The following is a 57,671-nucleotide window of genomic DNA, read 5'->3' as shown; positions in this document are numbered from 1 at the left end:
CAAAGCGGTTTATGGGAAGATGTGATTACCTATGTGGCACCAAAAATTTTTGGCCAAGGGTTGACCAGTTTTACAACCGGAACGCCAAAGTCAATATCAGAGACATTGACAATTGAAACGGTTACTAAAGTTGGTTCAGATTTAAGAATTCACGCAAAGAAGGGGATAGCATGTTTACAGGCTTGATTCAGGTGCAAGGTAAATTAAAAAGTATTTATCGGCAAATTCATGAATTAAAGCTGACTTGCCAGGCGCCAGACTCATTTTTAGAGACCGTGAAAATTGGCGATAGTATTGCAGTAGACGGTGTTTGTTTGACGGTGACGGACGTAGATGCAACAACTTTTATGGCCGAAATGATGCCAGAGACTTTCCAACGCAGTCATTTTAAAAATGCCAAAACAGGTCAGGCCGTCAATTTAGAGCGGGCTTTGCGGGTGGATCAGCGATTTGAAGGCCACTTTGTGCAGGGGCATGTGGATACAGTAGTGCGCTTACGTCAAAAAAAGCGTCAGCAGCATGCCTTAGTTTTGACTTTTGAACTACCGCAAGCTTATTGCCGACAAGTGGTTTCAAAGGGTTCTGTTGCTTTGAACGGCACAAGTTTAACCGTTATAAATGCGACGACCCATGATTTTGAAGTAGGATTAATTCCACATTCCCAGGCCACAACTAATTTACGCACGTTAGAAGTTGGGGCGCAAGTGAATTTAGAAACAGATATTTTAGGTAAATACTTGATCCGACAAATAGAATTAAATGCCTAAGGAGGTTGTAATTATGACAATTACAGAAAAAATAAAACAAGCAATCACCGCTTTAAAAGCAGGCCAATTGATTATTGTGGCCGATGATGCCAATCGGGAAGCAGAAGGTGATTTGGTTGGATTCGGCAGCTTTGCCAGTCCAGAGAATGTGAATTTTATGACGCAACATGCCCGGGGCTTATTATGTGCCCCAATCGGCCGGGAAATCGCGAAAAAACTAGATTTACTACCGATGGTTACCCATAATACGGAACGTTATGGGACGGCTTTCACGGTGAGCGTGGATCATAAAACAACGAGTACCGGTATTTCAGCGTTTGATCGCGCTAAAACAATTCAAGCTTTAGCCGCAGCAGATAGTCAAGCCACCGACTTTGAGCGGCCAGGACATATTTTCCCATTAATTGCCGAAGATGATGGTGTTTTAAAACGGCGGGGGCATACGGAAGCGGCCATTGATTTGACGCGGATCGCAAAGGTAACACCGGTGGCTTATATTTGTGAAATCATGAAAGCTGACGGACATATGGCACGTTACCAAAATTTACAGCAACTGGCAAAAGATTGGGATTTACCGTTAATTACGATTGAAGAAATTACGGCTTATCGGCAGCTGCTGCAAACAAACACCCAAGCATCCCCAGTGACTGAACAAGTTGAAGTAAAGCTGCCAACCGCTCAAGGCGATTTCAAATTGCGGCTTTACACAGAAGCTGACGGTACAGAGGATTTGGTTTTAATCAAAGGTGAACCGTGGCAGGTGAAAGCGCCTTTTGTCCGGGTGCATTCAGAATGTCTTACTGGAGAAGTTTTTGAGTCCCATCGCTGTGATTGTGGTGAGCAACTGGATAAGGCAATGGCGATGATTGAAGAACAAGGCGCTGGTGCAATTATTTACTTACGGCAAGAAGGTCGGGGGATTGGGTTATTAAATAAACTTAAGGCCTATGCGTTACAAGAACAAGGCCTAGATACTTATGAAGCTAATGAACGGTTAGGTTTTGCGCCGGATGCAAGGGATTATAGCGTTGCTGCGGAAATACTAGACCAATTGGGTTTATCTAAAATCCAGCTATTAACGAATAATCCAGATAAGATTAAGGCGCTAGAGGCCCATGGTATTGAAGTGGTCAAACGTATTCCATTGGAAACCACGGTCTATGCTGAGAACTATGGTTATTTAACGACTAAGAAAAATAAATTTCACCATCAATTAGTTTTATAGGAGGCTTTTTTATGACTGTTTATCAAGGTAATTATCAAAATGCACATTATAAACCAGCAATTGTAGTGGCTCGGTTTAATGAATTTGTAACCTCGAAATTATTAACTGGGGCGCTAGATATGTTGTCCCGGCATGATATTCCAGAAGAGCAAGTGGCTATTTATTGGGTACCAGGGGCTTTTGAAATTCCCTTCATCGCTAAAAAATTAGCGAACAGCGGCCAATATGATGGGGTGATTGCCCTAGGCGCTGTTATTCGGGGTGCAACTTCACACTATGAATTGGTCAGTAATGAAGTGGCGAAAGGTATTGCCCAAATTAATTTAAATGGACCAGTACCTGTTATGTTTGGCGTAGTGACCACGGATACCATTGAACAAGCAATTGAACGCTCTGGAACCAAAGCTGGTAATAAAGGCGCCGATGCGGCGTTAAGTTTGCTGGAAATGATGTCTTTAACTGAGCAAATTAAATAATAAGTCCAATTAAAAATAACCTGGGTCAGCTTTAGACTCAGGTTATTTTTGATAGCCGGCTGTTTAGGCTTTTAGCCGTTTTAAACCAATCCCGGTGAAGCCGCTAAGAATGGATAGGATTGGGGATAATAAACTGAAGAAACAAAATGGTAATAAGGCCATAGTAGATACCCCTAAAGTGTTAGCGGCAAAAGCCCCGGCAACGCCCCAAGGGACAAGGTAATTAATGACAGTACCACCATCTTCTAAAACCCGACTTAAAGCCAAATTGTCTAACCCATGGTCATTAAAAGTCTGTTTAAAGGCTTTACCTGGCAAAATAACAGAAAGGTATTGTTCGCCGACAAAGACGTTAACGCCGATACCGGATAAAATAGCTGCAGTAACTACAGAGCCAGGGGTTTTGAGCTTTTTAGAGAGGGGCGTCATTGCGGTTTGAATAACGCCGAATTTCATCAACAGACCACCTAAGGATAATGTTAGAAAAATTAATGAAATTGTACCCATCATGGAGGCGATACCACCGCGCGTTAAGAGTGCGTCCACACTGGCATGTCCGGTTTTAGAAACAAAACCGTTGTCGATATAACCTGCGATAGCTGAGATGGATGTTTTGGGATTGTGAATAAAAACCATTGCTGTAGAAACGACGATGTTCAAAATTAAAGTGAAAATTGCTGGGATTTTCATAAAGGCACAGACGAACAATAAAGCAATAGGTACGATCGCCCACCAGGAGACGTTAAAGTTAGTTGTTAAAACGTGAACGGTTTCTTGTACATTACCAATCGTTGCTGTAGAACTTACAGAATGCCCGATGATTGTATATAAAATTAATGAGATTAAAAAAGCAGGAATTGTTGTCCACATTAAGTTTTTAATATGAGCAAACAAATCATCTTCAGCAATAGCGGCGGCTAAATTGGTAGAGTCTGATAGTGGGGATGTTTTATCACCGAAGATCGCTCCAGAAATTACGGCGCCGGCGACTAGAGCGGGATTGATGCCTAAGGTGGTGCCCATCCCAAACAAGGCAATCCCAATGGTTGAAATAATGGTGAAGGCACTCCCGATAGAAGTGCCAACAACGGCACAAACTAAAAAGACAGAAGGGATGAACCAACGTACAGAAATTAAGTTAAATCCAGCAACCATCATAGATGGAATAATGCCCGCTGCGATCCAGATACCAATTAAAGCGCCGATTAAAATAAAAATGAAAATAGGGACAATCCCATTTTTAACACCGTCGATAATGCCGCTATGGATCTCATCCCAGCTGTTTTTTCGAATTTTGGCCCATAAAATTAATAAACCAATGACTAATAATACCGGTGTTTGTGGTGATAAGCCGAATTTGATAACCCCAGTTCCTAAAACGGCCAACATTAAAATCAAAATAATAATTGCTTCTTTAAAACTAACTTGCTTTGTCATCGTTGAACACTCCCAATTTTTTATTTCCGAAAACAAAAAAAGTCCCTACTGCCGAAGCAATAGGGACGATTAACCGTGGTACCACCCAATTTAAGCATCATAAAAAATGATACTCCTCTATGATAACGGTTGCCCGCTTGGTGACCCAAGTTCTATCTGGTATTTCTGTACTTTATCCTGACCGATTCGCAGCAACCACCGGCTTTCTGACACCCAGACAAAGCATTACTTAGTTCAGATATTTTTCGATGAATTATTGTCTAAAAGCATAGCAGTTATTTTTAAAGGCGTCAACCGGGAATTAAAATTAGTCAAATTATTTTTTAATAACCATATTAATTGCTTCATCCAATTTTTTTGATTGATCATTAGGATCGGCATCTGGGTTTTCAAAGCAGTTTCGCAAATTTTGGGCAACGACTAAACCCATGGCCCGGTCAATGCTGGAACGGACAGCGCTGAGTTGAGTCATCACATCAGCACAGGCTTTATCATCAGCAATCATCTTTTGTATACCCCGTAGCTGGCCTTCAGCTCGTTTTAAACGATTAATCATTTTTTTCTTATCAGCGGGTGTTTCTGGCATTTTTAAGACCTACTTTCAATAAAGTATTCTGTTTTTAAATTAATATAATTATAGTTATAATACCGTGATGGGTATATGTTGTCAATTAATAGGGATGTTTTAATACTATTAATGGTTGACAAAACACAATTTAAGTTGTTTAATATACCCTGTAAGGTATTTTTAAGAAGTACTAATTGTCTTCTTATATAGTATATAAAGGCTTATATAAAGCTATTTTTACAATAAATACCACTTGGGGTAATTAAGAATAGTGTTAGCTGAAGCGTTAATTACTCTAAAATTTAGTAATAGGGGTGCTTAGGATGGCAGATTTAACAGCAAAGAACTTTGACGAAACAATTCAAGAGGGCGTACATTTGGTGGATTTTTGGGCTAGTTGGTGCGGTCCTTGTCGGGCGCAAGCGCCAATTTTAGATGATCTTGCCAAAGATTTTGATGACGATGAACTACAGATTGATAAGGTCAATGTGGATGAAGAACAAGAATTAGCTGTTCGTTATGGCGTCCAAAGTATCCCAACGCTTTTATTCTTTAAAGATGGGGAATTGGTCAATCGTCTAGTCGGCGTACGGCCAAAAGATGCATTAAAGAAGCAATTGGAGCTTTATGTTTAATTAAAAAGAAAAGTGCAATATAAGGGGCGGATTTTGATGGCCAAGGATAAGCAGCAAGTTAGTACAAATGAGGTTATACCAACACAATTACTCAGTGTCCACTATCCCAAGATTTGTGGGGTTACGGAAACGGGGCATGTGGTGGCCGTGGAAACAACGGTACAGCAAAAGCAAGATCCATTGTTTTGGAGTGGCTTAACGAAAATTAAACATGAAAAACTTTGGTTACCGTTGTCTAAAACAAAACATCAATTGTTAGACAATGACTGGCTGGCTGTCAGCTAAATCTTTAGTAAGCTGTTAAATAGAAGCATAAAAAACGATCATTTATATTTAAATGATCGTTTTTTATTATCATTTTTATAGTGAGTCATAGGTTTCTTAAATTGTGACCCTTGATATTATTTGCATTCCAGCCGATTAGAGCATAGTGATGATTAGTGCGTTCATCTACTTTATTTATCCATTCGATTTCATTACTTGCTTTAGCTTGCAATAATTTATTTCTAGTTCCTGATGAATACAGAGAAGTGTTAATTATCCACCACTTACTAGAAATCCCTGCACGTTTTAGATCATCTTCGAGGCGAATAGCTTCATAGACCGGTGTTGCCTCTGCTAATGTCACAATAATAACTTCCGTTTCTTCATTATTTCGCAGTCTTGGTAATAGCTTTTTGACACTTACGGGAATGTCTCCTTGTGAACGTGCTATTTCTTTATGGTAGCTTTGTGTGGCATCTAATAGCAGCAGTGTATGGCCTGTGGGTGCAGTGTCTATAACAACCACGCGCTCTTCTGCTTTTTCAACAATTTCTGCAAAGGCTCTAAATACAGCTATTTCTTGTGTACATGGTGAACGGAGGTCTTCTTCAATGTAAGCAATATCTTCTTCAGACATTGTTTCACGCGCTTTATTTAGGACTTCATCTTGATATTTCTTTAACTCTTTTTGTTCATCAATATAGCTTGTAGTGATATTGCTATACATAGATGACTATCAATGTTAACTTGATTATTTTCTAATATTCTGCTTTTTAAGAGGGCACACTACTGTGAATTGTCATATTCGGTACGGCGTTAGATTACGCCACTTCATAGACTAGTTTTTTGTTACAATAAATGAAAAGAGGTGTGGTCATGGAGATTCGTTTATTAAGATATTTTTGGACAATTGCTGAAGAAGGTACAATTTCAAAGGCAGCTGAAGTGCTGCATATTACTCAACCCACGCTAAGTCGGCAGCTAAAGGAGTTAGAAGACGAATTGGGAACGACGCTATTCATTCGTTCTAAAAAACAGATGACGTTAACGGAAGCGGGTTTATTTTTAAAAAGTCGAGCAGAAGATATTTTAACTTTAACGCAGCAAACCGCCCAAGAATTCGCAGATCGCAAACAACAACTCTTCAGCGGGCGGATTTCGATAGGTTGTGTTGAAGCAGATAACTCAGATACGTTAGCAATGATTTTGGAGACCTTTGTCAGCGATTATCCCCAGGTAACGTTTAATATTTTCAGCGGGACAAGTGATGATATCGTTGATAAGTTAGAAAAAGGCTTGATTGACGTGGCAATTTTGCTAGAACCAGTGATCACGGACAAATATGAAAAAGTTGTATTGCCTAGAACAGAACGTTGGGGTCTACTGGTTTCTCAAGCAGATTTTTTAGCGGGGCAAAAAGCGGTGACACCTACAGATGTTAGCCACTTACCGTTATTGACTGGAGAGCGTAGCGCCGTTCAAAATATGCTGGCAGATTGGGCAAATGTCCCACTTTCAAAGTTAAATATTGTTGGAACTTTTAATTTAATTTTTAATGTACGGCCATTAGTGGCTCGTGGTATGGGGTCGGCATTAGTTATCGAAGGCGTCAGCGATCCTAAAGATACGGCTACGGTTTTTATGCCACTGGTACCAGAAATCAAAACTAATTGTGTTTTAGTTTGGAAAAAGAGTCGAATTTTATCGCCGGTGAGCCGGGCCTTTGTTAATTATTTTAAACATGCTTTTAAGGCATGATTTTGAATTAAATAAGCATTAGACCTTATTATAAAAACGCTGTAACATCTAATTTGTTGATGATGTTATAGCGTTTTTTTTGGAAAGTAGATGTGTAAAATGGCAGTTGTATTATATTTTGATCATAGCCAAGGCCAAACTACTGGCAATACCGTAGTGGTGGCCGAAAAAATTGCTGCTTTGACGGAAAGCCAATTAGTGCCTTTAAAAGCTGAAAAATCTTATCCAGAAGATTATCAAACACTTTTACAAGTCACTAAGGCGGAGGCCACCAATCAAGCGCGCCCGGAGATCATCCCCTTAGCACTTGATTGGTCTAAGGCAAACACTTTATTTCTGGGCTATCCAATTTGGTGGGGTCGTTTTCCTAGAGCAGTGGCCACTTTTTTAGAAAATACAGATTTAAGCGGTAAAACGATCTATCCATTTTGTACCCATGAAGGCAGCCGATTAGGCCAAAGTGTGACCGAATTACAACAGCTTTGCCCCCAAAGCACGATTCAAACTGGATTGCCTGTCCGCGGGTCAAAAGTGCAACAAAGTGATCAGGCGATTAAAAACTGGTTGGCGCAAATGACAGTTAATTAATTACCCTAGGTGGTATATAAAAACATAAATAATGGAGGTTTTAATTATGGCTAAAAATGAAACGTTAAAAAATGGTGGGCTTTTCCCAGTTGGACCTAAAAATGAGGCTTATGCGCAATTTTTTGTAGGACAAAGTTATTTACAGGGCCTAGTGAATGATCCAGCAGTTAATATTGGTGTGGGCAATGTCACCTTTGAACCAGGTTGCCGTAATAACTGGCATATTCATCATGATGGTTATCAGATTTTGTTAGTGACTGGCGGCGAAGGCTGGTATCAAGAAGCTGGACAGCCCGCACAACATCTAGTACCTGGAGATGTGATTGTAACTCACGACGGTGTGAAGCACTGGCACGGCGCTACTAAAGATAGTTGGTTTAGTCATATTGCCATTACTGCTGGGACACCAGAATGGCTGGAACCTGTTTCTGACGAACAATACAACGCATTGGAGGTTTAATAATGGTCAAAAAACAAACTGCAGGCCGGGATAATTTGGGCGATTTTGCGCCACAATTCGCGGCTTTAAATGATGATGTTTTATTCGGGGAAGTCTGGGCTAAAGAAGATGAATTGTCTCCTCGGGATCGGAGCTTAATCACTTGTGCTAGCTTAATGTCTCAAGGCTTATTCCCACAGTTGGAAGCACATATGGGGATTGCCAAACAAAATGGTGTGACACAATCTGAGATGGTGGCATTGATCACGCACTTGGCCTTTTATGCAGGTTGGCCAAAAGCTTGGTCTGCCTTTGATTTAGCGAAAAAGATTTATCAATAAAGAAATTAATTTGATGTGCACTCGGTATGGGATATTTTACAATTCTTGATACACTTACCATGGCCTTAGGTGCCGCTACAGAAGAAGTTCTATTTTAGTAGAGCTTCTTTTTTTTATCTATATTATAGCGTAACTATGGCTAGCTTTTGGCTGTTTTAAATAGATTTTAAACAGCTGGCCATATTTATTATTATGCACGCCTAAAAGAAAAGATAAAATTTATTATACTATATTGAGTAGTAATTGTATCAGCTTAATATATTTATTTACACTTTAATTACATTACTATTGTTATTTATAACACCTTAAGTACAATTGCTTGGTGAGTGAATATACGTATGCTATAATTTGTTGTAACAGCTTGAAATTGGATTTTATTTCTAACAGGAGAGAATGGAAATGAAAAAATTGACAATTATTGTGCCTGCTTATAACGAAGAAGAAGTGTTATTTAATACAATAAAAATTTTAAATAATATTGAAGATCAGCTAATAGATAAATAATTATTTCAATTTAATTCTGATATATTGATTATAGATGATGGATCTTGTGATCATACTTGGCAAATTATTGAACAGCAGCATCATTTAAATCCAAGAATTAAAGGCATTAAATTCAGTCGCAATTTTGGGCATCAAAATGCATTATTAGCCGGTCTTGAAGAAGCTTACAAAACAGCAGATGCAATGGTGACCATTGATGCTGATTTGCAAGATGATCCAAAGATGATTCTTAAAATGGCGACGGAATACTTTAATGGGGCAGATATTGTTTATGGTGTACGTAATAATCGAGAAACAGATACTTGGTTTAAACGTAATACGGCGATGCTATTTTATAAAAGCCTTAATTTATTGGGCGTCCAGCTTGTTCAAAATCATGCAGACTTTCGTTTGATGTCTAAGCGTTCTGTGGCAGTTTTATTAAGCTATCGAGAGCAAAATCTATTTATTAGAGGGATTATTCCTAAATTAGGCTTTAAAACCGCTAAAGTTTACTATAAACGGACACCCAGAATGGCGGGGACTTCTAAATACCCTCTGAAAAAAATGTTGAAATTTGCTTGGGATGGGGTGACAGCTCTAACAATTGCACCGATCCGCTTTATCTCTAGTTCAGGTATTCTTGCGATTTTGATCGGTTTGTTGCTGTTTATTGCCCAAGGAATTGGCTGGAATCATCATTGGTTTATGACTGTCGCCTCCGTTTGGTTTTTAGGCGGCTTACAGCTTTTAGGTATCGGGATTGTCGGTGAGTATATCGGTAAGATCGGAACCCAAGTTAGACAGCGTCCGCGGTATACGATTGAAGAAACCTTAAGGTGAGCGGATATGACAAAAACATCTAAATTTATGAAATTAGTTTTAGGCTTGTTAAGCTTTAGTCTGATTTTAGGGATCCTCGCTAATTTAGTAGTACCTAAAAATTTGAGTGCTACATGTTTCATTATTATTTTGGCTTTAGTAAGTTTTTTCTTTTTACCCCAGTTAAGAACTTGGACTAACCGTTTAAGTCCGGAACAAATTCAAAAGATAATTTACTTAAGTTTGGCGTTAATTTTAGGCATTCAAGTGAGCATCCTTTATTTTATGCCGGCGACTGTGTATCATGATCCGTTTCGCGTTTTGTCACAAGCCGAAGTATTAAGCACAGGAGATACCCATTGGCAGTATTCGACTTATTTTTGGCGGTACCCTAACAATGTGGCCTTAACTGCAATGTTAGCAAAATGGTTCATGTTTACGAATCTGATCCATCTATCTACAAATACGGCTTTACATATTTTAACTTTACTTTTCTTAGATACTTTTATTTTATTAAGTCTGAAGTTTATCGTTGAAGTTGGTAAAAAGAATAGTTTGGGGATAACTGCCTTTTTCATTTTTAGTCCATGGGCTTATACGTATTATTTACAAGTTTTTTATTCGGATCTGCCAATTTTATGTACCTTACTTATTTGCCTAATTATTTTAAAGAAATGGCCGACTTTTTCTAAAAAACAGCGGTGGTTAAATGGCTTTATTTTATGGATTGCTGTTTTATTCGGCCAACTGGTCAAACCAAATTTGATTGTTTTTGCAATTGCGGTACTGATTGTCGGTGGTACTTTGTGGCTCAAACACCGAAAAACACACCACTATTTACTTGTCCCTTTGACTGTGATTTTGCTGGGCTTTACCTTGGCCACACCACTCAAAGTGCAACTCGCACACGCTGTTAATTTTGTACCCAATACCCGTTATGAATTACCGGCGACCCATTGGATTTGGATGAGCTATGATCCTAAAGGGTCCGGGATGTATAAAGGTAAAGATGTCGTAAAAATGATGAACTTACCGAATAAAAATCGTCGTCAAAAATATCTAAACCACGCGTTACCTCAACGACTAGAAACACTGGGGCCCTTAGGATTGGTCAAACGTTGGGTTCAAAAGGCGGCTATCCTATTAAATGTTAGCGATATTTCAACAGCTTATACAAGCGGTTTTATTGAAGCACCTTCGATTTACCAGAAAATTCAACCTTTCATGATGCAGTACGGTAATATTGTGATGCGGTTTTGTTTTATATTTATTTACGGCCTGTCGTTAATGGGGTGCTTCAGTCTGTTAAGAATGCCAAAAATACCTTATGAGCCTATTTTAAATTTAGCGCTTATTTCAGCAGTGGGCTATGTGGCCTTTCATACATTGGTTTGGGAAACAGAAAGTCGCTATGGGCAGTCTTTATTACCATTACTTCTTGTAGTTTGTGCTTGTACAGCGGGGCTTTATCAACCTGCAGCTGCCCGTATAAAAAATATCCGGTTTAATCATCTTCAGACAGCAGCATCGCTGGGCGTGCTTTTGTCAGTAATAGCATTGATCAGCGGTTTTAGTTGGCAAACACCAAAAACACAAGACGTCATTGTTGCGGCACAAAAGAGTCAATTATCTGCCCAATATGCTGCAAAGTGGCAAGAAATTGGACCGCACAGCGTGGTGACGCAAGGGGTTAATTTAAATCATGCAGCAAATTATTTTTCGGTTTCGGTCTTACCAGAAGCGCAATTAGAGATACGGCTCGTTAATTTAAATACAAATAACCACTACTGTTTGAAACCAGGATCAACTATTTTTAAATATAGAGGCCATTTACCAAAAGGCCGATACCAGATAGTTTTGAAAAACAGAGTACTTAAAACACAGCCAATTAAAACTGTACAGACAAAACGTTATGAACTAACACCACACCCATTAAAAATTGATGGTGAGACTTGGCAGCATACATCACTGCTTTATATCGCCGTAGATAAAATTTAAAGTTAAAATAAACGGTCGGGCTAATTTAAGCTCGATCGTTTTAATTAAAAAATAATTATATAATTTAAGTTTTTGTTTGATAAAAATGAGCAAAAAAAGCGATATTTACCGATGAATACGGTCTTGGATTAGATTCTAATTTTTAATCATCTTAAAAAGCAATGCGCCTTTAAGGTAGGCTAGTATACTAGGTAAAATATGATACAAGCAGGGATTGACGGTTTAGCCTTTTAGCGCAATAATTGGAATAATTACATGTATAATTATGTTTTTTAGAAATTAAAATAAAATTTCTAAAAAGTATTCAAATACATAATTATAAATTATCATTCTGATGGGAGAAATGGATAATGAAGAAAAGAAATAAATGGGTGTTAACGTATGCGGCAACCAGTATGGCAGCATTATCACTTGCCATGGCTAACACTGTTTCTGCGGATACGACGGATGGCACTAACACGACACCAACAACTACGCCACAGACCCAATCAATCAGCAATGGGCAACAAAATGGGCAACCAGGTGTGCAACAAGCACCAACAGGTAATGGAACCAGTACAAATGCAGGTACAGTAACAACTGGCGGACAAAACGTTACTCCAACACAAGGCACTACTACTGGTAATGTTAATAGTGCGGCTCGCAGAATCGCTACGACGCCAACACCAACAACTGCAACGACACAAGCGCCTACCCAAAGAGTTGCTAATCCAGCGGTTTCTGATGGCGGGACAATTGAACAAGATTTCCCAACTGGAGATTCTGAAGCACATCACGATGCAAATAAGAACTTATTGAGTTATGCGTCTTATTTCCATATTTTTGCAAATAATGCAACCTTGACGGCTCATACAAATGGGAATATTGCAGTAGGACATTTAGATGGAAAAGTAAACTTTGGCACTAATATCAAAGAAGGTGCTGTTCCAAAAGATATTTCCTATATTCAGACCTTTACAAATTTGGCCAATAGTTCTTTCGTCAGCTCTACAGATAGTCGAGAAAATAAAATTATTTTTGGTAAAGGGGCAACGATTGATGTCACTAATTCTAAACGACCATTGGTAGATAACGTGTATATTGATCATTTGACTAGTGAAGAAGTCTATCAAGATAAGGATGGTAAGGATGGTAACTATTATATTGATTTTGCCAAATATTTTAGTGAATTAGAAACGCAGTCACAAAACTTAGCGGCTACTTCTACCCCAACGATTGATAATACTTATTTTAATGATCATAATCAGAGAATTATTAATCTATCAGGCTATACACCAGATGAAAATAATCGAATCGTTATTAATTTAGATTCAGAAGTCTTAAAATGGAATACCCCATTAACAATCGCTGGCTTATCTGCAGATAAGGGTGGCACAACGATTGTCTTTAATGTAGATACTAAAGGCGAGGCTTCTTATGAAGTTAATTCTCAAATTCGGTTAATCTTTAATGATGGTTTAACAACTGATCCGGTTGAACGGCCAAATCAAGAAACTGAAATTTTTGATGATAATCATTTACTCTGGAATTTTTATGACAGTACCGCAGCTGATCGGCTTTATACGGGGACTGTTGATATTAACCGGCCATTCCAAGGCAGTATTTTAGCACCAAAAGCTAAAGTGATTGCTGATGCGAATATTGATGGCAATATTGTCGCTGATGAAGTTGTTGTTAATGCTGAAACGCATCGTTGGGATTTACAAGATAATTCTGATACTGAAACAGATTACGATGAGGATTATTTTGACACAATTCAAACCTTACCAATTGATGTGGACTGGGAATTACCTGAAGAACCAGAACTACCAGATGAAGATGGTGATCAAGGTATTACAACGTTACCAGGGGATGTTAAAGAACCCGATAATAACACTAATGAAACCGGAAACGGCGACAATGGGTTATTAACCGGCAACAACAACACAAATACGGCAAATACGGCGAACACTGCCAAAGATGTTAACAAGGTAGTTACGAGCAATGTTTTGCCACAAACTGGTGAAAAGAGCGGCGTATTGTACAGTATTTTAGGTGCGGTCTTAATCGCTGCAACAGCTGTTGTGAAATTTGTAAAACCTAGAAAAGAAGTTTAATTAGAGATTGATAAAACTGAAAAAGCATTAAGTCAAAGTTTAATTTTGACCTAATGCTTTTTTGTCGTCAATTTGAGTCTAGGTTATACTGCGAAATCACCAATGTTGGTTCACGCACTTAATTTAATACAAATTTGCTCAGATGTTTTTCGTTATCCAAAACAATGCTGTGGTTCATGTCGGTCACGGGGATTTCAATGGGGATGATTAGTTCATGCACGTTATTTGTTTTCACAGAACGCAAGGAGAGCCAATGATTCTTTTGTAGGGCAATGAAGTGAAAATTATCTAAGGGACCATCTGGTGTTTGAGTGACGGCCATGCCTGTAAAGACATAATATTTTGCATCATTGTGCCAAAGAGATAAATAATCTATTTTACCAAAGTCGTAGCCAGGAATTAGGGACTGACTATAACCCTCATAGGTCATTTTTTTAGAAATTGCTGGTGCCATTTTTTCCCAAATTCGGACATAGTATTCTTTAGCAGATTCATATTTTTTAGGGGTGAAGGCTAGACGATCAGTGACAACGTAGTCTTCGTGCTTTTGTTTGGCCAGTGCTGCTTCAATCACAGGTCTGGCAGGTGTGTAGTGTACTGCGATTTTTTTAGGTGATAGCCGTAGAATTTTACCAACGAGAAAAGAATTTTCTTCATAACCGATAATGATTTCTGTATCCACTTGAAAGGCGTGATTCAGCGGTAATGTAGCTTCATAGTTTTCAAAAGGATTAAATTGGTCAAAGTGCCCGTAGTATTCGTTGGTAATTCCAGTCAAATAATCTGATTCAAGTGCCGGATTATAACGTTGCAAGGCCTCTAAAAAATGCCGCTTTGTGAAATCAGTGCCAAATAAGGCAACAATGTCCGCTTCTTCATAGGGCAGATAAGATGGATTTAAAATGGTTTTCAATTGATTGACCCCCTCAGGACAAGTACGTACTAAAAGTATACCAAATTTTTAGTAATTAACTAACAAATTAAAAGTAAATTTTAAATTAGTTTTGACAATAACCGGGGTAATGGGTGTAAAATGAACGCTATGATTATTTTTTAATTTCTGAAAGAAGGCCTTTTTAATGTTGGAAAAAGCCGTTTATCGGCAGCTATTTAGTCATGCGTTTGATATCTCAGTGGCGGTCACCTATTGGGACGGGACAACCGAGGTTTATGGTCAAGATCAACCAGAGGTGACCATTCATTGGCGCAAAGAAATTTCATTGAAAGATATCCGTGAAAAACCAACGTTAGTTTTGGCAGAGGCTTATATGAACGGTGATATTGATGTGGATGGTAATATTCAAAAGCTGGTGGCTTCAGCTTATCGACAAGCTGGTAGTTTTTTGACGAAAAATTCATTTATCAAGCAGCATTTTATTAAAACATCCCATTCTGAACGGGCTAGTGAACAAGATGTTCAGAGCCATTATGATATCGGTAATGACTTTTATCGACTGTGGTTAGATGAAACGATGACTTATTCTTGTGCCTACTTTGAACACGAAACAGATACATTGGCACAGGCACAAATGAATAAGGATAATCATATCTTATATAAATTAAAGCCAACACCTGGTGGCACATTATTAGATATCGGTTGCGGTTGGGGCACGTTAATTTTCACGGCCGCTGAAGATTTTGGGTTGCAGGCGACAGGTATTACGTTGAGTCAGGAACAATATAATTATGTTAGCGCTCAAATTAAAGCGCGGCATTTAGAAGATAAAGTATCCGTATTATTAACGGATTATCGAGAAATAAAAACACAATACGATTATGTTACGTCTGTTGGCATGTTTGAGCATGTAGGTAAGGAAAATCTAGGGCTTTATTTCCAAAAAATCAAAGCGCTATTAGTTCCAAACGGCCGGGCATTGATTCATGGAATTACCGGACAGCATGAAGGCGCTGGGGTGGATCCATTCTTAAATAAATATATTTTTCCTGGCGGTTATATTCCAAATTTAGGTGAAAATGTTCAACATATTATGGATGCCAAACTACAGCTCAGTGATTTGGAACCGTTGCGCCGGCACTATCAAAAAACATTGGAGCTTTGGGATGAGAACTACGAAAAGGTTTTTGATCAGGCGGAAGCGATGTATGGTCGGCCATTTGCGCGAATGTGGCGGCTGTATTTACAAGCAGCGGCCGGCTCTTTCGAAGGCGGAAATATTGATGTGATCCAATACCTACTTGTGAACGGTACCAGTGGGTCGGGCTTACCACTGACACGACAATACATTTATCAGCACGAGGCTTAATAATAATCTGCGAATATATATAATATTATATAATTCGCAGATTTTTTGATGTGTACAACTTAAAAATGCGTTATACTGGATAGACGGTTGATAACCGTTTTCAATCAGGATTGATGTTTTGTAAAACGAGGTAATTTTATGAATTTTCAAAAACTTTTATTACATCATAGATGTTCACCTAAGCTTTTAGCGGCTAACTTAGGAATTGAACGTGAGGCGCAGCGTATTACATTAGCTGGTCAATTGGCGCAGACAGACCATCCCAAGGGTTTTGGTAGTCGGGCAGGGCAGCCGTTTATCCAGACAGATTTTGCAGAAACACAGTTGGAATTAGTCACGCCTAAAGTAAATTCAACAGCGCAGTTATTAAGTTGGCTGGCAGCTATTCATGAGGTGACACTAAAGACAATGTCAGGTTCTGAAACACTTTGGCCGTTAAGTATGCCGCCTAAGTTGCCAGCATCAGAAAAAGACATTGTCATTGCGAAGCTCAAAGATCCCAAGGCTATTGCTTATCGGCAATATATTGGTCAAGTTTATGGTCGGCGCAAGCAAATGATCAGTGGGATTCATTATAATATTGAATTTTGTCCAGAATTAGTGACGGCTATGTATCACGAGCAAACAGCGATTGACGATCTAGCGGGTTTTAAAACAGCGCTGTATTTTAAAGTAGCCCGTAATTATTTGAGATATCAATGGTTGATAACTTATTTATTTGGCAGTGCGACAACGAGTGAAGCTCACTTTTTTAGCGCTGATCAAGGACCAAAAGAACCGGTGCGCAGTTTACGTACGAGCCACTATGGGTATACAAATCATGGTGATATTTTTGTCTCTTATGAAAATATTGATCGTTATTTAGCAGATTTAGATCGCTTAGTGACGACAGGTAAATTATCAGCTAAAAAAGAATTTTATGCGCCTGTACGTTTACGCGGAGGGCATGAAGTTGCTGATTTAACGACTACGGATATTCAGTATATGGAATTGCGTAATATTGATATTAACCCCTTTGAAGCTGTGGGAATTACCGCAATGCAAGTTGATTTCTTAAAGCTGTTTTTACTGTATACTTTATGGGCTGAAGAACAGCAGCCGGCAGATGCCTGGGTTAAGGTTGGCCGGCAAAAAAATGATGTGGTTGCTTTAGAAAATCCAAAAACACAAACGGCCTATAAACAAGAAGGGCTGCAGGTTCTAGCCGCTATGAAAATAATGGCGCAAACATTAGGCTTGAAACCGGCGGCGTTAGCCTTGATTGCCTTGGCAGAAGACAGACTAAAAAAGCCCGCGCAAACATTGGCCGGGCAATGGTGTACAGCAATAGAAGCCACCTCGCAAGCTGAGTTAGCCTCAAAAATAGCTTTAAGCAATCGGCAGTCTTTTTGTAAGCTGGCCAATTTGTCAGGTTTTGAAAATCGGACACCGCATACGCAACAACAACTGTTTCAGGCAATTTTGGCTGGTCAGGAGGAGACAGCTTTGGAATTAGCGGCTACCTCTGGTTGGCATGATTTGAAACAAGTAGATTAACAAAGATTACCGAGAAATTTCTCAATATAATTATGAGCTTCAGCTTTTGAAACATCGTGGTTTTTGAGAAAAATCCACTCGATTAATAATAGGATTGTATTACTCACATGATCTGCCACTAATTTTGTTGGCAGGTTATTTTTTTGTGTATCAAAATACTGGTAAAACAACTGCCGAGTGGTGAATCGAACAGAGGTAATAAAACTGGTGATTAAACTGCCAGTTGGTGAATTGTTCGCAACAATAGCTTTGAGCAAAACTTCCCGGTGCTTAAACAAATCATAGACATGGTCAAAAGCATAATTACAGGCTTCTAATAAGGTATATTGCGGCTTATTGGAGAGCTCATCTAGATGTGCTTCAGCAATGAGTAAATACCAGCAGTAATCCAACAGATCGAATTTATCATCAAAATAATTATAAAAAGTTGCCCGCGGGAAATTACTGAGGTCACAAAGTTCATTGATGTTAATCTTTTCAAAATTTTTTTGACCAATCAAAGTCAACATAGCCTCGGAAAAAGCATCTAAAGTGCGTTGAGCGCTGCGGCTGCGCTTTTTAGTTAAATCATATTTCATATTTTCACTTCCTAGATATTTTGACAATAGCATCATTTTGTCAAAAAATAGACATTTATCTAACATTGTCACTTGCGATAAAATCGAACCAAGTTTATCATTTGTCTATAATATTTTCAAGTGTCTAGATTTTGACGTTTGTCTAAATTTAGACAATTAATTCAAAATTATGTCGGCTGATGGTTGCTTGATTTACCGAAAGTAGTTAAAATATTTATAAGCTTCATGAAAAAACCACTTTTGAAAAATTATGTTTTTCCAAATTTTAAGCGAATTTGAGGGGATTTGATAAAATAACTTTATTATAATTGTAATTTAATTTTTTGAAACAAACGAAAATAATTATTGAGGAGAAAATATTTCGATGAAGCAGTTCAGAGAAAAACATATTTTATCATTAGTCTTTTGGGTCATTTTAGTGCTTGTTGCGATCTTTACCTTGCCGAATGTTTCGCAAATTGTTCGAGACAACGGGGCGGTGACCTTGCCGGATTCTGTCCAAAGCGAAGTGGCCAGTACCATTGAGAAGAAGATGGCAAATAAGGGTAACGTGCGCACGTTAATTGCGGTATTTAACAATAAAGACGGCAAAATCACCGATACCCAAAATGATGAAATTACGGATAAAATTAAAGCTTTAAAAAAAGATAATAATATCAAAATTACGAGTATCACGGGGCCAAGTGATAACGCTGAAACACGGAAACAGTTAGTTTCAAAAGATAAGACAACGCAAATGGCAATGATTACTTTAAAATCTAGTCAAAATGTCAAATCTCAAACAAATAAAATTTTAGATACCATTGAGACCAGCGGCTTACGTACATATGTAACTGGTAATGATATTTTGAATGATGATTTTTCAACGATCACTGAAAAAGGGGTTCAGAAAACAGAAATCATTGCGATTATCTTTATTTTTATCGTTTTGATTATTGTTTTCCGCTCACCGATTGTTCCGTTGATTTCGTTGAGTACGGTGGGCGTTTCCTTCATTATCGCCTTAAACATTGTTATGAATTTGGCTGAAAAGGCCAACTTCCCGGTTTCTAACTTCACCCAAGTTTTCATGGTGGTTGTCATGTTTGGGATCGGGACCGACTATAATATTTTGCTATATGATCGATTTAAAGAAGAAATGGCGAACGGTCTGGATAAAGTGCAAGCCGCACGGACGGCCCGTAAGCGTGCTGGCCGGACGATTTTATATAGCGGCTCGTCAGTGTTAATCGGCTTTACCGTATTAGGCTTAGCGAAATTCTCATTTTATCAGTCTGCAGTTGGTGTAGCCGTTGGGGTATTAGTGACGCTTTGTGTGGAACTGACCTTAAATGTATTTTTCATGGCCAATTTAGGAGCCAATATGTTTTGGCCAACCACCAAATTATCCGGTACCAGTGAGAACCGGCTTTGGAAGTTCTTGTCTAAAATAACTTTAAATCATACGTATGTTATGGTTGGGATTCTAGTCATTGCGGCTGTGCCAATGCTCATTAGTCAAGCAAAAGGGTCAACGTTAAACTATAATAATGCTGATGAATTACCAAGTACGGTTCAATCCAAAAAGGGTTATGAAGTTATTCAAGCTCACTTCCCAGCAGGTATGTCTGGGCCATCAACATTGTATATCGAAAGTGACAAACCGTTAAATACGCAAGAAAATCTGGCAACGATTGATGATTTGACTAATTATTTGAAAGCTGAAACTGGGGTTAAAACAGTAGCTTCTGCCACACAACCTGGTGGGACAGAAGTTAAACAGCTTTATTTAAAGAGTCAATTATCAACGTTAATTTCAGGTTTGAATGAAGCCAGTTCCGGCTTAAAACAAGTACAAAGCGGGTTAAACTCGGCTAATTCGCAATTAACAAGCGCTGATTTAAGTTCTAGTTTGTCTCAAGTCCAGCAGCTTGCTGACGGCACAAGTGCATTACAAACTGGGGCTCAAAGCTTAAGCAGCGGTATTTCTACGTATACAGCCGGTGTGGGGCAATTGGCCAGCGGTACCAGTCAATTGAGTTCTGGCGCCAGTACATTGAGCAGTGGGGTTGGTCAATTAAGCAGCAGCAGTCAGCAATTAACCGCTGGGTTGCAGCAGTTACAAGCCCAAGCCAGCCAGTTGTCCGGTTTAGCGGCGCAATTAAGTGCTAGTTCTGCCCAAGGTGGTGCAGCTTTAACGGGATTATCCAGCGGCATTAGCCAATTAGCCACGGGTTCTAGCGCTTTGAGTTCAGGACTTAGCAGTTTACAAGCTCAAGTACCGACCTTAACCAGTGGGGTCAGTCAGCTTAATTCAGGGGCCCAACAGTTGACTCAAAGCAGCAGTACTTTGGTCAGTGGCGGGACGCAGGTAGCTAGCGCTAGTGCGCAGGTGAACACCGGCGTACAGACGCTGAATACAAGAGTACAGCAATTGAGCAGTCAAGTGAGTGCCTTGCAAGACGGCTTAACTTCTGCAACAACGGCTTTAGGGCAAATTGACAGCGGTACTGGTGAAATTAAAGCTTATTTACAAGGCATGCAAAAGTCTTATATGGCGGACACGTTCTATATTCCAAAGGACAGCATTAAGAGTAGTAGCTTTAAACCGGCATTGGATGCTTATATGTCTAAAAATCACAAGATTACATCCATTACAATTGTGCTTAAAGGCGATCCAAGCACCACTAAATCAGCCAACCAAATCACCCAGATCACTTCAGATGTGAAGGCAAAACTAAAGCATAGTTCTTTAAAAGATGCCACAGTAGCTATTGGTGGTCAAACTTCACAAACCGCTGATTTGGAGCGTTTAGCAAATAGTGACTTTATGCGGACCGTGATCATTATGTTAATCGGTATTGGTATTGCTTTATTATTTGTAACGCGTTCGGTCATCCAAGCCATGACGATTATTGGTACTTTAGTGATCACTTATGTGAGTGCCATTGATATTAGTAAATGGTTGTCCGCAACGATTCTAGGCCGTGATTTATTGACTTGGAATACCCCATTCTTCAGTTTTATTATGCTGATCGCTTTAGGGGTGGATTACAGTATCTTCTTGATGATGCGCTACCGTGATGATGCCGGAGATATTCCGGATGTTCGGGAAAGAATTCATCATTCCGCAACGATTATCGGGGCAGTGGTCGTATCCGCAGCGGTTATTTTAGGTGGGACCTTTGCCGCGCTGATTCCATCCGGTGTCATTACCTTGATTCAAGTCGCAATGGTTGTGATCATTGGGTTGATTATCTTAGTCATCACATTGCCAATTATCATGCCGGCGATGGTCAAATGGACCTATCCTTATGTGAATGACAAAATGTATCAAAAGGTAAAACAGACTAAAGCTGGGGATGTTAAAAAAACCGACACAGCAGATAAAAAATAGTCGTACTTCCAATTAAGCTTTAAGGGTAATTTAAATTAAAGAGCACCTAAAAAACGCCAGAAATCCGTTGAGATATTCTATCTTTGCGGGTTTTTGACGTTTTTTACAGCAAGTAGAACTGTTTTAAAACGAACTTAATAAAGCGCTCTCTTAAAAACCCATAAAACTAGTATATGTAATTTTTGCATTGTTTATGGTAGTATAAAATCAAGAAGTAAAGTCATTATCATTTTATCGATGGTTGGACCGAACCGCTGGGATTTGGAGATAGCTTATCGAGTCTAAAGAATGAGGTAGAGGTGTGCCATGTATAAGTATATGCATCAGTTTTTAGGTGAGGACAGTATTGTGGATTTGGCCTACAAGATTGTTGCAGATTTGGATATTGATAAACAAATGCGCGAATCTGAAGATGGTAAAGGGGTTTTTGACTTGACTGAATTTCAAATGCAACCAAAATTAGCTTTCAAAATTGTGGAGCATTTGAATCATAGTCAAGCTTATTATCACTTTAACGTTGTGTTTACTTCCAAATTGTTCCGAAAAAGAATGAATTTAGTAGTGACTGAGATTGGCCAATTTGGTCATGCCTATGAAAAAGCTAAACCGACAGATCGAAATCCGTTTTTGGAATAGCATTAATAAACGTAAATAAGAGGCTCTAGGCAAATTTATTTTGCCAAGGGCCTCTTATTTTGCAGTTTAAATGCTTCAGTTTAGTCTGTTAATTTACCAACAACTGGTAATTTTGCGAGAACGGATTTTTTATGAGGTGCTTTTAAAATTGCATCAGATAAATCATTGCCTGGTGTTTGACCATGATGTTGATCACCTTGCCAAGCAGGGACGTCAGTCATATCGTAGACAACGCCATCCACAGCGACATATTTTTTAACGTCGTCTTTGCCGTTAAATTTTGCTAATTCTGCTTTTGTAAAAGTTTTTTCTGTCATATTCATCGCTCCATTCTTTAATCTATTGGTAACGCTTACCTACTTTAAATCATACCACAGTTTCAATCAGTTTTTTTGAAAAAAATGGGGTTAATTTATGAAGGTTCTGTTTAGATCAGTTTATTCATTTGATTTCAAGGCTTCGATCATATCTATATGCTGCAGTTTTTTGTGGGTGACGTACATGACAATTGCGGTAAAAACAAGCATCAAGACAGTTGCTGTGATGTAGCCAATAGGCGCGATGGTTAGTGGGAAGATAATTAAATTGGTGGCGGCTTGATGCAGAATATAGGCCGTTAATAGGTTACCAATACCATAACCTACTAAGATACCAACTAAAGTTAAAACAATGTTTTCCCGGACGATATATAGGGTTACTTCACGATCATAAAAGCCTAAAACTTTAATGGTTGATAATTCTCGAATACGTTCAGAAACGTTGATATTCGTCAAATTATACAAAACGACAAAGGATAAGATACCAGATAACAAAATGAAGATGGCCACAATTGGATCCAGTGTCGCCGCCATTTTGGTCATGGTTGCTTGTTGTGTATGGGTGTAGCTAGTGCCAATAGCCGCGCCACTATCCAGTAATTCTTGGGCCAATTGATCGCGTTGTTGACTGGTTTGTGACTTTAACTGAACGAGTAAGGTATTATTGACAGGTTTTTTCTGGAATAGTTTTTGATAGGTTACCTGATTTAAATAAATAAAATGGCCTGTGAAATTGGTTGTGATCCCAGTAATTTTAACTGTCGCTTTTTGGCCGTTTGTTAAAGTCAGTTTTAACGGATCACCGACTTGAATGCCTAAAATAGTAGCGGCTTTTTGTGTCAACAGAACCCCATTATTTTTAAGCTTCAGCGCTTGGCCTGTTTTGACATCTTGCAGTCGGGTGTATTTTTGAAATTGTTTTGTGTCCTTAGGCATATACAAGTTGACGTCGCTGATATGTTTGCCGTTGGCTTGTATTTTACCAATGGCTGTGGCTAACTGAGTTTGATGCTGATAAGTTTCAGCTTGTTTTAAGATGTTAATGGCCTTAGTATCAGATTGGGTATTTTTTAGACGAACGACGGCTTGGTAATTAAAAATTTCATGATATTGGCGGGTACCGCTGGCGGCAATGGAATTTTGAATACCAAAACCGGTTAAAATCAAAGCTGTCCCACCGGCAATGCCGATAATGGTCATGAACAAACGAGATTTGAAACGGAAAAGATTACGGTAGCTGACTTTACGGTTAAAACTCAGTCGACGCCAAAGTGGGGTAATCCGTTCTAATAGAATTCGTTTGGCTGATTTAGGTGATCTTGGCCGCATTAAGGCTGCTGGGCCAGCCGTGAGTTCTTTATTGACAACAATTAAGGCGGCCCCCACGGTTGCCAAGAGGGCAAAGACAGCTGCGATCGAAATAATGCCCCACTGTAAAGTGATATTGTGGCTCAGAGGGATGTAGGCTTTGTATAACGCTAAGACGATTCGAGGCAAGGCTTCATTGCCAATAATCGATCCTAGGATTGTTCCGATAATACCGGCCAAACCGGCATAAACTAAGTAATTTTTAGCAATGGCACCTTTGCCATAGCCTAACGCTTTGAAAGTTCCGATTTGACTGCGGTTTTCTTCAACCATACGGGTAATAGTGGTGAAGGTGATTAAAGCGGCAATTAAAAAGAAGAAAACCGGGAAAACATTGGCGATGGCTGCGATTCGATCGGAACTTTCACCATAAGCTTCAAATCCGGGTAGCTCTGAGCGTGTCTGCCAAGTGTAGTGAGTCTTTGTGGCCGCCAGTGCTTGTTTTTTGGCAGCGTTTAACTGCGTCTCCTGGGCTAACAATGTTTGATAGGCGGTGCTATTTGTTTGCTGATTAGCGGTTAATTGGGCTTTGGCCGCTGTTAACTGCATTTGTTGTGGGGTAAATTGCTGGGTTACTGTATTTTGTAACGCCGTTGTACGCTGCTTTTGACGGACTTTAAAGACCTTTTTTAACGCCTTTACTTTTCGGTTCACGGCGCTTAAGTAGGCTTTACTATAAGTGTTTTTAGTTTGTAAGTTTGAAAAACGGATATTCAGTAGGGTGGCTGTCGGTAAGTTCAGTTGTTTTTCAGGTAAATAGGCAAAAAAACGGACGGTGCCATCCCCGATATTTGCAGAACCACGGCTTTCATTGTCAATGTACTGCGGGGAATCAGCGAAACCTACAATTTTATAGCGATTCTGTTTTAAAGCGGCATCTTTAGCGAATTTAAAAGTTTGGCCTAAACGATAATGATATTTTTGTTTAGCTTGTTGGTCTAAAACGATCTCATTGGCATGTTTTGGCAAATGACCACTGCGTAAGATTAACTGATTTTGCTGCTGGGTAGCGTCATAGCCGTATAAAGCCACAACGGTTTTACTTTTAGCAGTTAAAGCATATTTAAATTTAGCCGTTTCAGCAGTTGCGCCGGTGACGGATTCTGCAACTTGGCTATCTTCTTTTGTAAAGCCAGTTGTAGATAACAGTTGAACGTCACTAAGTTTTGCTTTTTTAACCGTTTGATCCAGGGCCGTATTTAAGGCTGGGCCGGTTGCTTTAACACCGACAAAAATTAAAGTCCCTAGTAAAATAATTAAGATGATCGCAATAAAGCGGCCTTTGGATTGGGCGATATTGCGCCACATGTTTTTAGTTAGCGGTTTCAAATCAGCCACCTACCATTCAATTGCGTCAATGGACAAGGGGGTAGGATTATCTTCAATAGCCCGGACTTGCGCGTCATTGATTCGAATCACACGATCGGCCATTTTGGCTAACGCGGCGTTATGGGTGATGATCAAAACTGTTTTTTGATTCTCACGGCAAGCGCTTTCTAGTAACTTCAGAACTTGTTTACCGGTTTCATAATCTAAAGCACCTGTAGGTTCATCACATAGTAGTAATTTTGGATTTTTAGCTAAGGCTCTGGCCAAAGCAACCCGTTGCTGTTCACCGCCGGATAATTGAGATGGAAAGTTATTCAGCCGATGTCCTAAGCCTACTTGTTCTAGAACCGTTGTGGCATCTAAAGCATCTTCAACGATCGAAGCGGCCAGTTCGACATTTTCTTTAGTGGTTAAATTAGGGATGAGGTTATAAAACTGAAAAACAAAGCCAATATCATGGCGGCGGAATTCGGTGAGCTGCCGCTGAGAAAATTTAGCAATATCGACACCATCAATAATAACTTCGCCTTCGCTAGGACTGTCCATACCGCCCAGAATATTCAAGACGGTTGATTTACCGGCACCGCTGGGACCAAGGATAACCGTGAGTTGCCCTTTTTCAGCAGTGAAGGAAAGATCATTGTTTGCAATGATTTCGGTTTCACCCATTTGATAACGCTTATATTCATGCTTTACTTCAATGTAAGCCATAATTTGCCTCCGAAATAGCTTGATATAAGTCTATTATGCTGGATTCGCCGCTGAGAAACAACTTAGGATTGGGGAAAATAAATAGAAGCCGGATCAAAAATTTTGATCTAGCTTCTATTGTTTTGCATTCTGATTTTATTTCTGATGACGTGTTTGCCAGAATAATTCGATTTCTTCCAAAGATTTTCCTTGAGTTTCTGGTAAGAAGCGCCAAACGAAGATGGCAGAAATTAAGGTAACGGCAACGTAAATCATAAAGGTTAAACCTTCGCCGATACTATCGGTTAACATTGGGAAGGTCATGGTTAATAAGAAATCACTCAGCCATAGGATGACAGTACAGATGGACATTGCCCGGGCCCGAATTTTGGAAGGGAATATTTCTGAAATAACGATCCAAGTTACCGGCGCTAAAGAAACGGCGTAGGCTGCGATAGCTAATAAGATAAAAATTAAAATAACGGTTGCTGGTGCATCTACAAAAAAGCAGATGGCGACAACGGCTAAACTGACAGACATCCCTAATGAGCCAAACGTTAGCAATTTTTTACGGCCAATTTTATCAACTAAACCTAAGGCAACAATGGTAATAACCATGTTGATAACGCCGATGGAGACCGTTGCCATATAGGCGCCGTTTTGTGCGTAGCCAGCACCTTTAAAAATTTCTGGCGCATAATACATAATGGCATTACTGCCAGAGAACTGTTGGAATAAACATAATAAGACACCAATAACTAAAACAGGGAACCAAGTTTTGTTAAATAAATCGCTGAATTTTGTGTTATCTGTCGCATCTTCGGCGGTATTTAAGTCATCATAAGCAACTTTAGCGGCTTCAGTAGAACCCTCGACTTTTTGTAAAACGGCTAAAGCTTTTTGACTTTGCCCATGCTGATTTAACCAACGGGGGGTTTCTTTCGCGGGAATTAAGGCAAGTAAAAATAAGATAGATGGAATTAAGCCAACCCCCATCATTAAGCGCCAGCCCGTGGACACATTCCAAGCCTGGGTGGAGTGACCGGCAATCGCTGCATTGATGAAGTAGACAATAAAAATGCCAATAGTAATTGCCAGTTGGTTGATCGAAACTAAACGACCTCGAACATGAGCTGGTGCCATTTCAGCAATATAAATTGGTGTAATCAACGATGTAATGCCAATACCAATACCGGCTAAGATACGCCAAATAATCAAAGTCGTTAGTCCGCCGGCTAAAGCAGAGCCTAAAGAAGATAATGCAAAAATAATGGCAGATAATAATAGTGCTTTTTTACGGCCAAACGCATCACTGATAATACCAGCAATGGATACCCCAATGGCACAGCCAATTAAAATACAAGAAGTCACCCAACCAACGGCGAAGCTGCTTAAGCTAAATTTGATTTGTAAAAAACCAATGGCACCGGAGATAACCCCGGTATCATAACCGAATAATAATCCCCCTAAAGCAGCTGAACAAGATATCAAAATGACATAGCCGCTAAGTTTCGCTCTTTTTTCCATTTGATTTCCCTCATTTCCTAAAAGTAGGCGGTAATTCTAACTTCAGTAAGAGCGTACTTTGAAAACGGATACATTTAAATGGTAAAAAAGCGCTTAAAGATGGATTATTTTGAACTTATATCTAGATGTGAAGCTGTAGGCGTCTTTCCAGAGCGGAATAATTTGGGTGAAACTTGCATATTCTTTTTAAAAATACGGGAGAAGTAATAACTATCGGTATAACCTACTTGATGGGCGACGGCTTGAATTGATAAGTCAGTGTATTCTAAATAATGACAAGCCTGTTTAATTTTCAAATCGGTAATGAATTGATTCACACTTTTGCCAATGGTTTCTTTAAAAATGCGACTTAAATAACTAACGGAGATGCCGATATGATCAGTGATTTCTGACATCTTGATGACTTGATTACTGTGGTCATAAATGTATTGAATAGCTTCGCTAACGTACTGGTTACCGGAAAATGAGGGGGTTGCATTACCGATTTGAGTTGTAATTCTCGCCAACAGAACACCCAAATATTGGGAAACTAAAAAAGTTCGTTCATAAGAAAATCCCGGTAAAAAAGTTTGAATCATATCTGTGAATAAAACCATGAATTTGTCGGCCTGTAGTTCATTAATTTGATCGGTATAATAAAAATCATCCGCGGCCATTGGTAAATAATCTGCAGCTAAGCGGCCCCGAAAATGGACCCAGTAGATATCCCATGGATCCTCTGCGGCCGCATAATAAGTGTGGGCTTGATCCGGCGGTAAAATCGCCAGACAATTGTGATGCATTGCCCAATCTTTGCCTTTATAGGTAATTGTGCCGGAGCCATTGATACAAAAAATTAAAATCCATTCAGCGGTGCCTTTTTCCCGTTGAACATAGTGGTATTGGGCATTGGGATAAAAGCCAAGATCAGTCACGTATAAATTTGAAATGATTGGAGAAAAGATATAATTCTCTAAAATTGGTCCAGGTAAAACAAGCAAATATTCATTTTCAAAATTTTGCAGTTTTCGCATAACCAGCACCATCCTCTTAAATTTTATCAAACTACAGATACCCCCATTATAAAGCTTCAGCTGTTAAATAGCAGTTGGAGTGTAGAATTGTCCATCTTTTTAAGCCGATAATGTATTTAAAGAAATCGCTTTCTTAAGTATGCTGTAGCTAGAAATTGATAAAAGGAGTGGTCTTTAATGGCAGATTCACAGACACAATCTACGGTAACATTAACAAAATCAGAACTCGTGATTCCGACTTATTTAACCCAAAAACCTGAGAAAAACCCAATGTTTTTAGAAAAACGAGTCTACCAGGGTAGTAGTGGTAAAGTTTATCCATTCCCAGTTGTTGAAAAAATTTTGGATAAAAAAGTTGATCGAACTTATCAGGCCATCATTTTGGAGAATCAATACTTACAAGTAACTTTTTTACCGGAATTAGGTGGGCGTATTTACCGAGCTTTAGATAAAACAAATAATTATGATTTTGTGTATTATAACCATGTGATTAAACCGGCATTGGTCGGTTTAACTGGATCTTGGATTTCTGGTGGGATTGAATTTAACTGGCCGCAACATCATCGTCCTGATACTTTTCAACCAATTGAACATCATTTGACGACACATGAAGATGGCTCAAAGACACTTTGGATGAGTGACGTTGATCGAATGTATGGTACCCGAGTTTTAGTAGGGTTTACGATGTTTCCAGATAAAGCTTACTTAAAACTAACTGAAACATTTTCTAATCCTACTGATTTGCCACAGACTTTTCTTTGGTGGGCAAATCCAGCAGTACCTGTTAACGATCATACACAGTCTATTTTTCCGCCAGATGTGCATGCTGTTTTTGATCATGGCAAACGGGCTGTTTCTAATTTTCCAATTGCGACAGGTGAGTACTACAAGATGGATTATTCTGCTGGGGTGGATATTTCTCGTTATAAAAATGTACCTGTCCCAACTTCTTATATGGCAGCACACTCCAACTATGATTTTTTAGGCAATTACGATTACCAAAAAGCAGCAGGGTTGCTGCATGTAGCAGATCATCATACGTCACCTGGGAAAAAACAATGGACTTGGGGCAATGGCGATTTTGGTCAATCTTGGGATCACCAACTAACGGATACGGATGGCCCTTATATTGAGTTAATGGTGGGCACTTTTACAGATAATCAACCCGATTTTACTTGGTTAAAGCCTCATGAATCTAAGCAGTCTGTTGAATATTTCATGCCTTATAAGGGTGTGGGGGCTGTTAAAAATGCAACGATTCAAGCTGCCGTTAATCTAGAGAAAAAAGACGATCAAGTCACACTAGCAGTCTATAGTACAGCTGTTTATCCGCAGGCAACAATCAAACTTTATCAAGCCGATACCGTTCTTTTTGAGACAACTACAACGTTAAGTCCACAACAAGCGTATACCAAGACTGTGGCCCAAGTAACAGGAACAGCACAAACCTTGAAACTTGTTGTTTACGATGTCCAAGGAGCGGTTTTGGTCAGCTATCAACCAGAGGCCAAACGGATTGAACCAATGCCTGAAGCAGCGCAAGCAATTGCGGCACCAGCTGATTTAAAAACGAATGATGCGCTGTACTTTGCAGGACAACATTTGGAACAATATCGGCATGCAACTTATCGGCCAGAGGCTTATTATTTGGAAGGCTTGCGGCGGGATCCTACAGACTATCGTTTAAATGATGCTTATGGTTTGTTACTTTATCGTCGGGGACAGTTTCAAGCTAGTGAGGCGTATTTTAAAAAAGCGATTGCCAAACAGACAACACATAATGGTAATCCTTATAATGGGGCTAGTTATTATCATTTGGGTATTAGTTTGTTTAAACAAGCACGTTTTAATGAGGCTTATGATGCGTTTTATAAGGCAACGTGGTCTTATGAAACGCAAGCGACTGGCTTTTTAGCTTTAGCAAAAATCGAAAGTCAAAATAACGCATTTGATAAAGCATTAGCCTTTATCAATCAAGCGCTCAATCAAAACTATCAAGATCTACCTAGCCGTTTTGTGAAAGTGAACTTGTTACAGCGTCTGGGTCGTATTGATGAGGCTAAAGCATTAGTAGCCGAAACAAAAGAAATTGATATTTTAGATTTTGGGAACCTACTTGCAGCTTATCAATTAGAGCCGACACCAGCTAATAAAGATGCTTTTATGCAGGCAATGAACGGGCGTTTAAATAACTATTTAGAATTGGCACAACGCTATATAGAATTAGGTAATTTTGATTCAGCAGCTTGGGTTTTGGCGCAATCGGATTCGGATAGTCCTTTGCGTCAATACTATTTAGCTTATATTGCTGCAAAACAAAATCAGCAAAATCAAGCTTTAGCTTATGCAAAAGCGGGGGCGGCAGCGACACCAGACTATGTTTTTCCGAATCGCTTATTTGACGTCGTCGTCTTAGACTTTATGAATACATTAAATCCAACAGATGGTTTAGCTGCTTATTATTTAGGAAACTTGTACTATGATCGTAAACAGTACGATCAAGCCATTACTTTATGGGAAAAATGTGTTGCTCAAAATCCAGATTATGCTATGGCTTATCGTAATCTATCCATTGCCTATTTTAATCAGCAACATAATGCGGTGAAGGCTGAAAAATTTTTAACAAAAGCATTAACGTTGGACCCTGATAATGCGCGCTTAGTCTTTGAGTTAGACACTTTATATGAAAAACGGCATTATCCATTGACGCAGCGTTTAGAATTTTTGGAAAGTCATTTGGAATTAGTAAAACAGCGAGATGACAGCTTAATTCAATATGTAACTCTGTTAAATGAAAGTGGCTCTTACCAAAAAGCTTTTAATCTAATTATGGGTCATCTCTTCCACCCTTGGGAAGGCGGTGAAGGGAAGGTTTCGACGCAATATGAATATGCATTAGTTGAATTAGCTAAAATTGATTTACAGCATAAAGCCTATCAGGCAGCCAGTGATAAGTTGCAACAAGCGTTAGTTTATCCACGAAGTTTAGGCGAAGGAAAGCTACCGATTGCTCAAGATAATATCATTGATTATTATTTAGGTTTGGCCTATCAAGGTTTAAATCAGCCAGCGCAAGCAACACAATATTTACAACAAGCAGCAGTTGGCCTGAAAGAACCTACAGATATGATGTACTACAATGATCAACCAGCAGATACAATCTTTTATCAAGGCTTGGCATTGGAAGCACTGCAGCAGACAAATGCGGCCAAAGCTAAGTACCATAAACTCATTGATTTTGGGGAAAAACATCTTTTTGATAAATTTAAATTGGATTACTTTGCTGTATCTTTGCCGGATGCACTTTTATTTGATGAAGATTATCAAGCACGAAATTCAGTTCATTGTTACTACTTGATGGGGTTAGGCTATCTAGGACTGAATCAAACCGCACAAGCGCAAGAGATGTTCCAATCAGCTTTGAAATTAGATAATTTACATCAAGGGGTACTACGGCATCAAAACTTTAAAAAATAGCCTCTGTGAATTATAAGTAAGGTGGTGTCTTATATTGGTAATTCAGATTGAACCTTATCAACGGTTAAATCAAAAAGATTATTGTGAAATTACCTTAATCAATGATAATGGCATGCAGGTGACACTTTTAAACTATGGCGCAACTTTGGAAAAAATCCGACTACCACAAAAAGATGGGACATTAAGAAATGTCATTTTAACATTGCCAACGCCTGAAGATTATAGTCGAACGCGAAATTATTTGGGTGGTGTTGTTGGCCGTATTTGTGGTCGAGTCCGGAAAGGTCAGTGGCAATATGGGGCAACGACGGTACAATTGCCTTTAAATGATGGTGTAAATCATAGCCATGGTGGTGATGAAGGGACAGATACCCAGGTTTTTAATTTTCAAACTTATCAAACAGCTACAGAAGCGGTGGCACAGTTTACATTGCTAGACCCAGCAGGACATAATGGCTATCCCGGTAATTTAAAATTAATTGCAACCTACACTTTGACGAATGATAATGCCTTACTACTGCAGTTGACAGCGGTTTCTGATGCTTTGACGATCCTAAACCCAGCCAATCATGTTTATTTTAGCTTGAACGGTTCTGGAACAACAATTTTAAATAACCAATTGCAATTAAATAGTGCCTATTATTATCCACTGGACACGACTAGTTTACCAAAGGTGGGGATGATGTCAGTCGCAGACACTGTTTTTGATTTTAGAAAAGGGGTTTTGATTAGGACAGTATTACAAAGCGAGGATCCAGAAATTAAGGCCGAAAATGGTTTAAATCATCCCTTTGTACTCACTGGAAAAGCCCCCGCAGCTTGTTTGTGGTCTGGGGATCAAACGATTAAACTCACCGTGACAACAAAAGCACCAGGACTTGTGGTATATACGGCCAATCATTTTGATCATACAGGGGTTGCCCATAATATTGGTCAATATGCGGGAATCGCTTTAGAAACTCAAGTCCCACCTAGCGGGACAACTGATTTAAGTGCCATTACTTTATTGCCTGGAGAACATTGGCAAACTTGGACAAAATGGGCCTTTAATTTTTAGCATTAAAAAAGACAGCTGTTGTTAAAAAATAAACAGCTGTCTTTTTGATGTGATTTTAAGGTTTTAAGCCACGGTATAAAAATTCAGCGACTTCTTCACTAGATTGGGCAATATCTAAATTGTGATCATTTCGTAAAATAACCGGTAAAATGTACCCCATAATGGCGCTGGCAATATAGCGAGCAATTCGCGGCATAGGCCATTGAATTAATTGACCGTTGTCTTGGTATTTTTGAAATAAAGTGTTGGCATGTACGGCAATTTTCCCCATGAAAGTATCTCCTAATCGTTTAAACATGCCATCACTTCGGGCAATTTCTTGAATTAAAATGCGTAATTGTGCTTGATTTTCAACGGCAAAAGTCATTCGATCTTGGGCCAACCATTTTAAGAAATCTTTAAAATCAGTGTTGTTATTTTGCAGTAGTTCAGTTAAAAAGTCATTAGCTATTTTGGGGACGACCTGCTGAATGGCCGGTGTCAAAATGGCGTGTAATAAGCCTTCTTTAGTTTTGAATTGTTTATAAACTGTACCTTCAGAAACATTAGCTAATTTGGCAATATCACTTGTGCTGGTTCGATCAAAGCCTTTTTCTGAGAAAAGTGTCAAACTTGCCTGTAAAACTGATTTTTGCTTGGCAGATAAATCAGAATCGTCAACACTTTGATTAAATAAATCGGTGACTTTGTTCGGTGTTGTCATTCAAAAACCTCCTTAAACTTCACGATAACGCCGCATAGCAACTAAATTCAAGCCTAAGAAGAGGGCGGCGAATAAAACTAAAATACCGAGATCGGGCAAAATAGCCATAAAACCGGCATTCTGAGTAATAACACTGCTCATCGCATCGGCCCCATAATAAAGCGGCATGATGTAAGCAACAGGCCGTAACCAGCTGGCCATTTGATCTAACGGGAAGATCCCAGAGAAGAAAATTTGCGGAATGATAATTAACGGGATGAACTGGACCATTTGAAATTCTGTTGCCGCAAAAGTAGAAATCAATAAACCTAAAGTTAACGCGACCACCGCCAGTAGAATATTAATCAAAATAACATTCCAAAGGCTGCCAAGAATTTGAATTTTGAAAACATACATCGTAAATGCAACGATGAGCAGCGTTTGAATTAAGGCAAAAATCCCATACCCCAAAAGATAGCCACTAATAATTTCACCACGCTTAACGGGAGTAGCCAGCAAGCGGTTTAAAGTACCAGTGGTTCGTTCCCGTAATAGCGCAATACCTGAGATTAAGAAAACAAAGAAGAAAATGACAAAACCTAATAAAACAGGTAATAACGTATCAAAAAAAGTGGAACTGCTACTGCCATATAAATAGTGAGTCTTTTGTTGGTAAGTAGTGATTGCTTTAGCTGTACTCGTTCCAGGACTGGCAATTTGCACATTGCCTAGACTTTGCTGTAATTTCTGTAAAGCTTGGCCTTGTGATTTCAAAGTGCTGGCAGCGGCTTGCATTTTTAGTTTAGCTTGAGCGGCTTTTAAACCTTGACGTAAAATTGTGCTTTTACTTTGGTCACTGTTTTGTAAAGTTAAAGTTAATTTATCGCCCTTTTGATTTAAGACACCGGCATAATTATGGTTGCGAATCAAATGCGTCGGCGTTTTGTCAGTGGCCACATATTTAATTTTAATATGATCTTGATCAATGGCTTTGACCAATTGGGTATCCGCGTTTTGAACGGCTAAAGTAGCGCTTTGATCTGTATTAGATTGAAATAGAAAATAAATTAAAGTCAAAATGAAAAGTGGGGCTAAAAACATCATAGCGATGGTTCTTTTATCCCGAGACATTTCCATCAAAATACGTTTAACGATTGCGAGTATGCGCATCTTGCTGCCTCCCTGCTTTTAAGAAAACCGCTTCAATAGAATCGACTTGGTAATCGGAAATAAGTTGTTTTGGCCGACCTTGAGCGATGGCTTCGCCTTTGCGGATCATGAGAATACTATCTGCCTGTTCTGCATCTTCCATCACGTGGGTTGTCAGTAAGATGGTTTTACCAGCAGCGGCCATTTTATGGAGTTCAAGCCAAATTTTTTGGCGTAACACTGGATCAATCCCAACGGTAGGTTCATCCAATATCAAAATAGCCGGATCTGAAATTAAGGCGATAGCTAGAGATAAGCGCCGTTTCATACCACCGGAATAACCGCCGATATTTCGATCTAAATCTTCGGTTAAGTCAACGACTTTGGCGGCAGCTGGAATACTTTGGGCCAGTGTTTGTTTGGAAACACCTTGCATGGCACCAAAGAAGTTTAGATTTTCTCGGCCGGTTAGCGCATTGTAAAGGGCATCTGTCTGGGCCATAAAGCCAATTTTAGCGAGTAGTTGACGGTTTGGCATGGCTTGGCCTAAGACCGTAACATCCCCAACTTTTGGCCGCAGCATCCCCATGATGGTACTGACTAACGTTGTTTTGCCAGAACCGCTGGGACCGATTAAAGCTAGAATTTCACCTGATGCAACCGTCAAATTGATGTCTTGTAAGACGATCGTTTTGCCATAGCCTTGTCTTAAGCCATGGACTTTAATAGTTTGGGTCATTTTTATCACCTCAAAATTAGTAAGTGAGCACTCACTAATCATAATAGCGTCTTTTTTTAAAATTGCAAGCTTTTTAGTGAGTAGGTCTAAAAAAAGCGCTGTTGGTCTGAAATATTTCCAGAGCAACAACGCTTTAAAATGGGTGAATCATAATTTCAAGGTATCTTTTAAGATTTCAATATCCTTAAGCAAGTTTTGATTATGGTTAAATCTGGCAAAAACATAGGCTTGATTCAGCCAATCGGCAATTTGTACATCATCGATTTTTAAGGCCACACCATTTTGAGCCCGTAAATACATAAAACGCGCTAAATAGTAAGTGACGTGGTATTTAATACAAAGTTTATACGCGTATTGAAGCAATTGGTTACTTGTATCGTAATCTTTAATGCTCGCATAAAATTGAGCACTATAATACATCAGGCTAATTACTTGGCCGATGGTTCGGTTGTCTGTCGCAGGAATTTGATAGACTTGATGCAAAACTTTATCAAAATAGTATTCTGCTTTGTCTGTTTGACCTTGCTTACTGTAGACTAAGCCGCAACCGACATAGGCTAATTGCGTATAAATAGAGGTGCCCGCAGCATCTAAATCAAAAATATAGTTAAATTCAAACAGGGCATCTAACGGTTTAAAATCCGAAAGGGCACTAAGATAACCCTTCAAGTAATGATACGTTAATTTGTCAGTGGGATTTGCTAAAGTGCGTTCATCAATGTTGTTTAAAATACGTTGGATTTTACGATATTCAGCGGTAATTAGGGAGAATTCAGCGGTTTCTAGTTGTTTTTGATGAGAAGGCTCGGAATTAGTATCTGAAAAAATATCTGCTAAGGCTAAGTTTAAGCGTTCACAAAGTTGAATCAAAATCTTCATAGCAGGAACTTTACTATTATTTTCGAACTTACTCAAGGTAGATTGTGTACAGATTCCAGAACAAAGCTCTTGTTGCGATAGGCCAAGTTCATGACGTCTATCAATAAATAGTTGAATATTCAGCATAATGCGACTCCTTTATATATTCTCTTTAATATCATTTTAGCATAATCGGTTCGAAATATTAATATTCTTTTGTCGACTAAAATAAATTTAGCTTTAAGCTTAGAAAAGGTTATTTTAAAATTGAAAAGGCTTATATAAAGCTTTTTTTATATAATAAAGGACCTAAAAAATAATTTGTATATATTTTAAGAATATTCTGTGGTAGTATAATGGTAGGTTCGAAATATTTGTTTTGGGGAGTTGAAGAAAATGATGGAACCGGTTAATCCGTATCGACGGTTATCCCGGGTTTTAATTACAACGCTCGTCGTTGTTTTTTCTATTCTAATCGCTGGTGGGCTTTTGATTTTTAAAAACCAAGCGCCTCGGCCGGCTAAAATCGTAGATAACCAAGGGCAAACCTTGGTCACACATAAATCGTTGTTGAGTGGGCAGGCTGTTTTTGAGAAATATGGTTTGACAGATTATGGCTCTTATTTAGGTAATGGTTCTTATTTGGGCCCAGATTATACAGCAGAAGCGTTACATATTTATTTAAAAGGTATGCATCGTTATTATGCTAAAACCCTTTACCACCAGTCTTGGCAAGATCTATCTGATCTGAAAAAAGAAGGGATCAAAGGGAAAGTCAAAAATGAAATTAAAGTTAATCGTTATTCTGAAAAGAAGGATACGTTAACTTTAACAGCAGCACAAACGGCAGGTTTAACTTATTTACAAAAATATTACCGTAAAGAATTTGTGAATAATCCGCGTCAAGCAGGCTTGCCAGAGAATATGATTGATCAAAGTACCGGTCAGTATATGGCCAAAGGGGATAAGGTAGATCAGTTGACCAACTTTATTTTCTGGGGGGCTTGGTTAGCGTCTACGAATCGACCAAATCGTAATTTCACTTATACCAATAACTGGCCTTACGATTTAGATGCAGGCAATGTAATGCCGTCAGAAGCGATGCTTTGGACAGCAATTTCGGTGGCTGTTTTAGTTGCTGGGGTCGGCGTTATTATTTGGTTCCAGCGGCGGTATCATTTGGAAATGGACATGGCTTATGATAAAGATCACCTGCCAATGATCAATCCAGATCGACCGATTACCAACAGTCAGCGCAAGACTGCAAAATTCTTTTTGGTTGTCGTCTTATTGTTCTTAATTCAAGTGCTTTTAGGCGAATTGTTAGCGCATTATTATGTCGAGAACGAATTTTTCGGTATTCCATTACAGAATATTTGGCCATTTAATTTAGCAAAAACTTGGCATTTGCAGTTAGTAATCTTTTGGGTTGCGACGGCTTGGTTGGCCACTGGGATTTATGTTGTACCACGAATCCGAGGAAAAGAACCAAAACGCCAAGGTCTATTAGTCGATATTTTATTCTGGGGCTTAATTGCCGTTGTTGGCGGCAGTATGCTCGGTGAATGGGGCGATATTTTAGGCTTTGTTAAAGAGAGATGGTGGCTGTTTGGGCACTTTGGCTGGGAATACTTAGAAATGGGTAAGTTCTGGCAATGGCTCTTTATCGCAGCGATGATTTTATGGATTATCATCTTAATGCGGGGCTTTATTCCGGCCATCAAACGGCGGGGACAAAAGAATATTAGTGTGGATCGGACGAAATTAACGACGCTATTATTCTTAGGTGCTATCGCAATTCCTGCTTTTTACATGGCTTCATTATTCATCTTGCCAGATTCTCACGTAACTTTTGCGGATTATTGGCGTTGGTGGATTGTCCATCTATGGGTAGAAGGTATTTTTGAATCCTTTGCCGTAATTTTGATTGGTTGGTTAATGGTAGATATGAAACTAACAACCAGTCAATCTACAATTCGAGCTTTATATTTCCAATTAATCCTGTTATTAGGTTCTGGGGTTGTTGGGATGGGCCACCATTACTTCTGGCAAGGCGATCACAACGTTTGGCTAGCACTAGGGGCTTGTTTCTCCGCTCTAGAAGTTGTACCACTTTGTTTATTGGTTTGGGAAGCATGGACGCATTACAAAGTTTACAAAGTAAGTGGCGTTGAATTTCCTTATAAAGGTACGTTCATGTTCTTAGCTTCAACTGGGATTTGGAACGCAATTGGCGCCGGCGCATTAGGCTTTTTAATCAATGCACCAGCGATCAACTACTTTGAACATGGGACGCAATGGACATCCGCCCATGCCCACGGTTCAATGGCCGGGGTTTATGGCATGTTCTCAATTGCGGTTTTACTCTACACCTTAAGAAATGTTTCTAAAAAAGCCGTTTGGACGGCCAAATTGGAAAAATGGATTAAGTGGGCTTGCTGGACTTTAAATGTAGGTTTAGCCGGGATGGTCTTCATCACGTTAATGCCAGTAGGGTATTTACAATTAAGTGATGCCTTAACAAACGGTTATTGGCATGCACGTCTGCTAAGCTTCTATCGTGAACCGGTGGTGAAAACGTTGCTGGGCTTGCGTAGTATTCCGGACGTCATCTTTACCGTCGGTGTTGTCTTGTTAGTTATGGTTGTCTTTAAGATCTTTAGAAATCTTAAACCAGCCGACAATGATGGCATGGCTAAAGAACAAGGTCAATGGGACCAAGATTAGTAAAGTACATGGCTTAGACCTTGCGTTGTAATAGGTCTGATAGATAATTAAACAGAGATTAGATCAAAATAATAATTTTTGATCTGGTCTCTGTTTTTATATTATTATTAATAAATTTGAATTTAAAACAAAAAAGATTGCGATTTTAGTAAAAGCTGATAGGATAAATGCAGCATTAATTTTTATAAAAGGAGGCAATAAAATGGCAAAAGCGCCATATAAAGTGACCATTTCAAAAGCCATGGCCGAAAAATTTAAACTGTCCTCAGGCGACCAGTTAAATTTAAAGGTTAGAGAACATGGCGTTCAATTGCAGCTTCAAGGTGAAAAAACAACTTTTTTCCAGCAGAAGATGGTTATTTGGACGTTAATTCTAACAACTTTAGCGACTTTGGGATTTGTCCTTTATTTTGTAGTGAATCAAAGACGTAAAATTCCCTTATCAGGCAGTGAGTCTATTGCCAGTTTAGTGATCTTACTGGGCGTTATTACGGGGACGATTATTTTTTCAATTTTTTATATTCAAAATCGTAATCAGATGACCCATTATTTTGTGCCTCGGGTGTATTGGCGCAGTTTTCCAATTATTGTGATTTCATTCGCAGTTATTTTAGCATTATTGCTGCTGGGTAGTTTTTGGGTATTAGAGCATATGTTTATGGGGACACGCTTTGATCTTTTTACAGCAACGTTAATCTTTTTTACATTTAGCCTATTAATCGATTATTTTATGGCGTCGATGGCTTTAACAATCAATGCCAATACGTTAACCAGTTTATTTGTGGCGGTGTTTGTGACCGGTGTGGCAATTGCGATGGTGACTAACGGGGCGGATATGTGGTGGCGTCATAATTTAAGTTATTTAGGCACAAAGGTGGCTTACAATAGTTGGCAGTTTAACGCCACATTAATTTTATCAGCATTTATCATGCTTGCATTGATCGATTACCTATTTGTTTCTTTGAAAGTTCAATATCCCCATAGTCGACGGCTGACAACATTAAGAATTATTTTGATGTTAGTGGCGATTGATCTGGGGGCAGTGGGGTTATTTCCTAATAATATGCGTTTTCACTGGCTTCATGATCACATCTCAATGGCGCTAGTTTACTGGATCATCATGTTAATTATTGGTATCCGCTGGCTATTACCCAAGGTTACTAAAGATTTTCTGATTATCTCTTACATTTTAGGCGGCGGCTTATTAGTCTTGGATTTCTTATTTCAGGGCATTGGTTATCTATCTTTAACAGCTTTTGAGTTAAGCGCCTTTGTAGCAGCTTTTTCTTGGATTATGTTGTTGATTCAGCGGATTAAGCGGTTAATTGATACCCCGGATGGCGATATAGTCACGATTCAAGTGGTGGCATCACCAGATGAAACAGTGGCAAAACCTAAAATATAGAATCTAAAGACAAATTTGAGCATATTAAATTCTATTTATTGAATAATGACTACAATGAAGACATAACGATAAAAAATAGTTTATTTCAAAGAATATTTGTCAAATTAATGATAAATCGAGCTAATAAAAAACCACTTAATTGAGTGGTTTTTTATTGGCCAAATAATAGTTAGGCGGTGTGATTTCGAGGGGATTTTTGGGCAATCGAATTTTAATCTGTTAGGCAGGCGTTCATATAAAATTTTACACAAATCGTAAAATACTGCCGTCATAAAAAATAAGGCCTGGAAGAATTAAAAAATATAAAATTCCAAATAAGAAACATTATATATATTTAAGAAATAGCAGTATACTTATATTACTAAGAACTGGAGGTTAATAATTATGACAAAATTCGATGAACCCTTGACATTAAAATCAGGTGTTACTCTTAAAAATCGGTTGATGCTAAGCCCGATGACGACGAAGCAAAGTTTTTTTGATGGGACGGTCACTCAAGATGAGATTGCCTATTATCAACAACGGGCTCAAGGTCTAGGCGCCGTTTTGACGGGTGCGGCTAATGTACAGCCGATCGGACAAGGCTGGCCAGGAGAATTGGGTGTTTTTTCAGACGATTTTATTCCAAGACTTCATGAATTGGCTACTGCAATTCAAAGCCAAGGGGCTAAAGCAATCGTGCAGATCGTTCATACCGGTCGGCGGGCAGATCTGACAACATTAAAGGGCTTACAGCCAGTGGGGCCTAGTGAGATTGCCGAACCACAAGCTGGGGCTACTGTGCCAAGAGCATTAAGTGCCACCGAAATTGAAACTTTAATCGCAGATTTTGGCGCCGCTACCAGACGGGTGATTGCAGCGGGGTTTGATGGGGTAGAAATTCATGGGGGCAATGGCATTTTACAGCAATTCTTTTCACCCCAATCCAATCAACGAACAGATGACTGGGGCGGCAGCCGTGAGAAACGCTACCATTTTATTGATGAAGTGGTAAAAACCGTTTTTGCCACCGTAAAAAAATATGCGCAAAAGCCATTTTCTGTCGGTTATCGGTTTGTGCCCGAGGAACTCTGGACACCAGGTTTACGGTTAACGGATACCCAGTATTTATTGACACAATTGGGCAAAACACCATTAGATTATGTACAAATTTCAGAAATGTCTTATCAACGGGTGGCTCAAGCAGAAAGCACTGATTTTCAAGACAAATCAATTCTAGCTTATCTTCATGAAACCTTGGCGGGTGAACTGCCGTTAGTGGGGGTAGGCGGTGTCCGGACCCGTGCAGACGTGGCGGCTGTTTTGGAAAATGCGGAATTGGTAGCCGTGGGACAGCAGTTAATGGTTGATCCAACTTGGGCTGTCAAATTGGCTCAGCATCAAGATGCGCAAATGGTCCAAACGCCATTTAAAGATGCGATTGAACAGGTATCGTTATCAACACCACTCTATAATTATATGGCAAAAGGGTTTTATTCAAAATAACGCATTTGAAAAAGTTTTTAAATACTCCTAGACACAAATGGTATAATTACTAATAAAGGTCCACCTGTACTTCTGCACCATTAAAGCTACCTGTTGACCTTCAATGCAACTAAGAAAGAGGGCGTCTTCTAATGCAGGAGCATGAGAACTTATTAGTTTTTAAACCAGAAATTGCCCGGAAAAAACCGGAGAATATTATTCATAAGGACACCAGCTGTCCATTTTGTGATGTGGCTTCATTGACCAATATTTTGGAACAGTCTGGTGATATTATTTGGTTAATGAATAAGTATCAGATGCTAGAAGATACTTGGCAGACGGTGATTATTGAATCTGCCAAACATGACGGTGATTTTTCTAATTATACAGAAAATGAGAATCGCGAAATTATCCAATTCGCTGTAAAAGCTTGGCAACAAGTGTTAGCGACACATAAATATGAAAGTGTTGTTCTTTATAAGAACTATGGCCCGTTATCCGGTGGCAGTTTATCCCATCCGCATATGCAAATTGTCGGCTTTAAACATATGGATGTTTATGAAGAAGTAAGCACAGCTAATATTGAAGCTGGATTGACAATTTGGTCGGCGGACGGTGCAAAATTAAATGTGTCAGAAAAACCAATTATGGGGCCAATTGAGTTGAATGTGACTCTGGAGCGCCCGGAAGCCATCCCTGTTTTTGCCGATTTAATTCAGAAATCTGTACAGTATGTCTTGGAGGATTGTTTTGACGGCAGATGTGATTCTTACAATCTATTCTTTTACTTTAATCAAGCCCAGCAAATTGTAGCAAAAATCATGCCTCGGTTTATTGTGTCACCTTATTTCGTAGGCTATAAACTTTCCGGCATTAGTGATGATAATGAATTTGTGACGATTAAAAAAGATATTTTAGCAAGACTGCAAAAATAAATAACCCAGTGATCAAAGTTGATGGTAACACGCAACTTTAGTCACTGGGTTTTTCTTTAGAATAAGTTGATTTCTAACGGACGATGAGTATTTGGGCTTTAGCATGCCGGGTAACATATTCAGAGACAGAGCCTAAAAAGAGTTTCTCAGTGGTTGTCCGACCGGTGGCGCCCAAAACAATCAAATCGATATTTAATTCTTCAGGCAGTTTTTTTGAAATGATATCTCGGGGGCTACCTTCAGCTTGAATGGCTTCAATATTTGCAAAGCCATCTGCCTTAGCTTGATCAACTAACTGGGCTAAATTTGCCTTTGCTTCATTGATCATATCTCGTAAGATAACGCCCCCTGTCTCTGAGCGGGAAGTGAAGTAGGGGGGAATAACAACTTGCACCACGTATAATTTAGCTTTGTAAGTTTGGGCCAAGGCCATTGCCTGATCAAAAGCTGCTTGGGCTTGCGCTGAGCCATCGGTGGCTACTAAAATATTTTGATAATTTTGAACCATAAAAATCTCTCCTTAAGCTTTCGTTGAAGCAATGTATTTTTCCTGCAGCAATTTGGTTTTAGGCCCTAATTTACCAGTACCAACTGGCTTGCCATCAACACTAACAATTGGTACAACTTCCCAAATAGAATTGGATACAAAGATTTCATCGGCTGCTTGTAATTTTTCCACGGGGACAGGTGTCTCTGAAACTTTTAATCCAGCCATCCGAATTAAATCAAGCAGATGTAATTTAGTGATACCTGGTAGCACTAAATTACCATCTGGATGAGTGTAAAAAGTATCTCCAAAAACAAACCATAAATTAGAGGCTGAAGCTTCGGTAAAGAAGCCATCCCGAACTAATAGGGCATCTTGGTAACCTTGTTCTTCAGCAGCATTCAAGGACAAAACATTGCCTAACAAGCTTAGAGATTTAATATCGCAGTGTAACCACCGTTGATCCGGAACGACGCACCCGGTTAAACCTGTTTTCTGCATGGCTAATGGTCGATCATATTCAAATAAATTCGCGGTCAAAACGGCTTTTGTTTCAGTAGACTTAGGAATACTGTGGTCTCTAGGGCCAGTCATACCTCTAGTGACTTGCAAATAAGCACCGCCTTCAGTAAGTTGTTCGGCAGCGATTAATTGATATAAATTTGCTTTTAGTGCGAGTTTTGTAAACGGTAGAATTAATTTTATTTTCTTTGCAGAACGTTCCAAACGGGCATAGTGCTCATCAAACATAAAGGGTTCACCATTATAAATTCTTAAAGCCTCATAAATCCCGTCGCCAAACTGATAACCTCGATCTTCAATGTCAATTCGGACATCTTCGCGATCGACAATCTGATTGCCCCATAAAACTTTCATTATAATCACCCAACCTTGTTATTATTGTTGTTAAACTAACAATATCAAACCGCTTATTATAAAACAATTAGAATTTATTTTTTTAAATCATTTTTCCGGTCTTTTTCCCGTTGTCGGAATAATTCGACTAATTGATTAATATCTTTAGGCTTTGTTTTTGTATCATTTAACCGTAGCGTTGGAAAACTCTTTAGTAGTCGGCGTTGCACAAAGTTAATCTTTGGTAAAGCCCGATCGCTTTCTTGGTCCTCTCTAAATGATCTTAACCAGGCAATGGAATCTTCCAATTGGGCATTGGCTGAAGCCAAGTCTGTACGTAATTTTTCTTTGCGCTCATCAATATTTTTACCGATTTTTTCAGTAGCCTGCCGAAATGCGGTTAAGTTGGCTAAGGTGAAGCCTAAGTCAAACATGATTACAGCGATAAAGAATATAGAGGCAAATAAGCCATAACGGATGGAAATATGACTGACCCAAGCGCTGACCAGTGGATGAATAAGTTTAACAATGGCTACCACGCCAATACCCCAAAATAATGAAACCGGAATTGCAACGCGACCGTTAATATTCAAGGGGACTTTGCTATAATCCCACCAACGGGCATGAAATAATTTCTCCATACCCCAACTGGTAATAAATTCAATAACGGTTATTACAATAACCCCAGTCAAATATAATTCCCAAATATTTTGTTCAAATGGCTGTACAATCGCTAATACAGCCGTAATACTAAAACCATAAACTGGAATAAATGGCCCGATCAAAAACCCCGAATTAATCCAATGCTTTTGCTTAACCGAAACATAGCAACTTTCCCAAATCCAACCAATAAAGGCATAGGCAAAGAAGAAAAGGACCCAGTTGCTAAAAGCTTGCTCCGCTTGCAGCAGTATTTGTGCATGACTTGTCATAAAAATTCCCCCAGAACAATAGTTAATTCAAATTATAGCCCATTGCACCGTTGACTAAAAATAATTTGACGACAGCCACCAAAATTGGCGTAAATTCATTTTTTAAGTGCCCTTTTATTTACTTCATAGAGATTAGATTATGTTAACTAAAATTAGAGATAACATAAATTTTATCTTAATTATAGAGGTAGTTTCTTAAAATAATTAAATTTTCATAGAGGCTAAATAAATTTACATAACTAAAGTACCCATCAGCTGATTTTTAAAGTTCTATTCAAATTAAAGGAATATAAGGTTGATTTATGATCATAAAATAATTTCAATCTCCTTTGTGCCCAATTATGCCCCATAAAGTTAAAAAAGCACTCCTTGGAATTTGAAGCGCAGGAAACTGCCCTTTTTTTCTAGATCTATTTTGGGCAAAGCGGTTATTTGCGGTAGATTTTATATAATACTCGCTTTTGACCAAAAGCATGTATCAAAAAAGGCTTTAAATCAGCGTTCTCTAAAAATAGCATGAAAAAATACACGGTATAAGTCGACTATGTCTCAACCGTGTATTTCAATTATAAGTGCTTATTCAAAATTAATTTAGGTATCCGTTTTTATAGATCTTGTTTATTTTGATTTAAGCGAAGGCCATCAAATTGGAGAACGAGGCTATGATTAATGATGCTTAAATCTATGCCATTTATTTTTATCAAAACCACCATCTCTCTTGACTGAGCTTAAAAGCAAGCGTTGCCCCGTCACCTGAACTTTCAGTGGCAGCATCACCTAGCTGACGTATTTTTAAATCATTTGTGTTTCGAAGTTGCGCTACAAGTTCTTTTGTTGAGAAGTCCTTATTAAAATCGGGAAAGGTCATTACGATATACTTATTGGCTTTCCGTAAAAATCAATTTGTGACAGGAGAATCGATTATTGGGAGAAACTAAATTAAAAAAACTAGGTCAAAAATTGATCTAGTTTTTTATACTATTAAACAAATATATCCATAACCATAATCATTGCTAAACCTACAACAGATAGGACTGTAGACATCAATGTCCAAGTGAGAAAGGTTTCTTTCATATCAAAATCAAAGTACTCTTTAATGATCCAGAAACTAGCATCATTGACATGGGAACAAATGGCACTGCCTGCCCCTGTGGCCAAAGTAACTAAGGCTAAGTTAACACCTGGTGTAGCTGCTAATAATGGAATTACTAAACCAGCTGTTGAAATAGCAGCGACTGTCGCTGATCCTAAAGCAATTCTTAAAATAGCAGCAATAATCCAAGCTAATAAAATTGGAGAAATTGATACACCGGTGAATAGTGTGGCAATATATTTCCCGACACCTCCGTCAATTAAAACTTGCTTAAATGCACCACCGCCACCAATAATTAATAGCATCATCCCAATCGCAGAAGCAGCATTTGCACAAGAAGATCCGATTTTTTTGAACGAAATTTTTCGCCGAATACCCATTGTATAAACTGCAAATAATAGAGATAGTAACATCGCTACATCGGCATTACCTAAAAATTCTATAACCTGATAGATAAAGTTCTTATGAAACCCTGTTATTTCTTGAATCATAGAGACGATTGTTGAAGACATCAAGATGATAACCGGTAACATGGCGGTTAAGATGCTAATACCAAATTTAGGCGTCTGATCCAACGGTATTTCCGAAACATCCCCGATCATTGCCATATTACCATCTTTAGCAAATGCACTAGGGACAATCTTTCGATCTATTTTTGTAAAGAAAATCCCTGAAATAATGACAGTTGGAATGGCAGCAATAATACCATAAGTTAAAACAAGACCTAAACTAGCATGGTAACTGGCCGCAATAACAGTTGGACCCGGATGTGGCGGTAAAAATGCATGCGTTACGAGTAAGGCAGCTAACATAGGTATACCTAGATTGATCGGTTTGATATCTAGTTCCTTAGCAATTGAAAAAATAATTGGCAGTAGTAAGACTAGCCCCACTTCGAAAAACATAGCAATACCAACAATAAAGGAAGCAATAATTACGGCCCATTGGATATGTTTTTTGCCAAATTTATCAATCAGTGTCATTGCAATTCTTTGTGCACCACCAGCATCTGCTAATAGCCGTCCTAACATAGCCCCAAGTCCAAAAATAACAGCAATATGTCCTAAGGTGCTGCCCATACCGGTTTCGATGGTACTAACAATAGATTTTAATGGAATGCCTAACGTTAAAGCGATTACAAAAGAAACAATCAATAAGGAAACAAATGTGTTTAATTTGAAGTAAGAAATTAAAAAAATTAGTAATATGACACCTAATAACACCATAAACAAAGGCATAACAATATTCCTCCTCTAAATAATTGCAAAAAGAAAGAGTACGCCCTTAAACAATCAAGTTTTTTGATAATCAAAGATAGTACTCTATAGAATAATTATTAGTTACTTATTTTATCGTCTTGTTTTTTATTAAGCACAGCTTTGCCGGCGTTAATTGTGTCAATAATTTTGTCGACATTGTAAACACTGCCCGACCAGGTGCCACCGCCAATAGATTGTAACGCTGCCCATAGACGGGTATCATCTGGAAGATCTGAGTCAGGTTTTACTGCTGAATTAGTCTCGCGATTTGCTAAAATTTGCGCACCCTGATCATAGGAAACAGATTGGTCTTTAGTACCAATAAAATTAATTGAACCTTTTAAATTAACGGTATCTACAATTAATTCAATAATATCGCCTTCACGCAGCTTGCCAATTGGCCCGCCAGATAGCGCTTCAGGACCAATATGTCCAAAACAAGCACCTGTTGAAACACCTGAGAATCTAGCATCGGTCACTAACGCAACATGTTTGCCAAATGACAGTTGCTTCAGAGCGGAAGTGATTTGATACGTTTCTTCCATCCCTGTTCCTTGAGGTCCGCCGCCCATAACGACCATAATATCACCTTTTTGAATACTGCCTTTATCCTTTAAAGCATGAATTGCAGCTTTTTCGGATGTGAAAATTTTGGCTGGACCAGTATGTCGATAAACACCGTCTTCATCTATCACACTTTTATCAATGGCCGTTGATTTAATTACAGAGCCTTCAGGTGCAATGTTACCCATAGGAAAAGTCACTGTAGAGGTTAATCCACGATGTTTGGCTTTATCAGGTGCCATAATCACATCATCTGGAGAAACACCGTCAATTTTTTCCAGACGTTTACGACAGGCTAAGCGACGTTCAGAGTTTTCCCACCAATCTAAATTTTCACCTAAAGTTTGCCCGGTTACTGTCATAACATCTTCATGTAGCAAGCCTAATTTTCTAAGATGCAGCATCACTTCGGGTACCCCGCCAGCAAGATAAGCGTAAACTGTTGGATAATAGACAGGGCCATTTGGTAAAACACTGACCAATCGTGGTACTGCTTGATTAATACGTGCCCAATCTTCAACTGTGGGTACTTTACAGCCTGCTTGATAGGCGATTGCTGGAATATGTAAGAGTAAGTTTGTTGAACCACCAAATGCTGAGTGGATCATCATTGCATTTTCAATAGCTTTGTCTGTAATAATATCTTTAGTTGTTAAGCCACTATGAATCATTTCAGTCATGGCCGTTGCGGAATCAGTAGCAACTTGTTGCCAAATTGGTTGGCCCGATGGCGCTAAAGCTGAATGTGGTAAAGCAATGCCTAATCCTTCAAAAACAACTTGACCAGTTCCTGCAGTGCCTAAAAATTGACAGCCGCCGCCTGCAGAAGCACAGGCCTCACAGCCCAAACGAAGTGCTTCATCATAATCTAATTCATTATTGGCAACACGGACACCGATTGTTTGAACCTTTCCGGCATCTTCGCCTTTGTTAGGCATTAACGTTGAACCACCTGGTACTAAAATCGTTGGCAAATCATGCATGCTTGCTAGAGCCATGACCATTGCCGGTAATCCTTTATCACAAGCAGCTACACCAACAACCCCTTTTCTAGTAGGTAATGATCTAATCAAACGACGAAAAACAGTTGCAGCATCATTACGGTAAGGCAGTGAATCAAACATTCCTATTGTCCCCTGCGTCCGACCATCACACGGATCTGTAACATACGCCGCATAGGGCAAACCGCCATTTTTCGTTAATTCATCGGCAACAGCTTTAATTTGTAAACCTAATTCATAATGCCCAGTGTGCAACCCCATTGCGATCGGTTGGCCATTTTCACCACGCATGCCGCCCATTGTACTTAAAATCATCACATCATCGTCATTTAAATGTGTTGGTGCCCAGCCCATGCCAGCATTTAAAGTCATACCAAAAACGTTACCACTAGGTGCTTTAATCAGTTCTTCTTTAGTTAATGGTAGTTTACCTTGAGGGCCATCAGCGTGTGTTTCAATTGTTTCGTAAATAGATTTGTCATCGTTACCAAAAATTGATTTTAAGCTCATGATTTTTATCTCCTTTTAATTAGGTATAACTTCAGCAACATCTGCAGATTCAATAATTGTGGCAATTTGTTCAATTTGTACTTGTGTAGCTTGTAGTAGTGGAGATTTACAATAACTTTGCATTTCGACGCCTTGCATAATCATCGCTTCTTTAATAATTGGGATGAAACACTCGCTGACGTCATAGATCGACATTAATTTGTCAATCTTAGACTGAATTTTTTTAATACCTATTAAATTATTATTTTCAGTTTCATTAATTAGTTGGGCAAATAATTCTGGAAAGATATTAGATAATGCACCAATTGCCCCCTCACCTCCAGAAAGAATATTACGTGTAAAGTTCTCATCAAATCCTGAAAAAATCTCAAAATTTGAATAAGTACCTTTAACAGCTGTCAGTAATTTTCGAGTGTGTGCCATATCAGATACCGTATCTTTGTAACCTACAATATTGGGATGCGCCGCGATCAATTTGAGCGTTAATTCTGGAGTGAGATCATAACCGGTTCGGTCAGGAAAATTATAAAGATAGATATTGCAGCTAACTGTATCCGCAATTTCACCAAAAAATCTTTCTAGGCTTACTTCTGGAACAGGAAAATAATAAGGACTCATTAAAATAAGATTTTCTGCGCCTTTTTTTTCAGCATAGCGCGATAATTCAAGCGTGTCTTCGAGAGTAATACAACCAGTGCCTAAAAGGACTTTAATCCGTGGTTGGGCATATGAAATCGCCAGATCTACAAGTTGTTTCCTCTCGGTCATGGATAAAGCATAGAATTCTCCAGCACTACCCATAATTAGTAGGCCATTAACACCGCCATTAATTAAGTAATCATAAATATTCTTATTAGCCTGTAGGTCTAAATGACCTTCAGCATCTAACGCGGTCACAACGGGCGTTAAGTAGTTTGTTTGCATCAGTGGACACTTCCTTTAAAGTTAAGATGAGAAATTAGAAAGACTAATAAATAGTTTCCAATTAGGACACCATGTTTATTATTAAAATTAACAACCAAATAGTATCATATTTGTAAGAGTTGTCAACAATATTTATTATTTATTTCAATAAATGCCTATTCTACAGTGTTTTATGTTAATTAATATTAAAAATAACCCGTGACTTTCTTAATAATTAGTCATATAATGTTTCCTATAAAGACACTATATATATATTTTAAGAAACTAAAAAGGATGTCCTTAATTTGGAAAATAAAAGTATCTATGGCGGTGTACTATTAAAGGCAAAAAATATTATGGATTTCATAATGACCTGTGAAACACCACCTATATTGACAGAAATTAGCCGAAATACCGCAATGAACAAGTCAACTGTTCTAAAAATATTACATACACTTGAACTATGCGGTTATGTTCGTTGTACAGGTCCTGAAAAAAGATACTCTCTTGGTACCGTTTTTTTAGGCTACTCCCAATCGGTTCTTTCGACCTTCAATATTAAGTCGCTAGCAGAACCTTATTTAACAACTTTACGCGATAACACGAACGAGACAATCAATCTGGGTATTTTGCAAAATCAATCTGCTGTTTTACTTTCAAAATTAGAGAGTCCTAGTGCCATTAAATTATATTCAGATATTGGTAAAGGCTTGCGATTGTACACTTCGGCAATTGGTAAATCACTATTGTCGACCTTTAATCAGGATGAATTTGAGAATTACTTAAATACCACTGAGCTGGAGCAAATTACACCAAATACAATTACCAATAAAGCTGAGCTTATTCAAGATATTGAAGTAGCTCGTAAACGAGGCTATGCCATTGAAAATTGCGAAAATCAACCAGATGTAATTTGTGTTGGCTTTCCAATTGTCAGAAGCGGTCGAACTTATGGGGCATTTAGCATTAGTGCACCTAAGTACCGTGTCAAAACAACCGATCTGGAGAATTTTATCAAGTACGGTAAAATTGCCCAATCAAAGATCATTGCCGCACTGTAAAAATATAGGCCCGCCTCTCATTCTTGTGGACTAGGCCGAACCATGCTATCATAAATATATTCTAATAGACGTACACTAGGGGTGTTCTCCAAGAACTGAGATGTATCTTTGATGCGATCCCTTCGAACCTGTAAGTTCATACTTGCGTAGGAAAGTGTCCGAATCAAAAAGACTGCTATTCCTATTTTTAAGGTCCAGCAGTCTTTTTATGTACGTTTGAAAGTAGGGTTATTATGGATCTATCATTATTGACAGAATTACAAGCTACCCAACCCGTTGTGGTAAACTATGCCAATTTTGTAACACCTAATTTTGTGGCTAATGGCCTAAACGCATTGGGTGCTTCACCAATCATGACGCAAGAAGCCACTGAAACCGAGGATTTATTGCGTATTGCTTCAGCTTTAGTGATCAATCTGGGCACAATTAATCAGCAACATGAACCATTAGTCTGGGCGTTATGCCAAAGTGCTGCCAAGGCAAATAAACCAATTATTCTAGATCCTGTCGCCGCTGGGGCTACAGCCTATCGGTTAATGACGGCACTACGCCTTTTAAAAGAATTTCCAATTGCCATTATTCGTGGTAATAGCGGTGAAATTGCTGCACTGGCCGGTGTAGACTGGCAGGCTAAGGGGATTGATGCCGGTGAAGGTGCAGGTGACTTAGCAAATATTGCTAAAACTTGTGCTCAAAAATATCATTGCACCGTAGTTTTAAGCGGAGAAACCGATTACATCGCCACCGAAGATAACGTGACGTTAGTCTTAAACAATACCACCCTGTTGCCAGCAGTTGTGGGCTCTGGAGATTTATTATCCAGCATTATCGGCGCTTTTTCTGGAATTACAGATAACTATGATGAAGCGGCTCAGATCGGCTGCGGCGTCCTTGCCTGTGCTGGAGAAATTACATCTGAAAACGTTGGGGATAACGCAACTGGCACGTTTAGTATTCGTTTGTTAGATACTTTAAGTCGGTTGACCCCTGATAAAATTAAAAAAATTCTAAAAACGAGGTAATACTATGACAAAACAATTCCCCCAGGCACTTTCAATTGCTGGATCCGATAGCGGTGGCGGTGCTGGTATGCAGGCAGATTTAAAAACTATTCAACAACGGCATGTTTTTGCGGCAACTGTTTTAGTAGCAATTACGGCTCAAAATACACTGGGCGTTCAGCAGGCGTTGCCTTTATCCGCTGCAATGATTGATGCCCAATTCGCCTCAGTTGCGGCGGACCTAGAGATTAAGGCCTGCAAAACCGGGATGTTAGCAGATGTTGATCAAGTTACTGCTGTTGTCCGTAATTTAAAAAAGTATGACTTAGGCCCGCTTACTGTTGATCCGGTAATGATTGCTAAAGGCGGTGCACCACTGCTTAGCGAGGCTGCAGTGGCCACCGTGCGTGACTTGTTGTTACCTCTAGCTACATTAGCAACCCCTAATTTACCAGAGGCTGAAAAATTAACAGGTGCAACGATTCATACAGAAGCCGACATGGCTCAAGCTGCCAAGGCGTTACAACAAATTGGTGTTAAAAATGTCATCATTAAAGGTGGTCATTTTAATGACAATGCTGAAAGTAATGATTTTGTATTACTGGAAGACGGCTCTAATTTTTGGCTGACGTCCCCAAGAATTGACACGATCAATACCCATGGCACTGGTGATACGTTGTCTGCTTGTATTACGGCTGAGTTGGCAAAAGGCACGCCAATGGCTGAGGCCATTCGGATTGGCAAAGCTTTTGTGGAAGCTGCAATTCAAGATGGTATTGTGGTTGGGCATGGACATGGTCCGTTGAATCATTGGGCTTACGAGGCACGCCATCATGAATTTTAAAACCCGTGATTTACAAGCATATGCCATTGCTGGTACTCAAGATTTACCCGATCAGCAATTATTGCCTTTCTTAAAAAAGGCCTTAGAAGCTGGCATTACCACGTTTCAACTACGGGAAAAAGGCCCTGCTGCGGTGAATGATCGCCAAACATTGGTGACACTGGCTAAAGCTTGCCGCCAGCTGACCGCACAATACCAAGTCCCTTTTATTATTGACGACGATGTGGCCTTAGCGTTAGAAGTTGGTGCAGATGGGGTTCATGTGGGCCAAAAGGATCAACCGATTGAAACAGTTTTGAAACAAGCGCATCAGCGGCTCATTGTGGGCTATTCTTGTGAAACTAGCGGGCAGGTCAATCATGCTAATCAACTCACCGGGATCGATTATTTAGGCTGTGGTGCCGTTTTTCCCACGGTTTCTAAGGCGGACGCTGAAAATATCGGGTTAACCCAACTAAGACAATTGACTACCCTTAGTACCTATCCAGTTGTCGCGATTGGCGGGATTACATTAGAAAATACCGCACAGGTTTTAAAGGCGGGTGCTGCAGGAATTTCTGGGATTACCTTATTTACACAAAGCCCGGATTTAACCCAAACGCTAACGCAACTCTTAGCCCATTATCAACGGGAGGTTTGATTTTTGAAAAAAACCAGTCAATTTTTACTTTGGTTAGGGGCGGCAATTTCAATTACTGAGATTGTCACCGGAGCGATGATTGCACCTTTAGGCCTGGGGCAAGGCTTATTTGCAATTATTTTAGGCCATCTTATCGGTTGCTTTTTATTCTTATTACCGGCTGGGTATATTGCAGCTAGACAGCAAAAAACCGCTATTGAATCAACAGTGGGGACTTTTGGCAACGGCGGTGTGAAATTATTCTCACTGCTTAACGGCTTGCAGCTTATCGGTTGGACAGCGGTAATGCTTGTTAATGCGGCATTAGCCATGTCCGGCTTGAGCCAGCGCCTATTCCATATCAAAAATATGCCTTTAATGGCTGCGATTGTGGCCGGTTTAATTATTATTTGGCTGCTGGTAAAACCTACAACCTTTGCAAAACTTAACAATACAATTGTGCTCGCTTTGATCGTGGGCGTTATTTTGATGATTGTGGTCATGTTCCAGACTAAGACCATCACCGGGACAACCCCTTTAGGCAAAATGAGCTTTGGGACAGCGGTAGAATTAAATGTGACGATGGCCCTTTCTTGGCTACCCTTAATTGGGGATTATACCGCCAAAACAAAGAAGCCCTTTAAGTGGGCGATGCTCAGTGCAGGCGGGTACTTCATTGGTAGTTTAGTGATGTTTACAATTGGGCTGTTAAGCGTTCTTGTTACGGGGTACAGTGATTTTAACACTTGGCTGGCACAATCCAGTTTAGGCTTGATCGCCTTATTAATTATCGTTTTTTCAACCGTCACCACCACTTATTTAGATGCGTATTCAGCGGCCATCAATTTTAAAAATATTTGGCCAGTGAAACACGTGAAATATTTGGCGATTCTAATTACGATGATCGGTTTCGTGATTGCGATTGTCTTAGCCATGTCGGTTTATGAAAACTTCTTGTATTTCATCGGTTCTGTCTTTACACCGTTATATACCATCGTTTTTGTGACATATTGGTCTAAAAATACGAATACCCCTAAAGTTGTCAATTTTGCCCTTTGGCTTCTAGGTATTTTAGGCTATTATCAACTGCAAAAAATTGATTTTCCTGGCGGGACGACTTTATTGTTGGCACTACTATTAGGTGGTATAACCCTCCTGCTACAATTTATCAGCAAACGCGTTATGACATTATCTGAAAAATGAATTTAATTAAACAAGTTAGGTCAATAACGGCCTAACTTTTTATTTTTTATCCTCAGTCAACCGGGTCATCAATGCGATGTCATTTAAGATATCTTGCAAGGAAATCTTAGCCATTTTAGCCTCCGCAGCAGCTTGAACCTCGCTATAGTAATGATTCAAAATTTTAGGGACGGCATAGCCCACTGGACATTTTTGTGAGGTATTTTGATCCACATTCAAAAGCGGCGGGATGTCTCCTAAGCTATTATAAATATCACGAAGCGTTATCTCAGAAGGCGCTCGGGTTAAGGCCAGTTTTGTCGGCCCTTGCTTAGGGATCAACAATTGACTGCGCTTTAAATTCGCCATAATTTTACGAATTAAACTGGGAGAAGTTTCCAAGCTGCTTGCAATTTCTTGACTCGTTATCTTTTTACCTTGAAAGTAGGCAATATAAGCCAATACGTGAATTGTGTCGCTGAATTGTGTATTCGCCATAAGTTACCTCCTAATTTGTTTTTGTACTTTATTCTATAACAATTTTGTAAAAAAAGACAGTCTAAATTATTGACAAATAGTTTTCTCTCAATCTACAAGTATTGCATCAAAGTAAGAATTCATTCTATAAAAATTTGATGATTCTATTGACAATTAAAATAAATCGGTGTAAGTTTAATTTGTACTTAAAAGTAATACAAATTTAGGAGGTTTTTTTATGACAGCAATTACAGTTTTTGGTAAAGGCAATATGGGCCAAGCGATTGGCGATCTATTTGTTCAGGGCGGTAATCGAGTAACTTATATTCAGCATGATGATCCAGTGATAGATTTAGGGACCATCATTATTTTGGCTGTTCCTTATAATGCAGCCTTGGCCATTGCTAAAGCTAACCAAGCTGCTTTTGCCGACAAGATTGTTGTCGATATTTCTAATCCTTTAGATTTTGAAACTTGGGATAGCCTCGTTGTACCAGCAGATAGTTCTGCAGCCGCAGAAGTTGCGAAGTTATTACCAGACTCAAAAGTTATTAAAGCATTTAATACAACCTTTGCAGCAACATTAAAAAGTCATCAAGTCAGTGATCAGGCCCAGACAACGGTTTTAGCCGCCGGGGATGACGACGCTGCTAAACAGACTTTTATCGCTGCTTTGGCCAATAGCGGCGTGGCGGTGATTGATGCCGGTGCTTTAAAACGCGCCCGCGAATTAGAAAGTTTTGGCTTCTTACAAATGACTTTAGCTGCAAAAGAAAAAATAGGTTGGACTGGCGGTTTCGCCGTCTTAAAATAAATAATTAAAAAATCCAGTTAGACGATGTTGTCATCGTTTAACTGGATTTTTTTACCCAATAATTTTTTGCTTAGTTTCAGGTCCGAACAGGCCCACCACAATCGCTGCAATTAACGTCAAAATAGCAATGAAATAAAAGATCAAGTTTGCGGAAAAATTAGAAATTGCCCAAGCCGCCAAATAAGGGGTTAAAACAGTTAGTAATTTGGCAACCCCATTGGCAATACCGGCGCCTCTAAAGCGAAAACTTGTAGTGAAGAGTTCAGAAATATAGACCCCTACTGCAGAACCCATCAAAACGTAAAACATCATTGTGAGCAAGAAACCGACAATTAAGACACCTGCATTCGTCGTTTGTTGTGCATAAATTAGCCCTAAGATTGCAGCCATGATAAACGCAGGCACAATGATTTTTTTGCGACCGAGATGATCAATGAGTAAAGCCCCAATTAAAGCCCCTACTGGTGCCCCAATCATCATAATCGTTGAAAAACTCAAAGAATGGACGACGTTAATCCCTTTTTTGACTAATAAAGTAGGTACCCAGGAAGTGAATGTATATTGGGCAAGCATGATCGCCGATACCGTGACAATTGCCACAAATAGCCCCCGACTTTTACGTTCAGTAACCACATTTTGACCATCGGCTTGAGTTAGCTCAAAGTCTGCCGCATCATAGGATCCATTGGCCTCAAGTTCTGTAATAATTTTTTCAGCTTCAGTAAAACGTTTTTGGGTGATTAACCAACGGGGAGATTCTGGGAAATGCCGGCGCAAGACCCAAAGCAATAAGGCCAAGGCACCAATTAAAAAGAACATCGACCGCCAGCCTAAGTTAGGAATCATCAATGTTGCGGCTAATAGCGCTAATGGTGCCCCCATATTGGCGATAACCGCACAAGCCCCGCACCAACGCCCCCGAGTTTTAACAGGAGCAAATTCATTAACTAATGCATAGCCGGTAACGATTTCTGCACCTAAACCACAAGCCGCAATAAAGCGCGTAATAATTAATAATGGCATTGTCGGCATAAAGCCACCGATT

At 39.1% G+C, this 57,671-nt stretch carries 49 protein-coding genes, 2 pseudogenes and 1 riboswitch (2 of these 52 cut by a window edge); of the genes and pseudogenes, 29 read left to right on the top strand and 22 right to left on the bottom strand.

What is annotated here, in order from left to right; genetic code table 11:
• The 4 genes in view from ribD to ribH are tightly spaced (at most 13 nt apart) and all read left to right on the top strand, a layout consistent with a single transcriptional unit that may run on beyond the window.
• A protein-coding gene (gene ribD, locus EKM93_RS01990; RefSeq protein WP_125712543.1) for a bifunctional diaminohydroxyphosphoribosylaminopyrimidine deaminase/5-amino-6-(5-phosphoribosylamino)uracil reductase RibD crosses the window boundary here: on the top strand, positions 1-186 show its end. Its footprint begins 894 nt before the window's first position; only the last 186 of its 1,080 coding nucleotides appear in the window; its start codon lies beyond the left edge, outside the window; its stop codon occupies positions 184-186.
• Positions 171-767 (top strand): riboflavin synthase, encoded by a 597-nt coding sequence (locus tag EKM93_RS01985; protein ID WP_125712541.1) that lies wholly within the window; start codon positions 171-173, stop codon positions 765-767. The genes ribD and EKM93_RS01985 overlap by 16 nt, the downstream gene beginning before the upstream one ends.
• 13 nt (positions 768-780) lie before the next feature.
• A complete protein-coding gene (ribA, locus tag EKM93_RS01980; protein WP_125712539.1) occupies positions 781-1,992 on the top strand; it encodes a GTP cyclohydrolase II in 1,212 nt (403 codons plus the stop codon).
• Between the two features lie 11 nt (positions 1,993-2,003).
• Complete coding sequence (gene ribH, locus EKM93_RS01975; protein ID WP_125712537.1) at positions 2,004-2,468, top strand: 6,7-dimethyl-8-ribityllumazine synthase; 465 nt, start codon at positions 2,004-2,006, stop codon at positions 2,466-2,468.
• A 63-nt stretch (positions 2,469-2,531) separates the two neighbouring features.
• Here ribH and nhaC read toward each other — a convergent pair whose 3' ends face one another.
• Both nhaC and EKM93_RS01965 read right to left on the bottom strand, forming a co-directional pair.
• Positions 2,532-3,905: a Na+/H+ antiporter NhaC gene (gene nhaC, locus EKM93_RS01970; protein ID WP_125712535.1), complete on the bottom strand. Its 1,374-nt coding sequence runs from the start codon at positions 3,903-3,905 to the stop codon at positions 2,532-2,534.
• Between the two features lie 316 nt (positions 3,906-4,221).
• On the bottom strand, positions 4,222-4,491 hold the full coding sequence (locus tag EKM93_RS01965; protein ID WP_125712533.1) for a metal-sensitive transcriptional regulator: 270 nt from the start codon (positions 4,489-4,491) through the stop codon (positions 4,222-4,224).
• A 305-nt stretch (positions 4,492-4,796) separates the two neighbouring features.
• Here EKM93_RS01965 and trxA point away from each other — a divergent pair, with 305 nt between their 5' ends.
• Together trxA and EKM93_RS01955 are read left to right on the top strand one after the other, a co-directional pair.
• On the top strand, positions 4,797-5,108 hold the full coding sequence (gene trxA / locus EKM93_RS01960) for a thioredoxin (RefSeq protein WP_191988474.1): 312 nt from the start codon (positions 4,797-4,799) through the stop codon (positions 5,106-5,108).
• A 36-nt stretch (positions 5,109-5,144) separates the two neighbouring features.
• Positions 5,145-5,393 (top strand): hypothetical protein, encoded by a 249-nt coding sequence (locus EKM93_RS01955; RefSeq protein WP_125712529.1) that lies wholly within the window; start codon positions 5,145-5,147, stop codon positions 5,391-5,393.
• A gap of 85 nt (positions 5,394-5,478) precedes the next feature.
• On the opposite strand, the pseudogene EKM93_RS01950 reads toward EKM93_RS01955, so the two are convergent.
• Positions 5,479-6,087 (bottom strand): annotated as a pseudogene (locus tag EKM93_RS01950) (ArsA-related P-loop ATPase); the annotation flags it as partial.
• Between the two features lie 161 nt (positions 6,088-6,248).
• Between EKM93_RS01950 and EKM93_RS01945 the strand changes: the two are divergent.
• The 7 genes and pseudogenes from EKM93_RS01945 (at position 6,249) to EKM93_RS01915 (ending at position 13,897) form a co-directional block, all read left to right on the top strand.
• Positions 6,249-7,130: a LysR family transcriptional regulator gene (locus EKM93_RS01945; protein ID WP_125712525.1), complete on the top strand. Its 882-nt coding sequence runs from the start codon at positions 6,249-6,251 to the stop codon at positions 7,128-7,130.
• Positions 7,131-7,229: 99 nt separating this feature from the next.
• Complete coding sequence (locus EKM93_RS01940) at positions 7,230-7,718, top strand: flavodoxin (protein ID WP_164506961.1); 489 nt, start codon at positions 7,230-7,232, stop codon at positions 7,716-7,718.
• Positions 7,719-7,764: 46 nt separating this feature from the next.
• Complete coding sequence (locus EKM93_RS01935) at positions 7,765-8,178, top strand: cupin domain-containing protein (protein WP_125712522.1); 414 nt, start codon at positions 7,765-7,767, stop codon at positions 8,176-8,178.
• Between the two features lie 2 nt (positions 8,179-8,180).
• Complete coding sequence (locus EKM93_RS01930; protein WP_125712520.1) at positions 8,181-8,498, top strand: carboxymuconolactone decarboxylase family protein; 318 nt, start codon at positions 8,181-8,183, stop codon at positions 8,496-8,498.
• 399 nt (positions 8,499-8,897) lie between these two features.
• Positions 8,898-9,824, top strand: a pseudogene (locus tag EKM93_RS01925) (glycosyltransferase family 2 protein).
• Between the two features lie 6 nt (positions 9,825-9,830).
• Positions 9,831-11,801, top strand: coding sequence for a hypothetical protein (locus tag EKM93_RS01920; protein WP_125712518.1), 1,971 nt, complete (start codon positions 9,831-9,833; stop codon positions 11,799-11,801).
• A 350-nt stretch (positions 11,802-12,151) separates the two neighbouring features.
• Positions 12,152-13,897, top strand: coding sequence for a collagen-binding domain-containing protein (locus EKM93_RS01915; protein WP_125712516.1), 1,746 nt, complete (start codon positions 12,152-12,154; stop codon positions 13,895-13,897).
• 118 nt (positions 13,898-14,015) lie between these two features.
• Here EKM93_RS01915 and EKM93_RS01910 read toward each other — a convergent pair whose 3' ends face one another.
• The gene (locus EKM93_RS01910) at positions 14,016-14,810 is read right to left on the bottom strand and encodes a hypothetical protein (RefSeq protein ID WP_125712514.1); all 795 of its coding nucleotides are present in this window, start codon (positions 14,808-14,810) and stop codon (positions 14,016-14,018) included.
• 166 nt (positions 14,811-14,976) lie between these two features.
• Between EKM93_RS01910 and EKM93_RS01905 the strand changes: the two genes are divergently transcribed.
• A complete protein-coding gene (locus tag EKM93_RS01905; RefSeq protein WP_125712512.1) occupies positions 14,977-16,161 on the top strand; it encodes an SAM-dependent methyltransferase in 1,185 nt (394 codons plus the stop codon).
• A gap of 138 nt (positions 16,162-16,299) precedes the next feature.
• On the top strand, positions 16,300-17,697 hold the full coding sequence (gene gshAB, locus EKM93_RS01900; protein WP_125712510.1) for a bifunctional glutamate--cysteine ligase GshA/glutathione synthetase GshB: 1,398 nt from the start codon (positions 16,300-16,302) through the stop codon (positions 17,695-17,697).
• On the opposite strand, the gene EKM93_RS01895 is transcribed toward gshAB, so the two are convergent.
• Positions 17,694-18,275 carry a TetR/AcrR family transcriptional regulator gene (locus EKM93_RS01895; RefSeq protein ID WP_125712508.1) on the bottom strand — a complete coding sequence of 194 codons (582 nt, stop codon included), beginning with the start codon at positions 18,273-18,275 and terminating at the stop codon, positions 17,694-17,696. The two genes, gshAB and EKM93_RS01895, sit on opposite strands and share 4 nt — an antisense overlap.
• 364 nt (positions 18,276-18,639) lie before the next feature.
• Between EKM93_RS01895 and EKM93_RS01890 the strand changes: the two genes are divergently transcribed.
• Both EKM93_RS01890 and EKM93_RS01885 read left to right on the top strand, forming a co-directional pair.
• Positions 18,640-21,651: an MMPL family transporter gene (locus EKM93_RS01890; protein WP_125712506.1), complete on the top strand. Its 3,012-nt coding sequence runs from the start codon at positions 18,640-18,642 to the stop codon at positions 21,649-21,651.
• A 306-nt stretch (positions 21,652-21,957) separates the two neighbouring features.
• A complete protein-coding gene (locus EKM93_RS01885; RefSeq protein ID WP_125712504.1) occupies positions 21,958-22,287 on the top strand; it encodes a hypothetical protein in 330 nt (109 codons plus the stop codon).
• An 80-nt stretch (positions 22,288-22,367) separates the two neighbouring features.
• Here the strand turns inward: EKM93_RS01885 and EKM93_RS01880 are convergent, their stop codons facing one another.
• The 5 genes from EKM93_RS01880 to EKM93_RS01860 all read right to left on the bottom strand — a co-directional run bounded on the left by EKM93_RS01880 (position 22,368) and on the right by EKM93_RS01860 (position 28,531).
• Entirely contained in the window at positions 22,368-22,604 is a 237-nt protein-coding gene (locus EKM93_RS01880) for a cytochrome b5 domain-containing protein (protein ID WP_125712502.1), read from the bottom strand.
• A 120-nt stretch (positions 22,605-22,724) separates the two neighbouring features.
• Complete coding sequence (locus tag EKM93_RS01875) at positions 22,725-25,301, bottom strand: ABC transporter permease (RefSeq protein WP_125712867.1); 2,577 nt, start codon at positions 25,299-25,301, stop codon at positions 22,725-22,727.
• Positions 25,302-25,310: 9 nt separating this feature from the next.
• Positions 25,311-26,012: an ABC transporter ATP-binding protein gene (locus EKM93_RS01870; protein ID WP_125712500.1), complete on the bottom strand. Its 702-nt coding sequence runs from the start codon at positions 26,010-26,012 to the stop codon at positions 25,311-25,313.
• A 135-nt stretch (positions 26,013-26,147) separates the two neighbouring features.
• A complete protein-coding gene (locus EKM93_RS01865; protein WP_125712498.1) occupies positions 26,148-27,518 on the bottom strand; it encodes a sugar porter family MFS transporter in 1,371 nt (456 codons plus the stop codon).
• A 104-nt stretch (positions 27,519-27,622) separates the two neighbouring features.
• Positions 27,623-28,531 (bottom strand): helix-turn-helix domain-containing protein, encoded by a 909-nt coding sequence (locus EKM93_RS01860; protein ID WP_125712496.1) that lies wholly within the window; start codon positions 28,529-28,531, stop codon positions 27,623-27,625.
• A gap of 177 nt (positions 28,532-28,708) precedes the next feature.
• Here EKM93_RS01860 and EKM93_RS01855 point away from each other — a divergent pair, with 177 nt between their 5' ends.
• Both EKM93_RS01855 and EKM93_RS01850 read left to right on the top strand, forming a co-directional pair.
• A complete protein-coding gene (locus EKM93_RS01855; RefSeq protein WP_125712494.1) occupies positions 28,709-32,008 on the top strand; it encodes a tetratricopeptide repeat protein in 3,300 nt (1,099 codons plus the stop codon).
• A 34-nt stretch (positions 32,009-32,042) separates the two neighbouring features.
• Complete coding sequence (locus EKM93_RS01850) at positions 32,043-33,065, top strand: aldose epimerase family protein (RefSeq protein WP_225423604.1); 1,023 nt, start codon at positions 32,043-32,045, stop codon at positions 33,063-33,065.
• Between the two features lie 55 nt (positions 33,066-33,120).
• Here EKM93_RS01850 and EKM93_RS01845 read toward each other — a convergent pair whose 3' ends face one another.
• From EKM93_RS01845 to EKM93_RS01830, 4 genes are all read right to left on the bottom strand, one after another.
• Positions 33,121-33,768: a TetR/AcrR family transcriptional regulator gene (locus EKM93_RS01845; protein ID WP_125712490.1), complete on the bottom strand. Its 648-nt coding sequence runs from the start codon at positions 33,766-33,768 to the stop codon at positions 33,121-33,123.
• 12 nt (positions 33,769-33,780) lie between these two features.
• Positions 33,781-34,917 (bottom strand): ABC transporter permease, encoded by a 1,137-nt coding sequence (locus EKM93_RS01840; RefSeq protein ID WP_125712488.1) that lies wholly within the window; start codon positions 34,915-34,917, stop codon positions 33,781-33,783.
• On the bottom strand, positions 34,895-35,635 hold the full coding sequence (locus EKM93_RS01835; RefSeq protein ID WP_125712486.1) for an ABC transporter ATP-binding protein: 741 nt from the start codon (positions 35,633-35,635) through the stop codon (positions 34,895-34,897). The genes EKM93_RS01840 and EKM93_RS01835 overlap by 23 nt, the downstream gene beginning before the upstream one ends.
• Before the next feature lie 147 nt (positions 35,636-35,782).
• The gene (locus EKM93_RS01830) at positions 35,783-36,640 is read right to left on the bottom strand and encodes a helix-turn-helix domain-containing protein (protein ID WP_125712484.1); all 858 of its coding nucleotides are present in this window, start codon (positions 36,638-36,640) and stop codon (positions 35,783-35,785) included.
• Positions 36,641-36,889: 249 nt separating this feature from the next.
• Between EKM93_RS01830 and EKM93_RS01825 the strand changes: the two genes are divergently transcribed.
• From EKM93_RS01825 to EKM93_RS01810, 4 genes are all read left to right on the top strand, one after another.
• Positions 36,890-39,220, top strand: coding sequence for a nitric-oxide reductase large subunit (locus tag EKM93_RS01825; protein WP_225423603.1), 2,331 nt, complete (start codon positions 36,890-36,892; stop codon positions 39,218-39,220).
• A 202-nt stretch (positions 39,221-39,422) separates the two neighbouring features.
• Positions 39,423-40,625, top strand: coding sequence for a DUF998 domain-containing protein (locus tag EKM93_RS01820; protein WP_125712482.1), 1,203 nt, complete (start codon positions 39,423-39,425; stop codon positions 40,623-40,625).
• A 384-nt stretch (positions 40,626-41,009) separates the two neighbouring features.
• Complete coding sequence (locus tag EKM93_RS01815; protein WP_125712480.1) at positions 41,010-42,110, top strand: NADH-dependent flavin oxidoreductase; 1,101 nt, start codon at positions 41,010-41,012, stop codon at positions 42,108-42,110.
• Positions 42,111-42,241: 131 nt separating this feature from the next.
• On the top strand, positions 42,242-43,024 hold the full coding sequence (locus EKM93_RS01810) for a DUF4931 domain-containing protein (RefSeq protein WP_125712478.1): 783 nt from the start codon (positions 42,242-42,244) through the stop codon (positions 43,022-43,024).
• Positions 43,025-43,097: 73 nt separating this feature from the next.
• Here EKM93_RS01810 and EKM93_RS01805 read toward each other — a convergent pair whose 3' ends face one another.
• From EKM93_RS01805 to EKM93_RS01780, 6 genes are all read right to left on the bottom strand, one after another.
• Positions 43,098-43,532 carry a universal stress protein gene (locus EKM93_RS01805; RefSeq protein WP_125712476.1) on the bottom strand — a complete coding sequence of 145 codons (435 nt, stop codon included), beginning with the start codon at positions 43,530-43,532 and terminating at the stop codon, positions 43,098-43,100.
• Positions 43,533-43,544: 12 nt separating this feature from the next.
• Complete coding sequence (gene dat, locus EKM93_RS01800) at positions 43,545-44,387, bottom strand: D-amino-acid transaminase (protein WP_125712474.1); 843 nt, start codon at positions 44,385-44,387, stop codon at positions 43,545-43,547.
• 74 nt (positions 44,388-44,461) lie between these two features.
• Complete coding sequence (locus EKM93_RS01795) at positions 44,462-45,298, bottom strand: putative ABC transporter permease (protein WP_125712472.1); 837 nt, start codon at positions 45,296-45,298, stop codon at positions 44,462-44,464.
• A 981-nt stretch (positions 45,299-46,279) separates the two neighbouring features.
• Positions 46,280-47,629 carry a gluconate:H+ symporter gene (locus EKM93_RS01790; RefSeq protein ID WP_125712470.1) on the bottom strand — a complete coding sequence of 450 codons (1,350 nt, stop codon included), beginning with the start codon at positions 47,627-47,629 and terminating at the stop codon, positions 46,280-46,282.
• 98 nt (positions 47,630-47,727) lie between these two features.
• Positions 47,728-49,725 carry a YjhG/YagF family D-xylonate dehydratase gene (locus tag EKM93_RS01785; RefSeq protein WP_125712468.1) on the bottom strand — a complete coding sequence of 666 codons (1,998 nt, stop codon included), beginning with the start codon at positions 49,723-49,725 and terminating at the stop codon, positions 47,728-47,730.
• A 15-nt stretch (positions 49,726-49,740) separates the two neighbouring features.
• Positions 49,741-50,649 (bottom strand): dihydrodipicolinate synthase family protein, encoded by a 909-nt coding sequence (locus EKM93_RS01780; RefSeq protein ID WP_225423602.1) that lies wholly within the window; start codon positions 50,647-50,649, stop codon positions 49,741-49,743.
• 284 nt (positions 50,650-50,933) lie between these two features.
• On the opposite strand from EKM93_RS01780, the gene EKM93_RS01775 reads away from it, so the two are divergent.
• From EKM93_RS01775 to cytX, 5 genes are all read left to right on the top strand, one after another.
• Positions 50,934-51,689 carry an IclR family transcriptional regulator gene (locus EKM93_RS01775; protein WP_125712464.1) on the top strand — a complete coding sequence of 252 codons (756 nt, stop codon included), beginning with the start codon at positions 50,934-50,936 and terminating at the stop codon, positions 51,687-51,689.
• Positions 51,690-51,756: 67 nt separating this feature from the next.
• Positions 51,757-51,859, top strand: a riboswitch (TPP riboswitch).
• Between the two features lie 63 nt (positions 51,860-51,922).
• Entirely contained in the window at positions 51,923-52,711 is a 789-nt protein-coding gene (thiM, locus tag EKM93_RS01770; RefSeq protein WP_125712462.1) for a hydroxyethylthiazole kinase, read from the top strand.
• Positions 52,712-52,715: 4 nt separating this feature from the next.
• Complete coding sequence (gene thiD / locus EKM93_RS01765; RefSeq protein ID WP_125712460.1) at positions 52,716-53,534, top strand: bifunctional hydroxymethylpyrimidine kinase/phosphomethylpyrimidine kinase; 819 nt, start codon at positions 52,716-52,718, stop codon at positions 53,532-53,534.
• Positions 53,524-54,174: a thiamine phosphate synthase gene (gene thiE, locus EKM93_RS01760; protein ID WP_125712458.1), complete on the top strand. Its 651-nt coding sequence runs from the start codon at positions 53,524-53,526 to the stop codon at positions 54,172-54,174. Before thiD ends, thiE begins: the two co-directional genes overlap by 11 nt.
• A gap of 3 nt (positions 54,175-54,177) precedes the next feature.
• The gene (cytX, locus tag EKM93_RS01755; protein WP_125712456.1) at positions 54,178-55,356 is read left to right on the top strand and encodes a putative hydroxymethylpyrimidine transporter CytX; all 1,179 of its coding nucleotides are present in this window, start codon (positions 54,178-54,180) and stop codon (positions 55,354-55,356) included.
• 39 nt (positions 55,357-55,395) lie between these two features.
• Here the strand turns inward: cytX and EKM93_RS01750 are convergent, their stop codons facing one another.
• Positions 55,396-55,833 (bottom strand): Rrf2 family transcriptional regulator, encoded by a 438-nt coding sequence (locus EKM93_RS01750; RefSeq protein ID WP_125712454.1) that lies wholly within the window; start codon positions 55,831-55,833, stop codon positions 55,396-55,398.
• 217 nt (positions 55,834-56,050) lie between these two features.
• On the opposite strand from EKM93_RS01750, the gene EKM93_RS01745 reads away from it, so the two are divergent.
• The gene (locus EKM93_RS01745) at positions 56,051-56,626 is read left to right on the top strand and encodes an NADPH-dependent F420 reductase (RefSeq protein ID WP_125712452.1); all 576 of its coding nucleotides are present in this window, start codon (positions 56,051-56,053) and stop codon (positions 56,624-56,626) included.
• Between the two features lie 51 nt (positions 56,627-56,677).
• Here the strand turns inward: EKM93_RS01745 and EKM93_RS01740 are convergent, their stop codons facing one another.
• On the bottom strand, positions 56,678-57,671 hold the 3' portion of the coding sequence (locus tag EKM93_RS01740; RefSeq protein WP_125712450.1) for an MFS transporter. It continues 305 nt past the right edge of the window; 994 of the gene's 1,299 nt are visible here — the last part of the coding sequence; its start codon lies beyond the right edge, outside the window; the stop codon is at positions 56,678-56,680.

The organism is Agrilactobacillus yilanensis, from assembly GCF_003946725.1.
Lineage (GTDB): Bacteria > Bacillota > Bacilli > Lactobacillales > Lactobacillaceae > Agrilactobacillus > Agrilactobacillus yilanensis.
The sequence above is the reverse complement of the archived record's forward strand: the minus strand, read 5'-3'. Positions and strand labels throughout refer to the sequence as shown.

Excerpts from the sequence above, each read along its gene's own strand:
- EKM93_RS01985 (WP_125712541.1), top strand. The coding sequence starts at position 171 with ATGTTTACAGGCTTGATTCAGGTGCAAGGTAAATTAAAAAGTATTTAT.
- ribA (WP_125712539.1), top strand. The coding sequence starts at position 781 with ATGACAATTACAGAAAAAATAAAACAAGCAATCACCGCTTTAAAAGCA.
- ribH (WP_125712537.1), top strand. The coding sequence starts at position 2,004 with ATGACTGTTTATCAAGGTAATTATCAAAATGCACATTATAAACCAGCA.
- nhaC (WP_125712535.1), bottom strand. The coding sequence starts at position 3,905 with ATGACAAAGCAAGTTAGTTTTAAAGAAGCAATTATTATTTTGATTTTA.
- EKM93_RS01965 (WP_125712533.1), bottom strand. The coding sequence starts at position 4,491 with ATGCCAGAAACACCCGCTGATAAGAAAAAAATGATTAATCGTTTAAAA.
- trxA (WP_191988474.1), top strand. The coding sequence starts at position 4,797 with ATGGCAGATTTAACAGCAAAGAACTTTGACGAAACAATTCAAGAGGGC.
- EKM93_RS01955 (WP_125712529.1), top strand. The coding sequence starts at position 5,145 with ATGGCCAAGGATAAGCAGCAAGTTAGTACAAATGAGGTTATACCAACA.
- EKM93_RS01945 (WP_125712525.1), top strand. The coding sequence starts at position 6,249 with ATGGAGATTCGTTTATTAAGATATTTTTGGACAATTGCTGAAGAAGGT.
- EKM93_RS01940 (WP_164506961.1), top strand. The coding sequence starts at position 7,230 with ATGGCAGTTGTATTATATTTTGATCATAGCCAAGGCCAAACTACTGGC.
- EKM93_RS01935 (WP_125712522.1), top strand. The coding sequence starts at position 7,765 with ATGGCTAAAAATGAAACGTTAAAAAATGGTGGGCTTTTCCCAGTTGGA.
- EKM93_RS01930 (WP_125712520.1), top strand. The coding sequence starts at position 8,181 with ATGGTCAAAAAACAAACTGCAGGCCGGGATAATTTGGGCGATTTTGCG.
- EKM93_RS01920 (WP_125712518.1), top strand. The coding sequence starts at position 9,831 with ATGACAAAAACATCTAAATTTATGAAATTAGTTTTAGGCTTGTTAAGC.
- EKM93_RS01915 (WP_125712516.1), top strand. The coding sequence starts at position 12,152 with ATGAAGAAAAGAAATAAATGGGTGTTAACGTATGCGGCAACCAGTATG.
- EKM93_RS01905 (WP_125712512.1), top strand. The coding sequence starts at position 14,977 with ATGTTGGAAAAAGCCGTTTATCGGCAGCTATTTAGTCATGCGTTTGAT.
- gshAB (WP_125712510.1), top strand. The coding sequence starts at position 16,300 with ATGAATTTTCAAAAACTTTTATTACATCATAGATGTTCACCTAAGCTT.
- EKM93_RS01895 (WP_125712508.1), bottom strand. The coding sequence starts at position 18,275 with ATGAAATATGATTTAACTAAAAAGCGCAGCCGCAGCGCTCAACGCACT.
- EKM93_RS01890 (WP_125712506.1), top strand. The coding sequence starts at position 18,640 with ATGAAGCAGTTCAGAGAAAAACATATTTTATCATTAGTCTTTTGGGTC.
- EKM93_RS01885 (WP_125712504.1), top strand. The coding sequence starts at position 21,958 with ATGTATAAGTATATGCATCAGTTTTTAGGTGAGGACAGTATTGTGGAT.
- EKM93_RS01880 (WP_125712502.1), bottom strand. The coding sequence starts at position 22,604 with ATGACAGAAAAAACTTTTACAAAAGCAGAATTAGCAAAATTTAACGGC.
- EKM93_RS01870 (WP_125712500.1), bottom strand. The coding sequence starts at position 26,012 with ATGGCTTACATTGAAGTAAAGCATGAATATAAGCGTTATCAAATGGGT.
- EKM93_RS01865 (WP_125712498.1), bottom strand. The coding sequence starts at position 27,518 with ATGGAAAAAAGAGCGAAACTTAGCGGCTATGTCATTTTGATATCTTGT.
- EKM93_RS01860 (WP_125712496.1), bottom strand. The coding sequence starts at position 28,531 with ATGCGAAAACTGCAAAATTTTGAAAATGAATATTTGCTTGTTTTACCT.
- EKM93_RS01855 (WP_125712494.1), top strand. The coding sequence starts at position 28,709 with ATGGCAGATTCACAGACACAATCTACGGTAACATTAACAAAATCAGAA.
- EKM93_RS01845 (WP_125712490.1), bottom strand. The coding sequence starts at position 33,768 with ATGACAACACCGAACAAAGTCACCGATTTATTTAATCAAAGTGTTGAC.
- EKM93_RS01840 (WP_125712488.1), bottom strand. The coding sequence starts at position 34,917 with ATGCGCATACTCGCAATCGTTAAACGTATTTTGATGGAAATGTCTCGG.
- EKM93_RS01835 (WP_125712486.1), bottom strand. The coding sequence starts at position 35,635 with ATGACCCAAACTATTAAAGTCCATGGCTTAAGACAAGGCTATGGCAAA.
- EKM93_RS01830 (WP_125712484.1), bottom strand. The coding sequence starts at position 36,640 with ATGCTGAATATTCAACTATTTATTGATAGACGTCATGAACTTGGCCTA.
- EKM93_RS01825 (WP_225423603.1), top strand. The coding sequence starts at position 36,890 with ATGATGGAACCGGTTAATCCGTATCGACGGTTATCCCGGGTTTTAATT.
- EKM93_RS01820 (WP_125712482.1), top strand. The coding sequence starts at position 39,423 with ATGGCAAAAGCGCCATATAAAGTGACCATTTCAAAAGCCATGGCCGAA.
- EKM93_RS01815 (WP_125712480.1), top strand. The coding sequence starts at position 41,010 with ATGACAAAATTCGATGAACCCTTGACATTAAAATCAGGTGTTACTCTT.
- EKM93_RS01810 (WP_125712478.1), top strand. The coding sequence starts at position 42,242 with ATGCAGGAGCATGAGAACTTATTAGTTTTTAAACCAGAAATTGCCCGG.
- EKM93_RS01805 (WP_125712476.1), bottom strand. The coding sequence starts at position 43,532 with ATGGTTCAAAATTATCAAAATATTTTAGTAGCCACCGATGGCTCAGCG.
- dat (WP_125712474.1), bottom strand. The coding sequence starts at position 44,387 with ATGAAAGTTTTATGGGGCAATCAGATTGTCGATCGCGAAGATGTCCGA.
- EKM93_RS01795 (WP_125712472.1), bottom strand. The coding sequence starts at position 45,298 with ATGACAAGTCATGCACAAATACTGCTGCAAGCGGAGCAAGCTTTTAGC.
- EKM93_RS01790 (WP_125712470.1), bottom strand. The coding sequence starts at position 47,629 with ATGCCTTTGTTTATGGTGTTATTAGGTGTCATATTACTAATTTTTTTA.
- EKM93_RS01785 (WP_125712468.1), bottom strand. The coding sequence starts at position 49,725 with ATGAGCTTAAAATCAATTTTTGGTAACGATGACAAATCTATTTACGAA.
- EKM93_RS01780 (WP_225423602.1), bottom strand. The coding sequence starts at position 50,649 with ATGCAAACAAACTACTTAACGCCCGTTGTGACCGCGTTAGATGCTGAA.
- thiM (WP_125712462.1), top strand. The coding sequence starts at position 51,923 with ATGGATCTATCATTATTGACAGAATTACAAGCTACCCAACCCGTTGTG.
- thiD (WP_125712460.1), top strand. The coding sequence starts at position 52,716 with ATGACAAAACAATTCCCCCAGGCACTTTCAATTGCTGGATCCGATAGC.
- thiE (WP_125712458.1), top strand. The coding sequence starts at position 53,524 with ATGAATTTTAAAACCCGTGATTTACAAGCATATGCCATTGCTGGTACT.
- EKM93_RS01750 (WP_125712454.1), bottom strand. The coding sequence starts at position 55,833 with ATGGCGAATACACAATTCAGCGACACAATTCACGTATTGGCTTATATT.
- EKM93_RS01745 (WP_125712452.1), top strand. The coding sequence starts at position 56,051 with ATGACAGCAATTACAGTTTTTGGTAAAGGCAATATGGGCCAAGCGATT.